The organism is Sphingomonas sp. MM-1 (assembly GCF_000347675.2).
Classification (GTDB): Bacteria; Pseudomonadota; Alphaproteobacteria; order Sphingomonadales; family Sphingomonadaceae; genus Sphingomonas_E; species Sphingomonas_E fennica.
Window position 1 is genome coordinate 3566136 of sequence record NC_020561.1, and the last position, 56768, is coordinate 3622903.

A 56768-nucleotide genomic window follows, 5' to 3' on the forward strand; every position below is an offset into this window, starting at 1 on the left:
GCCACGCCCACGGACGGGCGGCCGCTTTTCGGTTTCGAAAATGAAAGTCCCGGGCCTGGGCCGGACGCGCGCCTGCTGTCAGACCCGGGCTAGATGCGCGCCGGAAGCTGCCCCGAATGATGGCGATGTCGCCGTTGCCGCGCCGTTATCATGCCCGCATTGATGCGGGAGGGTGGGGGGCAAGTCAATGATGGGAGAAGGGGTGCCGCCAGCGGGGGATCATCCTTCCAGGTCCAGCGCCGCGCGCACCCGTTCCGATGCCGGTGCCGCCAGCACGTCCGCCGGCCGGCCCTGTTGGAGCATTGCGCCCTGGTCGATCACCACCAGCCGGTCGGCCAGCGCCGTCGCTTCGTCGAGGTCGTGGGTGACGAGGATGATCGGAGCCCGCACCCGGCCGCGCAGCTCGGCCAGTTCCTCGCGCAGGCGCCGGCGGGTGCGGCGGTCGACGGCGGAGAAGGGTTCGTCCAGGAGCAGCGCCTCGGGCTCGCGGGCGAGCGCGCGGGCGAGCGCCACGCGCTGCTGCTGGCCGCCGGAAAGCTCGGCCGGCCGCCGCTGCTCCAGCCCGTCGAGATGGACGAGCGCCAGCAGCTCGGCCGCCCGCCGCAATCTTTCCCCGCGCGGCCGACCTTCGATGGCGGCGGCCACGTTGCCGATCGCGGTCAGGTGCGGGAACAAGGCATAGGATTGGAACACCAGCCCCACCCGGCGGCAATGCGGCGGCAGGCGGATGCCGGCGGCGCTGTCCAGCCAGGTTTCGCCCCGGCAGGCGATGCGGCCGGCGGCGGCGCGGTCCAGCCCGGCGATCGCGCGCAGGATCGTCGTCTTGCCGGCGCCCGAGGGGCCGATCAGCGCCACCAGCTCGCCGGGCGCGCAGGTGAAATCCACCGCGATCGGCACCGGCCGCGCCATGGCCAGAGATACGCCGAGCCCCTCAGCCACGGCGCCGCCCGATCCGGCCGGAGAGGCCATGGACGATCAGGATGGCGATGATGGAGATCAGGAGGAGCAGGAGGGACATGGCGCCCGCCGCCTGATTGTCGAACGCCTGAACCCGATCGTAGATGGCCAGCGCCGCCGTGCGCGTTTCGCCGGGGATCGAACCGCCCACCATCAGCACCACGCCGAATTCGCCCAGCGTATGGGCGAAGGTGAGCACGAAGGCGGAAAGCACGCCCGGCCATGCCAGCGGCAGCTCGATCCGCCAGAAGGTCGCCCAGGGGGTGAGCCCGCTTACCCAGGCCGCCTCGCGGATGTCGGCGGGAAGCGCCTCGAAGGCGCGCTGCATCGGCTGGACGGCGAAGGGGATGTTGATCAGCACCGATGCCGCCAGCAGGCCGTGGAAGCTGAAGGCCAGGCCGTGGCCGAACAGGTCGGTCCACAGCTTCCCCAGCGGCGAGGCGCCGCCGAAGGCCACCAGCAGATAATAGCCCAGCACCGTGGGCGGCAGCACCAGCGGCAGGGCGACGGCGGCCTCGAACAGCGGGCGGGAGCGGCGGGCATGGAAGGCCAGCGCCCGCGACGCGACGAGGCCGATCGGCAGAAGCAGCGCCGCCGTCCACCCGGCCAGCTTCAGCGACAGGGCGAAGGCGGTCCAGTCCACTCAGCGCGGCTTGCTTTGGCCCGTCCGGGGCAGGGTGAAGCCGTAATGATCGAGCAGCTTGTGCGCCTCCGGGCTCTGCATGAAGGCGTAGAAGGCGCGCGCCGTCTCGCCCGCGCCCTTCATCAGCACGGCGCGCTGCCGCAGCGGCTTGTGCCATTCGGCCGGGATCAGGGCGAAGCGGCCGGCCGCCTGCACCTGCGGCGTCATCGCCAGCGAAAGCGGGATGATGCCGCCGTCGGCCGATCCGCTGGTGGCGAACTGGGTCGCCTGCGCCACATTCTCGCCCAGCACCAGCCGGGGCTGGATCGCATCCCACAGCTTCGCCGTGGTCAGCGCCTCGCGCGCGGCGCGGCCATAGGGGGCATGTTCGGGATTGGCGATGGCGAACTTCCTCAGCCGCCCGTCGCGGATCGCGGCGGCGAGATCGGCGAGCCTGCCGTCGGCCTTCACCGGCGATCCCCTGGGCGTGAACAGGCCGATCCGGCCGGTGGCGTAGAGCGTGCCGCCATCCACCGTCCGCCCCGCCTCCGCCAGCCGCGCGACATAGCTTTCGTCGGCGGAAAGGAAGAGCTGGAAGGGCGCGCCGTTCAATATCTGCTGGGTCAGATTGCCCGATGCGCCGAAGGTCAGCTTCACCGTCCGGCCCGTCTTCCTGCGGAACAGATCGGCGATCTGGGGCAGGGCGGCATTGAGGTCCGCCGCCGCCGCGATCGCGGGCTCGTCGGCCGGCGCGGCGATCGCCGCCGGGGCCAGGGACCCCGCAAGGGCGAATGCCCCGGCCAGCGCCAATATCGCCCGGCGCCCAAAGGATTGCATGGCCGGCCTCCCCAATCTGAACATGCCCCGCATCATAAGGACCATTATATACAGCCAGCTATAGCGCGATAGCATGGCCGGGCATCAGAAAACCTTGCGGAACGTCAGGTTGTAGCGCGCCCGGCCGGTCAGTGGATGCGCGCCGTCCGCCACCGGCTCCACACCATGGAAGGCGAACCGCGCCGGCCCGCCCCATACGGTCACATCGCCGTGGACGATCCTGATCCGGCGCGGCCGGTCGCTCCTTTTCTCGCCGCCCCACAGGAAGGTGGCGGGCAATCCCAGCGAGACGGAGACGATCGGCGCCGCCCGGTCCCGCTCGTCGCGATCCTGATGCAGCGACAGCCGCGCGCCGGGCTCGTATCGGTTGATCAGGCAGGCATCCGGCACGAACCCGGCAAAGCCCGCCGCCGCCGCGGCCCGGATGGCGAGATCGGTGAAGATATCCGGCATGGCCGGCCAGCGCCGCCCGCTTTCCGGGTCGATCGGATCGTAGCGATAGCCCCGCCGATCGCTGACCCAGCCGACGCCGCCGCAATTGCTCATCGCCACCGACATCCGCCGGCCGCCGGGCGTGACGAGGTGACGCGGCGGGGCGTCCGCCAGCACGCCCTCGATCGCGGCAAGCAGATCCCGGTCCATGTCGCGGGCGAATCCGCCCAGCACCATCGCGCCGGGGCTTAGCGCCTGATCGCGCGGCTCGGCGTCGAACAGGTCGGTGCCGGCCGACATCTCCTCAGGCCGCGTCATGCAGGATGATCCCCAGCATGTGCCGCCGGCCGCTGCGAACGCTGCTGACGCCGTGGCGCATCGTGACGCGATAGTCGCCCCGGCCGCCCGCGATCGGCCGCTGGTTCACCGCGAAGACCACCGCATCGCCCTGCGCCAGCGGCACCACCTCGACCCGCGATTGCATGCGCGGCCGCTGCTCGGTCAGCACGAACTCACCGCCGGTGAAGTCCGCGCCCGGCGCCGAAAGCAGGATCGCCGCCTGCAGCGGAAACACATGTTCGCCATAGAGGTCCTGATGCAGGCAATTATGATCGCCCGGCCCATAGCGCAGCATCAGCGGCGTGGGCCGCGCCTGCCCCGCGGCGTGGCAGTGGGCGAGGAAATCGCGATGCTCCTCCGGGAAGCGCGCCGCCAGCCCCATCCGTTCCTGCCAGCGATTGGCGATGGGCGCGAGCAGGCGATAGAAGGCTGCGCGCAGCGTTTCGACCAGCGGGGGCAGGGGATAAGCGAAATAGCGATATTCGCCCCGGCCGAAGCCGTGCCGCGCCATCGTCACCGTGCTGCGGAAGCCGGCCGGCCGGTCATACAGCCCCGCCATGTCCGCGCAGCCGGCTGGATCGAGCAGGCCGGGCAGCAATGCCCAGCCGCCGCCGTCCAGCCCGGCGGCGATCGCCTGCCTGTCGATGGCCTCGATCCGATGCCTTGTCATGTCCCGTCGTTCCATCGGCCTTCCCTGGCGGGAACGCGGCAGGCCCGCATCCCGCCGCTTGCGATCAAAGCACGAAGGCGAGCTGCGCCTGGGCGGCCGACTGCTCATCCTCGAAATTGGAGAGGGTGACGCCCAGCAGCCGCACGCTCTTCACCAGCGGGAAGATGGTGCGGACCAGATCGACGCTGACGGCATGCAGCATCGCCTGGCTGTCGATCGTGGCGGGAAGGGTGCGGCTGCGGGTGATCTGCTGGAAATCGGCATATTTCACCTTCACCGTCACCGTCCGTGCGGCGGCCCGCGTGCGTTCGCACCAGCCCCACACCTCGTCCGCCATGGCGCGGACGCCATTTTCCACCGCCTCCGCCGTGGCGAGATCCTCGAAATAGGTGGTTTCCGATCCGCTGGATTTGCGCGGCCGGTCTGGCGTCACCGGCCGATCGTCGATCCCGCGCGCGATCGCATGATACCAGGCGCCCGACTTGCCGAAATGCCGGCGGAGCCATTCCGCGTCCTTCGCCCGCAGGTCCGCGCCGGTATGGATGCCGAAACGGTTGAGCTTTTCGGCTGTGCGCGGGCCGATGCCGTGGAAGCGGCCGACCTCCAGCCCGGCGACGAAGGCCTCGCCCTGCGCCGGGGTGATGACGCACTGGCCGTTGGGCTTGTTCTGGTCCGAAGCCAGCTTGGCGAGGAACTTGTTGTAGGAGATGCCGGCCGATGCGGTGAGCCCGGTTTCCGCCAGGATGCGGGCGCGGATGGCTTCCGCCGTGGCGGTGGCGGAAGGCAGCTGCTGGCGGTTGGCCGTCACGTCCAGATAGGCTTCGTCCAGCGAAAGCGGCTCCACCAGATCGCTATATTCGGCGAAAATCTCCCGAATTTGCCGCGAAACGGCCTTGTAGACATCGAAGCGCGGGCGGACGAACACCAGCTCCGGGCATTTGCGCGTCGCCGTGACCGAAGGCATCGCCGATCGCACGCCATAGCGCCGCGCCTCATAGCTGGCGGCCGCCACCACGCCCCGCGCGCTGGAACCGCCCACCGCCACCGGCCTGCCGCGCAGTTCCGGGGAATCGCGCTGCTCCACCGAGGCGTAGAAGGCGTCCATGTCGATGTGGATGATCTTGCGCGTCACTGCTGGCCGTTCCGGCTGGCCCATGGCTTCCCTTTTGGAACATCATAGGAACAAAGGGCCTTCGAGTCACCCCGACAAAGGGCTTTCGTCGAAGGAAATGGCATTTTCGTCGTATGCCCTTGCGCGTTCGCAGTCCCGAAATGCGTGCTCGTCGCGCGGGCGTGGCCGCCTTTCCGGCGATGCGGCACGAGGCATGATGGCCCGAATAACGGGCAAAGGTCGCCAAAACAGGGGGTTGGGAATGGAGTGGATGCTGCTGCCGCTCAAACGTTATGCCGATTTCAACGGTCGTTCGAGCCGCAGGGAATTCTGGATGTTCGCCGCCCTCCACGCCCTTGTCGCCTTGCTCTTCTATGTTCCGCTGTCGGGCATTTTCTTCCGGGGGATGGCCGGCGTCCTGCCGGCTACGCTCGGGGTGATTGTGCCGCTGCTGGGCCTCTATGTGGCGGTGATGTTCGTGCCGGGGCTGGCCGTGCAGGTCCGTCGCTTCCACGATCTGGGGCGTCCGGGCTGGATGGTGCTGATCGGTTTCGTGCCCGTCGTCGGCGTCTTCGCCATCCTCTATTTCATGTGCCTGCCGGGGACGAGCGGACCCAATCGTTACGGTGCCGATCCCGTGGCGGAAGACGTGGCGATCCGGCCTTGAAGCCGGCTTCCCGCATGTCGCGGCTTCACCCATAAATTGTGCCCGGTTAGCCGCCGGGCCACAAGCTGTTGCGAGACTATCCCCAGATTTGTCGATCACGGCCCACTTTCCGGGTAGCCATGCCGGGGCCGATTGAATAGGCTGCCTTCATGTTCGGAAAGGGTGCCGCAGCGTTCGATCCGGTTAGCCGTTCGGCGTCGGATCAGGCGGCCCGGAACTGGCGGGGCCGATCTATGGATAAGGGTGCGGGGATGCCCGCGATTGTCGGGAATATGGGCACAGGCCGGAAGGCGAATCAGCGATGACCGCGCCGGGCTGGACCCTGATCGTGCCGATCGCCGTGTTCAACATCGTGATCGGCCTGTGGACGCTGCGTGACGCCGCGCGCCACAATCACTATATAAAGAGCCGCATCGGCGCGAACGACCCGCTGTTCGAGGAACATAGCCGCCACCCCGATTTTCCGGGGCTGAAGGAAGTGAGCTCCGCCCGCGCCAAGGGCATCATCCTGCTGCTGTCCGGCGTGGTGCTGCTGATGCTGCTCTATCTGCCCTGGGCCGGATGACGGCGGCCCACGAATTCCGCGCCGAGGCGCCGGCCATTGCCGGTCCCTCGGCGGACCAAGCCATTACCGCCCGGCCCGGCCGGGACTGACGAAGGGACGAAGACCATGCCTCTCCTCCAGGCCTCCCGCACCTACAAGCCCTTCGAATATCCGTGGGCGTTCGAATATTGGAAGCGCCAGCAGCAGCTCCACTGGCTGCCGGAGGAGGTGCCGCTGGGCGAGGATTGCCGCGACTGGGCGCAGAAGCTCGACCAGTCGGAACGCAACCTGCTGACGCAGATCTTCCGCTTCTTCACCCAGGCCGATGTCGAGGTGCAGGATTGCTACCACGACAAATATGGCCGCGTGTTCAAGCCGACCGAGATCAAGATGATGCTGACCGCGTTCAGCAACATGGAGACGGTGCACATCGCCGCCTACAGCCATCTGCTCGATACGATCGGCATGCCGGAAACCGAATATTCGGCCTTCCTCCAATATAAGGAGATGAAGGACAAGCACGACTATCTGTCCCAGTTCGGCGTCGACACGGACGAGGACATCGCCCGCACGCTCGCCATGTTCGGCGGCTTCACCGAAGGGCTGCAACTGTTCGCCAGCTTCGCGATGCTGATGAACTTCCCGCGCTTCAACAAGATGAAGGGCATGGGCCAGATCGTGTCGTGGAGCGTGCGCGACGAGAGCCTGCACTGCGACGGCATCATCCGCCTGTTCCACGCCTTCGTGAAGGAACGGAACTGCCTGACGCCGGCGGTGCGCGACGACATTCTCGACCAGTGCCAGAAGACGGTGCGACTGGAGGACGCCTTCATCGACCTGGTGTTCGAAATGGGGCCGGTGCCCGGCATGACGCCCAAGGACATCAAGAAATATGTCCGCTACATCGCCGACTGGCGGCTGGGGCAGCTCGGCTTCAAGCCGATCTACATGATCGACGAGCATCCGCTGCCGTGGCTCGCCCCGCTGCTGAACGGCGTGGAGCACGCCAATTTCTTCGAAACCCGCGCCACCGAATATTCCAAGGCCGCGACGCGCGGCAATTGGGGCGAGGTATGGGACGCCTTCGATCGCCGCAAGGCCGCGCATAACGGGCCGGCCGCCAATGAGGATGCCGGCGGCGAGGACATGTTCAGCCGCGCCGGGGTGGCCGCGGAATAAGGGATGGAAAGGGCCGGCGGCGGTTCGACCGCCGGCCTTCCGTTTCAGCCGCGCCGGGGTGGCCGCGGAATAAGGGATGGAAAGGGCCGGCGGCGGTTCGGCCGCCGGCCTTCCGTTTCAGCCGCGCGGGCGGCTCCGCGCATAGGCCTGGGTGCCCTGCGTCAGCACCCTGTCCTCGGCCAGCACCGTTTCGGGATCGAGATCCTCCATCCCCTCCAGCTCGGCATAGAGCGGGGCGAAATCCGTCTCCAGCGTGCAGCGCAGCAGCTCCTCGAAGCTCGGGATGACGAAATAGGTCTGCTGATAATCGTCGATGCGGTAGCGGGTGCGCATCACGCGCCGGAGATCGAAGGCGATGCGGTTGGGGCTGGGATCGTCGAGCGCGAACAGGCTTTCGCCCCGGCTGGATACGATGCCCGATCCGTAGATGCGGAGCGCGCCTTCCTCCTCCACCAGCCCGAATTCCACCGTATACCAATAGAGCCGCGCCAGCTTGTGCAGCGCGCCGAAGCCCAGCGATCTGAGGCCGCCCTGGCCATAAGCCTGCATATAATCGGCGAAAACCGGATCGGCGAGCATCGGCACATGGCCGAACACGTCGTGAAACACGTCCGGTTCCTGGAGGTAATCGAGCTGGTCGGCGCGGCGGATGAAATTGCCGGCGACGAAACGGCGGTGGGCGAGATGGTCGAAGAATATGTCGTCGGGCACCAGCCCCGGCACGGCGACCACGCGCCAGCCGGTGGCGGCCATCAATCGTTCGGAAAGCTCCTCGAAATTGGGGATGCCCGGGCGCGACAGCCTGAGCACGTCCAGCCCCCGCAGCCACGCCTTGGAGGCGCGTCCGGGCAGCAATCTTGCCTGGCGTTCGAACAGCGTGTCCCACACCGCATGTTCCTGCGGCGTGAAGCGTTCCCAGTTCTGATCAATCGTCCAGTCGGCGGCGGCGCCCTCCGGCGGGCGTTCCAGCGTTAGTTCCATGGGCCCGAGTGTAGCAGCCTCGGGCGGCGAGGGGAAATGGCGGCCCGGATCATGGGGGTGGCCTTCATGGCGGCATGACGGGCGGCGCCGGGCGGGCTTATGATCGGGCTCGCCTGGCGGGAGGCCCTGATGATAACGGTCCACCATCTCGAAAATTCGCGATCCCACCGCATCCTCTGGCTGATGGAGGAACTGGGGCTCGATTATGCGATCGAACGCTATAAGCGGCGCGACCGGCTGTTTTCTCCGCCGGAATATGAACGGCTGCACGGGCTCGGCAAGGCGCCGGTCATCACCGACGGGGGCAGGGTGGTCGCCGAATCGGGGGCGATCATCGAATATGTGATCGAGGTGCACGGCGGCGGGCGGCTGCGGCCGCCGGTCGGCAGCGACGATTGGGTGCGCTATCTCCAATGGATGCACCTGATCGAGGGATCGGTGATGCTGCCCTATATCATGGGCATCTACCTCGAGATGCTGGGGCCGGCCGGCGCGCCGATCCATGAACGCATCCATGGCGAGATCGATCGCCATTTCGGCTTCATGGAGCGGGAGCTTTCCGGCCGGGACCATGTGGTGGGCGATGCGCTGACGGGCGCGGACATCCAGGCCGCCTTCGTGATGGAGGCGGCGTCGCTGCGCGGCATGCTCGATCCCTATCCCGCGCTCCGCCGCTATCTGGCGCTGATGCAGGCCCGCCCGGCCTACCGGCGGGCGCTGGAGAAAGGCGGGGCGCACGACCTGGACGATCTGCGCAAAGGCTGGCAGGGCCGGGACTGAACCCCGGCCCCGCGCACCCGCGTCAGGCTTCGGCCTTCCAGCGCAACTGCCGTTCCTTCAGCGCCAGGAACAGGGCCATGGCGAAGGCGAAGCTGGTGACGGCGCTCATCGGGAACCAGATCCAGTTCCATTTCATGCCGGCGCGCCGCCCGTCCACGATCGTCCAGGGGATGAACAGCACGGCATTGGCGAACAGCAGGTCCTGCCCGCCGGAGGCGGACGCCGGATTGACGAACAGCAGCCGCACCCAATTGGCCCAGGTCGCCTCGTCGCCATATTCGCGCATGAAGCGGAAGTTGAAATACCAGCCGACCAGCAGGGCCGCGATCGCGATCAGGTAATAAAAGCCCTCCAGCGCGGAAACGCCGCCCGCCCGGCGCGAAAGGAGGTGGCGGTTGGGATAGATGGTAAGCGCAATCGCCACGAGGCCGATCGCGACGTAGAACAGCTCCTTCATCGTCATGGCATGTCTCCCCCCGGCCGGTTCGGACGACCGGCCTTATCCGAGGCTATGGGAGAAAACGGGGCAGCGCCAGCACGGGCGTGGGGCAGGGGCGGACGTCGATGCGGGCGCTTAGAAGGCAGTTGTTCGAGTTTGGCCCCATCACGGACACCGCCCCATCGCCACCTGAACGTGTTTCAGGCGCCATCTTTCCAAACCGAGCTTGGTGTGCGTCGATGGATGGATGCTGAAACAAGTTCAGCATGACGGATGGGGGCCGCCGGCCTTTCGCTTATCCGCCTTCCAAAGGGCGCGACATTGCGCCGCGACCTATCCCGCTGCCGCCACGATCGCCTGCCATTCGGCCTCGTCGATCACGCGGATGCCGAGTTCGGCGGCTTTCTTGAGCTTGGAACCCGCGCCGGGGCCGGCCACCACCAGATCGGTCTTGCTGGAAACCGATCCCGCCGTCTTCGCGCCCAGCGCCTCGGCCTGGGCCTTGGCTTCGTCGCGCGACATGGTTTCGAGGCTGCCAGTGAACACCACCGTCTTGCCGCTGACCTCCGAGGCGCGGGTCTGGTGGATCACGGGCTCGATCGTCACCTGCGCCAGCAGATCGGCCAGCACCTCCTGATTGTGGGGCTCATCGAAGAAATCGACCAGCGCCTGCGCCACCTCCGGCCCGACGCCGGCCGTCTCGACGATGGCGGCAAGTTCCTTGGCGGTGCGGGCGCGGAACTTCTCGTCGGTCTCGCCCACCGCCTGCACCAGCTCCGCGCGGCGGGCGCGGGCGGCGTCGATCATCGCCGTCAGCGCCTCCCAGGTGGAATAGCGCCGGGCAAGATCGCGCGCCGTCACCTCGCCGACATGGCGGATGCCCAGCGCGAAGAGGAGGCGATCGAGCGGCGGCGTCCGGCGCGCATCGATCGCGCGGATCAGATTGTCCACCGAGGTTTCGGCCCAGCGCTCGCGCGCGATCAGCGCCTCGCGCCTTTCGTGGAGGCGGTAGATGTCGGCGGGCGAATGGATCAGGCCGTCCCGGAAGAAGGCCTCGATATGGGTGAGGCCCAGCCCCTCGATGTCCAGCGCATGGCGGCTCACGAAATGGCGCAGCCGCTCGACGCGCTGGGCGGGGCAGATGAGGCCGCCGGTGCAGCGCCAGTCGACCTCGCCTTCCTCGCGCGCCAAAGCCGATCCGCATTCGGCGCATTGGGTGGGGAAGTGCCATGGCGCGCGCGGCTCCTCGCGCGTCAGGTTGGCGACGATCTGGGGGATCACGTCGCCGGCGCGCTGCACCACCACGCGGTCGCCGGGGCGCACGCCCAGCCGCTCGATCTCGTCGGCATTGTGGAGCGTGGCATTGGTGACGACCACGCCGCCCACCGTCACCGGCTCCAGCCGGGCGACAGGCGTGATCTTGCCGGTGCGGCCCACCTGCGTGTCGATCGCGCGCAGCGTCGTCTGCGCCTGTTCGGCGGGGAATTTGTGGGCGATGGCCCAGCGCGGCGCGCGGGCGACGAAGCCCAGCCGTTCCTGCAGGTCGAGCCGATCGACCTTGTAGACCACGCCGTCGATGTCGAAGGGCAGATCGGCGCGTTCCGTCTCGATCGCGCGATAATGGGCGAGCATCGCCGCCACGCTATCGACCAGCACGAGCGCGTCGGAAACCGGCAGGCCCCAGCCGGCGATCGCGCGCATCACGCCATATTGGCTGTCGGCGGGCAGGGCCGAGACCTCGCCCCAGCCATGGGCCAGGAAGCGCAGCGGCCGGGCGGCGGTGACGGCGGCATCCTTCTGGCGGAGCGATCCGGCGGCGGCGTTGCGCGGGTTGGCGAACTGGCGGGCCTTTTCCGGGTCGGGCGCCTCGGCCAGCAGGCGGGCGTTGAGCGCCCGGAAATCGGCCTTGGCCATGTAGACTTCGCCCCGCACCTCGAACAGGTCGGGCGCGCCGGCCGGCAGGCGGTGCGGGATATCGGCGATGGTGAGCACGTTGGGGGTCACATCCTCGCCCACCTGGCCGTCGCCGCGCGTGGCGGCCTGGACGAGGCGGCCGTTTTCGTAGCGGATCGAGCAGGAAAGGCCGTCGATCTTCGGTTCGGCCGTCATCGCCACGGGAACGTCGTCCGCCAGCCGCAGGAAGCGGCGGATACGCTCGACGAACTCGGCCACGTCCTCGTCGGCGAAGGCATTGTCGAGGCTGAGCATCGCTTTGGCATGCGTCACCTTGGCGAGCGGCCCGCTCGGCGTGGAACCTACCGCGCGCGAGGGCGAATCGGCCCGCACCAGATGCGGGAAGGCCGCCTCGATCGCATTATTCTCGCGCACCAGCGCGTCGAATTCGGCGTCGGAAATCTCGGGCGCGTCATTGTCGTGATAGAGCGCATTGTGGCGGGCGATCTCGGCAGCCAGCCATGCCAGCCGCTCGGCAGCGGCGAGCGCATCGGTCGGGAACGGGGGCGTCGTCATGGCCCTGCGCTAGAACATTTCGGGAGTCGGAGGGAGCCGGTTTTTGGGCGCCGGCATGGGCGCGCGCGGCTTCGTCGATGAAAGCGTCGATTTCGTCGTTTCGCCGGAACATCCATCGCGCCGCCGCGCGGGGCGGTCGCGGGTGCGGGGCGATGCGGCGCGCGCCTGCCTATGGCTGCCCCCGCGCCGGACGGGAATCGATCGGCATGGCGGCGATCCCGCGGGGAAGCGGGGGCCGGGCCGGGAACAGGCCATGCCCAAGCCGCGACGGGCACGTGCCTGAAAACCGGAATCACATTGGGAAGGACATAGAATGACCAGCAATCATGTTCGCACCGCGGCCACCTGGTTCGCCGCCCTGTTCACGACCAGCCTGTTCGTGACGGCCGCGACATCCTTCGCGCAGGGGCCGCTGCACCAGATGCTCTGATGCGATATGCGCCGCCCGGCGCCGGCGTGGGGCCGGCCCCGGGCGCGCGAACCCCGTTCCCTCAGTTCAGGCCGAGCGCGGAATCCACGACCTGCGAATAGCTTGGCCCCACCTGCACCTCGGCCCCGTCCTCCAGCACCAGCGCGATCGAACGGTTGGCGCGGCGCACCTCCATCACCCTTTCCGGCCGCACGAAGGCCGAACGGTGGACGCGGATCAGGCCGCTGCCGGCCAGCTTCTCCTCCAGCGCGCTCATCGTCGTCCGCAGCATGTGGCTGCGCATCTCGGTATGCAGCAGCACATAATCGCGCGCGGCCTCGATCCAGTTGATCGTCTCCAGCGGCACGCGGCGCTGGCCGTGGCGCTCGGGAATCCAGAAGGCGGCGTCGTCCCGCGATTCCGCCGCGCTGGAACGGAGCGTCTGCACCTGCTCCTCCAGCACGTCCACGCGCTCCGCCTGTTCCCTCAGCACGCGCCGCCGCCGCGCGCGCTCCACCGCCTGGCGCAGGCGATCGAAGCGGATCGGCTTCAGCACATAATCGGCGGCATCCACGTCGAAGGCATCGGGGGCATAATGTTCGTGCGCGGTGACGAACACGATCTCCGGCCGCGGATCGACATCGATGTCGGCGGCCGTGCGCAGCCCGTTGCGGCCGGGCATCTGGATATCGAGGATGACGAGATCCGGCTTCAGCGTGACGATCGCTTCCAGCGCTTCCTCGCCGGTCATCGCCTGGCCGACGACTTCGGCGCCGTCGACATTGGCGAACAGCGCCTTCAGGCGATCGAGGGCAAGCACCTCATCATCGACCAGCAGCACGCGCATTATACCGTCCACCCCCAACACATCGCCCCCACACGCCGATTCCGCCCATATCAGAAATGCGGCTTCCCCGCATCAGCGCGGAAGGGGCAATCCCTGTTGGCGGTGCAGCAGGGCGGCCACGACATCCTTGTCGATCGGCAGGCAGATGCGGGCCAGGAAGCCCGCGCCCACCGGCTCCGCCACCAGGCTCGCCCGTTCCCCGTAAAGCGCCGCCAGCCGCCGCCGCACGTTGCGCAGGCCGACGCCGGTGGCCGTCGATTTCACCGAAGGCAGGCCCGCGCCGCCATCATTGGTGATGACGATGCAGAGATCGCCTTCGTCCACCACCGCGTCGATCGCGATCGTCACCGGCTGGGCGGAACGGGCCACGCCATATTTCACCGCATTCTCCACCAGCGGCTGGATAAGGAGGCCCGGCACATGGACGGCGCGGGCTTCCGGCGTGCAGCTAATCTCCACGCGCAGCCGCTCGCCGAAGCGGACGGCCTCGATCGAGAGATAATCGGCCATCAGGTCCAGCTCTTCCTCCAGCGGGACCAGCTCGGTCGGATTGCAGGCGAGCGAGGCGCGCAGGAAGCTGGAGAGCTTGTCGGTCATCTCCTCCGCATCCTCGTTCCGGCGCGTCACGATCAGCGAGGAGATGGCGTTCAGCGTGTTGAACAGGAAATGCGGGTTGAGCTGGAGCCGCAGCGCCTCCAGCTCCGCCTGCCGCGCGGCGGTCTCAGCGGCGGCGAGCTGGCGTTCGCGGGTCAGCGAACGGCGGCGGGAGAAGGAGAACTGGAACAGCGCGACATTGACCGAGAAGACGCAGAGATAGTTGAGCAGCGATTGCGAGGCGCGCTTGAAATCGACCGGGATCGCCAGCCAGTTGCCGCCGAGATTGCGGGCGCCCCAATCCGTGAACTTCAGATCGAAGATGGTGCTGGCCAGCGCCATGCCGATCGTGGCGGCGACCATCAGCACTAGACGCGGGCCGCCCTGCCAGTCCGCCGTGCCGCGAAACAATATGAACAGGAGCAGCCCGAGGCCGATCGAAAGGCAGACGGTGGAGGAATCGATCGCCACGCCCACCCAGTCCCCCGGATGGCGCGCGATGATGCCCGGCATGAAGACGAGCAGCATGAACAGCCATAGCCCGATCGTGAGCGGCACGGCATCGGCCCATCGCGCATCGGATTTCGCGGCTGGCATGAACGTGGTGACCCCCCGGTGGGTATGCGAGCCGTTCTGCCCCAAAATCACGCTTTCGTCACGCAGTGCGAGTTCCATGCCGGGGGTTTTTGGCAGTCCGGCAGCAACTGGCCACATCAGCGGGACGAAATTGACGGTCCGCGCGACGAATCTGCGCTCCTGCGGACCCTGGCCATCATGGTCGCGCGGGCGGGAGCCCTCGCCGCAGCGGCCGTGCGATCGCCGCCGCCGGGGTTAGGACTATCGCCATGCATCGCCGTCGCGGTGCATCGGCGCGGATGTATCGCGCCGCCAGTTGCGGAGCGTATCATGGAAACGAGCAGGACGGTGGGTGGCCGTCTGCGCCGTTCCGGCCGGCTTGTTCGCTGGCTGGCGGCGGCGGGCGCCACCGCAATGACGACGCTGGCCCTGGCGGGCGAGCCGATGACGATGGGCGCCGGCCCGGCCGAGGCATCGACCGCCGCGCCGGCGGCGATGGCGGCGGCCCCCACCCCCGCGGAACGGTGGCGGCCCACCGATGTCGCGGCCTTGCTGGAGGAAATCGACGCGGCGCCCGGCGAAGGGCTGGATGCCGCGCCCTATGGCGGCGACGCGATAAGGCGGGAAATGGCGAGCGGGCAGGGCGGTGCGGCGCTGGATGCGCTCGCGGATGCCGCCGCGCTCAGGCTTGCCGGGGACTATCTCAACGGCCGGGTCGCCGATCGGGCCGGGTTCGACTGGCATATCGAGCGGACGGATGCCGATCCCGCCCGCCTGCAGGCCGGCCTGCGCCAGGCGCTCGCCGCCGGGCAGGTGCGGCCGTGGCTGCGGTCGCTGCTGCCGGCCGATCCGCGCTATGCCGCGCTGCGCGAGGCGCTGGCGGCGACGCCGCCTGCGGATGCCGGCCGGCGCGACCGGCTGGCGGCCAACATGGAACGCTGGCGCTGGCTGCCGCGCGATCTGGGCGCCGATCACATCTATGTGAACGTGCCGAGCTACACGCTCGACCTCGTCGACGATGGGAAGCCGGTGTCGAGCTACACCGTCGTCGTCGGGGCGCCGGCCACGCCCACGCCGCAGATCGCGATGGCGGCAAGCTCCGTCGTGGTGAACCCCTGGTGGAACGTGCCGGCCAGCATCATCCGCTCGTCGCGGCTGCGGCCGGGGGCGGTCAATCCGGCGAGGGGTTATGAATTCTATCCGGTCGGCGGCGGGCGTTATGCGGTGCGCCAGCGGCCGGGGCCGGGCAATGCGCTGGGCCGCATCAAGATCGACATGCCCAATGCCCATGCGATCTACCTGCACGACACCCCGGCCAAGGCCTATTTCGACAAGCCTTCCCGGGCATTCAGCCATGGCTGCATCCGGGTGAAGGATATCGATCGGCTGGCCGAGGAGATGGTGCGCCTGGATCATGGCCGCACCGCCGATATCGAGCGGGGCCTCGCCGGGCGGACGACCACGACTGTGAAGCTCGACACAGCCCGGCCGGTCTGGCTGGTCTATTTCACGGCCCAGGCCGGGCCGGACGGCAAGGTCGCCATGCTGGAGGATCCCTATAATCGAGACCCCCGATTGATCGCACGCCTCAACGGTCCGATGCGGCTCGCATCGCGCTGACAGGGCGTCCTCGATCAAACCCCCGAAGCATGTGGGGACGGGCCTGTCGAAAGCCTTTCAGGAGGCGGACGGCAGGCCCGGCTTTTTTGGGGAACGCGAAACGCGCGGATCAGGATCGCGTGCCGAAACCGAAATCGAGGAAGCTCGGGATCGGCCCGTTCCAGCCTTCGCCGGGGCCGTCATCCGCCGGGCGGCGTTCGTGACGCGGGGCAGCGGCAGCCGCCCTGGCCGGACGTTCCTCGCGGCGGGGCTTTTCCTCGCGCCGGGGCTGATCCTCGGCCTTGGCGCGCTTCGGTTCGGCATCGGCGCGCTTCGGTTCGGTATCGGCCCGCTTCGCTTCGGCCTCGGCGGGCTTCGCCTTGGCGCCACGGGCGCGGCGGGCGGGCTTTTCCTCGGCAGCGGCAGCGGGCGCCCTGGCGGGTTTCGCCTCGCCGATCCTCGGGATCTTCTGCTGGGCCAGCTTCTCGATATTCTCGACCGCCTCGGCATCGTCGGGCGTGACGAGGGTGAAGGCCTTGCCGGTGGCGCCGGCACGGCCGGTGCGGCCGATGCGGTGGACATAATCATCGGGGTGCCAGGGCACGTCGAAATTGAAGACGTGGCTCACGCCCTTGATGTCGAGCCCGCGCGCGGCGACGTCCGACGCGACGAGGATGTTGATCTCGCCATTCTTGAACCGGTCCAGCTCGCGCAGCCGCTCGCTCTGGTCCATGTCGCCGTGGATCTGGCTGGCGTGGAAGCCGTGGCGCTGCAGGCTGGTGGTCAGCTCGCGCACGGTCGTCTTGCGGTTGCAGAAGATGATCGCGGTGCGCACGTCGTCGGCGCTCAGCAGGTTGCGCAGCACCTCGCGCTTGGCGCGGGGCTGGCATTCGACGAGCTTCTGCTCGATCGATGCGTTGGCGGTGCCGACGCGGGCCACCTCGATCCGCTTCGGATTGTTGAGGAAGCGATCGGCCAGCTTCTTGATCGGCGCCGGCATCGTCGCGGAGAATAGCAGGGTCTGCCGCTGGGCCGGCAGCTTGGTGCAGATTTCCTCGATATCGGGGATGAACCCCATGTCGAGCATCCGGTCCGCCTCGTCGATCACCAGCAGGCTGCATCCGGTCAGCAAGATCTTGCCGCGCTGGAACAGGTCCATCAGCCGGCCGGGCGTCGCGATCAGCACGTCCACGCCCTTTTCCAGCGCCGCCACCTGATCGCCCATGTTCACGCCGCCGATCAGCAGCGCCATGGAGAGCTTGTGATACTTGCCGTACTTCTCGAAATTCTCGGCCACCTGGGCGGCCAGCTCGCGCGTCGGCTCCAGGATCAGCGATCGCGGCATCCGCGCCCGGCTGCGGCCATGGGCGAGGATGTCGATCATCGGCAGCACGAAGCTGGCCGTCTTGCCGGTGCCCGTCTGGGCGATGCCGATGAGGTCCTTCATCATCAGCACGGGCGGGATCGCCTGGGCCTGGATGGGAGTCGGCTCGTCATAGCCGGCTTCGGCCACGGCGCGCAGGAGTTCGTCAGAAAGGCCGAGATCGGCGAAAGTCATAAGCGACCTGGAAATGTGGCGGTGTGCGAGAACGACGCCGCTCCTTCCGGGGCGCTTGGGCGGAAGGGCGCGATTTGTCAAGCGGAACGGGCGATTCGGCCGCTCGAAGAGCTACTTCTTCTTGCCTTCGACCGGCGTGAGGGTGCGGAAACGGCGAATCTGGCATTCGCCGCCGGATCGGGCGTGGATGCTGTCCCGCCCCGCGCAGATGCGCCGATCCTCGGTGGGGCGGATGTAGAAGCCGTTATAATAATCGAGCGCGGGGCATTCGTCCTCGAACTCCGCCCGCACGCGGCCGCCGCCGCGCAGGATGATGTCGACGCTGTCCTCCTCCACCGCGGTGGCGCCCGCCACTTCCGACATGGGCAGGCATTTCGGGCCCTTGCCTTCCTTCCATTCGATCGGGGCGATGGCCTGGCGGCCGCGGGTAGGCACGCGGATGATCACGCTTTCCCGAATCGTAAGCTGGGCGAATCGCGCCGTCACGGCGGCGGATTCGGGTGGGGGCGCCGCACCGCTCGACAGCAGCAGCGCGGACAGCAATTCCGCCCCGATCATGAATTCGCCCGCATAATGGCTGGCATCGATTCCCCGTCGCGGTTGAACAAGAGCTTAATTGGATGTCGTTTCCGTTGGGCGAAGCCGCCGCTATAGCGTTCGACGATGGTTTCGTCTCCACCCGACCCCGCATTCCTGGAATGCCTGGCGAACCGGCTGGGGCCGCGCGGCTTCACCGCCGATCCCGCCGATATCGATCCCTGGACGATCGATTGGCGCGGCCGCGTGCGGGGAAGCGCGGTGGCGCTGCTGTCGCCCGCCGACACCACGGAAACCGCCGATATCGTGGCGATGTGCGCGGCCGCCGGCGTGCCGCTGGTGCCGCAGGGGGGCAATACGTCGATGGTGGCGGGCGCCACGCCGCCGGCCAATGGATCGGCGCTCATCCTGTCCACCCGGCGCATGCGGGCGATCCGTTCGATCTCGGCGGCCGATGGCGTGGCGGTGGTGGAGGCGGGCGTGGTGCTCGCCGATCTCCACGATGCCGCCGCCGTTCACGGCCTGCGCTTCCCCTTGTCGCTCGCGGCCAAGGGATCGGCCACGATCGGCGGCCTCGTCTCCACCAATGCCGGCGGCACGCAGGTGCTCCGCTTCGGGCCGATGCGGTCGCTGGTGCTGGGGATCGAGGCGGTCCTGCCCGATGGATCGCGCTTCGACGGGCTTTCCGCGCTCCGCAAGGATAATCGCGGCTATGATTTGCGCCAGCTTCTCACCGGGGCGGAAGGCACGCTGGGGATCGTGACGGCCGCCAGCCTCAGGCTCGTGCCCGCGATCGGCCGACGGGCCGTGGCCTGGGCCGGGCTGGATTCGCCGCAGGCCGCGCTGGCGCTGCTGCGGCGGCTGGAAGCGGCGACGGGGGAAGCGGTCGAAAGTTTCGAGCTGGTGCCCGATGACGCGCTGGACCTTGTGATCCGCCACATCCCCGGCAGCCGGGCCCCGCTTGGCGGCGCCCATCGCTGGCATGCCCTGATCGAGGCGACCGCGCCGCAGGGGGCCGCCGATCCCGCCGATGCCCTGGGCCAGGTGCTGGGCCAGGCCATGGCCGATGGCGGGGTGGGGGATGCCACGATCGCGGCCAGCGAGGCGCAGGCCGAGGCCTTGTGGCGGCTGCGCGAATCCATCTCGGATGCCGAGCGGGCGGACGGCATGGCGGCGAAGCACGACATATCCGTTCCCGTTTCGGCGATGCCTGACTTCATCCTTTCGGCGCGCGTGGCGGTGGAGGCGGCCTTCCCCGGCACCCGCGTCATCGCCTTCGGCCATCTTGGCGACGGCAACGTCCACTTCAACGTCCGCGCCCCGGCCGGCATCCCGGCCACGGGGGCGGAGGGGATGGCCTGGCTCGCGGAAACCGGCGCCGCCGTCAGCCGGATGGTCAACGACCTCACCGTCGCGGCCGGCGGATCGATCTCCGCCGAACATGGCATCGGCCAGACCAAGCTCGCCGAATATGCCCGCCTCGCCGATCCCGCCCGGCTGGCGGCGCAGCAGGCGATCAAGGCCGCGCTCGATCCCCGCTGGCTGATGAATCCGGGCAAGTTGGTGCCAAGGTAAAAGCAGCCGAAGATCCAGGCGGAACTTGCCTCCCGGCGCGAGGGGCCATAGACGAACCGGCTCACAGGTCCGGGAATCCTTCCCGGGCCGCAAAGACAGGTTCGGGAGACCTCATTACATGGCGAGCGCACCGCCGAGCGGCCTGCCGCTTTTCTACAACCAGCTCCAGCCGCTTTCGAGCAGCCTCCACGCCGATTATGTCCTGCGCCAGCGGGATAGCGTGCCGTTCCTGGCCGGCGTCCATGCGGTGCCGCTGACGGTGGAGGAATTCGGCCTCGCCCAGCGCCACTATCCGATCGTCTTCTCGTCCGGTCCCAATCCGGTTCCGCTCGCGCTGATGGGCCTGAACGAAGGCGTGAACATGTTCGTCGGCGAAGACGGCAAGCTGGCGGGCGATGCCTATATCCCCGCTTATGTCCGCCGTTACCCGTTCATGCTCGCCAAGCTGCAGCCGAACAGCGAGGAGCTTTCGCTCTGCTTCGATCCCACGTCCGACACGGTGGGCCAGGGCGGCGAGGGCGCGGCGCTGTTCGCCGACGGCCAGCCTTCGGATGCGACCAAGGGCATCCTGGGTTTCTGTGAGCAGTTCGAGCAGGCCGGCCAGCGCACCGCCGCCTTCATGCAGGAACTGGTAGATCTGAAGCTGCTGATCGACGGCGAAGTCTCGATCCAGCCGGAAGGCGCGCCGCAGCCCTTCATCTATCGCGGGTTCCAGATGATCGCGGAGGACAAGCTGCGCGAACTGCGCGGCGATCAGGCTCGCAAGCTGATCCAGTCCGGCCTGCTGGCGCTGGTCTATGCCCACCTTTTCTCGCTTTCGCTGATCCGCGATCTTTTCGCGCGCCAGCTCCAGGCCGGCAAGGTTCCGGCCCAGCAGCCGCAGCTGCAGGTCTGATCGTCATCCCATCCCGGATCGGCGGGTTCGATCCGGGCTTTTCCGCCGGGTGAGCGGGAATGAGCGGCGTCCGGTTTGCACCGGACGCCGCACTGCCGAAAAACTTGGTTGCAGATATTGAAATCGGGGGTGGCGAGGCATATCTTCCCATCAGTGCGCGGGCGTGTCCCCCTTTCGCGACCGCGCATGAGCGCGTCTTTTGACGCGCTTCCTCCCTGAACCTTGGCCACCTCGTGCCGCAATGCACGAGGTGGTTTTTTATGTGCCGCAGGTCATTCGGCGGCGCGGGCGAGGGGGGCGGAAAGCTCCTCCACCATCGCGGCCACCATTTCGGCGATCAGCGCGCGCATGCGGGGGAGGCCCTCGCCGGGGCCGCGCAGGTCGGGCGCGAGATAGGTGGAACGGTCCACCTCGATCTGGATGGCATGGATGCCGCGGGCGGGATGGGCCTGGCGGTCCAGCGTATGGCCGCCGGCATAGGGGCTGTTGCGCGCGCAAGGAAAACCATGCTCCTCCGCGATGCGGGTCAGGCGATCCATCAGGAAAGGCGGCGCGGTGCGGCCGTGGCGGTCGCCCAGCACGATCCGCGGGGGCTGGCCGCCGCCATGGGCCGGAAGCTGCGGCATGGAATGGCAATCGATCAGCAGCGCCACGCCAAAGCGGCGACGGGCTTCCTCCAGCGTGGAGGCAATGGCCGCGTGCCAGGGGCGATGATCCCTGAGGATGCGGGCCTCCAGCTCCTCCGCGTCCAGCCGCCGCGCCCATATCTCGCTCACGCCCGCCATCCGCCGGGGCACCAGGCCCAGCCCGCCCCTGACCTTGGTGCTCAGGATCACGTCATGCGCACGGGGCCGGGGATCGATCATGGTGGGGTCGATTTCCCGCTCGTCGCGGTTGAGGTCGATCCAGCAGCGCGGGCGGCGCGCGACGAAGGCGGTTGCGCCTGCGGCGACGGCCTCGTCGACGAGCAGGTCGGCATATCTGTCCTCCAGCGCCTCGAGCCTCGCCCGCGGCACGCGCGACATTTCCAGCAGCTCCGGCGGATAATCCCGCCCCGCATGAGGAACCGAAATCAGCACCGGGCAGGCCGGGGCAGTGGAGCCGAGACGGATGAAGCCTTCGGCTGTCTCAACGGATGAAATCGGCGGGCGCATGATGTGCAAACCTAAGCGGGCCGCCACCTGCGCGCAATCCGGGGCGTCGGTCCGGCCGTTGCGGACTGGAAAATTTTAACTGGCCGGCGCATAAGCAGCCACAGGCGCGGGCGGCGGGTCTGCCGCCTTGGGGACCGTGATGATTCGAATCCTGCTGGCCGAAGACGACGATTCGATGCGCGAATATCTTGCGCGCGCGCTCGATCGCTCCGGCTACAAGGTAACTGCGGTCGATCGCGGCACGGCGGCGCTGCCGCTGCTGGAAAGCCAGACGTTCGATCTGCTGCTCACCGATATCGTGATGCCGGAAATGGACGGGATCGAGCTTGCCCAGCGCGCGGCGGTGATCGCGCCCGCGATGCGGGTGATGTTCATCACCGGCTTCGCGGCGGTGGCGCTCAAGGGCGGGGCCGCGCCGCCCACCGCGAAGGTCCTGTCCAAGCCGTTCCACCTGCGCGACCTCGTGATGGAGGTCGATCGCATGTTCGAAGTGGGCAGCGCGACGGAAATCTGAGGATAAGGCGCAAAATTTTCGCAAACCGGCTTGCGCAGCTCCCGGCCCTTCGCTAGGGGGAGCGCCTCACGGCGGGCGTGTAGCTCAGTGGTAGAGCACTGTGTTGACATCGCAGGGGTCGCAAGTTCAATCCTTGCCACGCCCACCATGAAAAGCCCCGGCAGTCCAACGACTTGCCGGGGTTTTTTATGCGCGGATTTTATCGCGGCTTTCGCTGCTTTCGGTGAAGCGCTCCCGGAACGCGAAATTGGATCTTCGATGATCCTCTCGGATCTCCGCGTAGGCAGCGCTCCTAGCTATCAGTGGATCCGACGTGCGCTGCGTATTTCAGCCCGGCGTTGCTACCTGCTGAAGGAAGGCGAGGTTCCATAATCCATCGCCTCCAGATCGGCGATCAGGCTCGGCCCGTCCGGCTGCCAGTCGAGGCGCCGGCGTGTCCATTCGCTTGACGAAGGCATGTCGTAGCTCATGAACGATCCCATCCAGCCGAAATGCTCCGTCGCCTTTTCGGGGGCGAGGGAGATGACGGGCAAGCCCAGCCCGTTCCCGATCGCTTCGGCGATCGCCCGCGCCGGGACGCCCGCCTCCGCGGAGGCATGGTAGCGAATGCCGGCCTCATGCTTTTCGAGCGCCAGCCGGTACAGCCGGGCGACATCGGTGACGTGCGCGGCGGGCCAGCGGTTGTCGCCATCGCCGATATAGGCTGAGACGCCCCTGGTGCGCGCTATGGCGATCAGCGGGGAGATCAGCCCCTGTTTCAGGGTGTCGTGCACCTGCGGCAGGCGCACCACCGCGACCGATGCGCCCTTGGCCAGCGCATCCGCGCCGGCTTTTTCCGATGCGATGCGCGGGTTGGGATTGTTCCAGTCGACAGTGTCTTCGGTGGCGGGCTTGCCGGGACCGTTGCTGCCCATGCCGGTGCCGGAGGTGATGATGAAGGGCTTGCCGGTCCCCGCAAGCACCGTGCCCAGGGCCTCGATCAGCCGGGCGTCCTTGGCGCAATTCTCGACGAAGCGGGAGAAATCGTGATCGAAGGCCGTGTGAATCACGGCATCGGCCTGCTCTGCGCCGGCCATCAGGCTGCGCGGATCGTCGATCGTGCCGCGATAGGGCTGAGCGCCCGCCTGTTCCAGCCGGCGGGCGCCATCGTCGGAGCGGGTGAGGCCCAGCACTTCGTGGCCCGCGCCGATCAGTTCGGGCAGGATATGCGATCCGATGAAGCCCGTGGCGCCGGTCAGTAAAACACGCATGGAATATCTCCGAATTGTCCGGGGACTGATCTCGGGCTAGATATCAACCTGTTAAAGTAGTGACCTTATCATGGTATAACGACCAACAGGATCGCATGGTGCCCGCCCAATCCGCCAACCAGCTCGGAACCTTTCTTCGCAACCGGCGCACCCGGCTCGATCCCGCGGCCTTCGGCTATACGGGCGGCCGCCGCCGGACGCCGGGGCTGCGCCGCGAGGAGCTTGCCCAGCGCGCGAATATCAGCCCAACCTGGTATACCTGGCTGGAGCAGGGGCGGGGCGGGGCTCCGTCCGCCGACGTGCTCGACCGCATCGCCAGGGCGATGATGCTGACCGAGCCCGAGCGCGAGCATATCTACATGCTCGGGCTCGGGCGGCCGCCGGAAGTGCTCTACAAGCCGGTCGAAGGCGTTTCGCCTCGCCTGCAGCGTCTGCTCGACACGCTCGGGAGCCCCGCGATCATCAAGACGGCGATCTGGGATGTGGTCGGCTGGAACAGGGCGGCCGCCACGCTGTTCACCGATTATGCGAAGATCCCCCGGGAGGAGCGCAACATCCTGCGGCTGATGTTCGGCACGGCGCGGGCGCGCACGGCTCAGGACGATTGGCAAGGCGTCGCGCGCTGGGTGGTCGGTGCGTTCCGCGCCGATGTCGCCCGTGCCGGCGTGGGCGATGAAGCGAACCGGCTTGTCGAGGAGCTTGTGCGCATCAGCCCCGAATTCGATGCGTTCTGGCGGGACAATGATGTCGTCGCCCATGGCGAGGGGTTCAAGCGCATCCACCATCCCCAAGCCGGCCTTATCGAGCTGGAATTCTCGTCGTTCTCGGTCGACGGCAGGCCGGAACTGGGCATGGTCGTCTATAATCCCGCATCGCCGGCCGACGCCGAGGCCATCCGGGCGCTGGTCGCCTCGGCGGAGACCGCCACCTGCGCAACGCCGCGCGCGGAGCCGCAGCAGCAGGCATAGGGCCGCAATCGGGATAGCCCATGACACCGCGATAGATTGGGCGGTGGTGTTGATCTGCGGGGCGGGCGATCAACTGGTCGTTGGCGCGCCCGGATAGCGGTGCGCGAGGGCGGAAATCGCGCTGACGCAGGTTAATTCACGGCGCCGGGCGGGGTCTTTTCAAGGGCTGGAAGGTTCATCGAGGGGAATATGCCGGATTTCGGCGCTTCCCTTATCTCGGAGAGACTGCATGGCTACCGCCCAGACCGCGAAACCCGCGCCCAAGACCAGACCGGCTTCGAAGGTCGCCCGCAAGAATGTGCGTGCCGAAGGCAAGCCCGTCGATGCGATCAGGCTGCTCAAGAACGACCACAAGGAAGTGAAGGGCTATTTCAAGGACTATGAGACGCTGGAGGACGATGCCGCGAAGCAGGCGCTCGCGGAGAAGATTTGCCTGGCGCTGACGGTCCACGCGCAGATCGAGGAAGAAATCTATTATCCCGCCGCGCGCGAGGCGATCGACGACGACGATCTGCTCGACGAGGCCGAGGTCGAGCATGCCAGCGCCAAGCAGCTCATCGCGGAGATCCAGGCGATGAAGGCGGGCGACCGGCTGTTCGACGCCAAGGTGACGGTGCTGGGCGAATATATCGAGCATCATGTCGAGGAGGAGGAGAGCGAGATGTTCCCCGAGAGCCGCGACAGCGATCTCGACCTCAAGGCGCTGGGCGTCCAGCTTGCCGAGCGCAAGGCCGAACTCATGGCGCAGGCCCGGTAATAGACGGGACCTCCCCGGCGCCCCACCCGCCAGAAGCGGTCGACCCGTCGATCGCTTCCGCGGAGGGTATCTGCGATTGCCTCGTTATCGGCGGCGGCCCGGCGGGGCTGACTGCCGCGATCTATCTGGCTCGGTTCCATCTCGCCGTCATCGTGATCGACGCGGGGCAGAGCCGGGCGAGCCTCATCCCGCTGACCCGCAATCATGCCGGGTTTCCGGAAGGGATAACGGGCCACGATCTGCTGGCCCGGATGAGGTCGCAAGCCGGCCTCTTTGGCGTGGAGCTTCGCAACGGCCACATAGATGCGCTCGAGCGGCGGCAGGGAGACTTCCTCGCCCGCACGGATCAATCGACGATCCGGGCGCGGACGGTGCTGCTTGCCACCGGCGTGGTCAATCGCCGCCCGCCCATGATCGATGATTCCACGCACGCGCGTGCGGTGGCCGCCGGCCGGCTGCGCTATTGCCCGATATGCGACGGCTACGAGGTGACTGACCGAGCCGTCGCCGTACTGGGAACGGGCGAGCGCGGGTGCAACGAAGCCTTGTTCCTGCGCAGCTACACCGCCAATGTCACGCTGATCGCCCCTGAGGCGGCGCGCCAACTCTCGGCACAGCAGCGGGCTTTGCTAGGCGAAGCGGGAATCGGCATTGCCGGGCCTTGCCGCGCGATCCGGCTGGACGGAAATGAGATCCTGGTCGATCTGGAAGCCGGGCCACGGGCATTTGACAGCCTCTACCCTGCGCTGGGCTCGGATGCCCGCTCGGAGCTTGCCGGACAGGTCGGCGCCGACCTGTCCGAAGAGGGATGCCTGAAGGTCGATGCGCATCAGCGCACCAGCGTCGAGGGCCTATATGCCGCCGGCGATGTCGTGCTCGGCCTCGATCAGATCAGCCACGCCATGGGCGAGGGCGGTGTCGCCGCGACCACGATCCGCAACGATCTGGCCCGGCAGACCCCGCTTCTCCGATAGATCAGACCTCGGGCTACGCGTCGAGGTCGACCGCCAGTTCCCGTGGCCAGAAACGCAGCGCGCGGCAGGCTTCGATGAACGGGGCGGCGTCTGCGGCCTCGCCCAGCGGCAGGCAGGCTTCGTCGAGATCCTCGGCGATGCCGGCGGCGGCGAAGATCGCCTCGGCCTCGGCGCCGATCCCGATATATTTGCAGTGCGCGAACGCATCGGTGACGAAATCCCTGGCGGCGGCGTCGCGCGACAGCAGCGCGGCGCCGTCCGCCGAGACCAGGATCGCGACCGCGTCGAACAGGACGGAGGGTCCGCCGTCGATCTTGTGCTTGGCGGAGACGGTCGTGCCGTCGGACAGTGTCACACCGCCGATCTTGGGCGCGATCACCTCATAAACCGCCGCTTCCTTCTCGACCGCCTTCAGCAGCGCCGTGAAGATCGCCGCATCGGCGCCATCGCTCAGCAGTATGCCGAGCTTGCGCCCCTTGAAGCTGGCCGGCCCGTTCTTGACGATGCTGAGCTTGTCGGAAGCGGGCAGATCGGCGATCGGCTCGCGCGCCGCCGCGGCGGGATCGGGAAGCGCCAGCCCCAGGCCATCGGCAACGGTTGCCGCAAGCGTCGCATCAATGTTCAGCAGATGCGACACGACACGCGAGCGGATATCGGGCCGTTCGACTTTGGAAAGCTCGAACACCAGCGCATCGCCGATATGCTTCCGTTCGATCGGCGTCTGGCTGACGAGAAATTGCCGCGCCTGGCTGTAATGGTCCGCGAAGCTCTCCGAACGGATGCGCTGCTTGGGGCCGTCGGCGGTTTCGGCGAAGCTCGTGAAGCCGCGGGCCGGGTCCTCGCGCGGTCCGCCATCAGCCGCGCCCCAACTGTTGGGTTCATAGTTCGCACGGCCCGTGGGATTGCGCATCGCCATGTGCCCGTCCTGCTGGAAATGGGCCATCGGGCATTTGGGCGCGTTGATCGGGATATGGGTGAAGTTGGGGCCGCCCAGCCTTTTGATCTGCGTATCGAGATAGGAGAAATTGCGCCCCTGAAGCAGGGGATCGTTCGAGAAGTCGATGCCGGGCGGCACATTCTGCGTGCAGAAGGCGACCTGCTCCGTCTCGGCGAAGAAATTGTCGACCACGCGGTCGAGCACCAGCCGGCCGACAATGCGGATCGGCACCAGCTCCTCGGGGATGATCTTGGTGGCGTCGAGCACATCGAAGTCGAAGCCGTCGGCGAAATCATCGTCGAACAGCTGCACGCCCAGCTCCCATTCGGGGAAATCGCCGCCGTTGATCGCGTCCCACAGATCACGGCGATGGAAATCGGGATCGGCGCCGTTGATCTTGACCGCCTCGTTCCAGACGACCGATTGCAGGCCCTGCCTGGGCTTCCAGTGGAACTTGACGAAGGTCGACTGGCCATCGGCATCGAGCAGCCGGAATGTGTGGACGCCGAACCCCTCCATCGTCCGGAAGGAACGGGGAATCGCCCGGTCCGACATGGTCCACATGATCATGTGGAAGCTTTCCGGCGTCAGGCTGACGAAGTCCCAGAAATTGTCATGCGCGGTCTGCGCCTGCGGGAAGTTGCGGTCGGGCTCGGGCTTGGCCGAGTGGATCAGGTCGGGAAACTTGATCGCATCCTGGATGAAGAAGACAGGGATGTTGTTGCCGACGAGGTCCCAATTGCCTTCCTGCGTATAGAGCTTGACGGCGAAGCCGCGCACGTCGCGGGCGAGATCGAATGATCCCTTGGAGCCGGCGACGGTCGAGAAGCGCACGAACGCCGGCGTGCGCTCGCCGACGCGCTGGAAGATATCGGCTCGGCTGACATCGGCCAGGCTGTCGGTCAGCTCGAAGAAGCCGTGCGCGCCATAACCGCGCGCATGCACGACGCGCTCGGGAATCCGCTCATGATCGAAATGGAAGATCTTTTCGCGGAAATGGGAATCCTCGAGCAGGGTGGGGCCGCGTTTGCCCTGCTTCAGGCTGTTCTGGTCGTCCGCCACCGGAATGCCCTGCTGGGTGGTGAGCGTCGCCACGTCGCCGTCGGCGGCCTGGTGCGTCTCGCCGCCGCCGCCCTGCGGCTCGTCATAGGAAAAGGAGATCGCGGCATCGGCGGGCAGGGGCGAGGCCTTCTGCGGCGATTCGCCTCCGACATCCACCCCCGCCAGCTCTGGCGGCGTCATGCCGCCGGTGGATTTCGCGGGTGACTTGCCCGATGCCGGTGTCCTGGCCATGATGATATCCTCATCTTCGCTCGATGCCTGGACGAGGCGGCCAGCCGTGATGGTTCCGGACATGCGGCCGCGACGCCAATGGCGGGATGTGGCCTAAGAACCCAGGCAACGCCGGGCGGTTGCCGGGGCCGGGGCTAAATTAACCTGCGTCATCATGATTGCGCCCGGGCCGGCGCAACACCCGGCCACGTCGCCCGTTGGGGAGAAGCACGGCGCGACCGCCGATGCATCCTGGCCCACCCCGGAGGATGGTCTGCCGTGTTCACCGAACGTTTCCTGAGAGATAAACGTGGTGTCAGCCTCGAGGTTGATGAGCGCGAAAGGCTCGAGGCGGCCATTGTCGAGGTTCAGACGGTTGAACCCCGCAAGACGATCGCCCGCGCGGGTGAATCCCTTCACCAAAGCACGCTGCTGCTGGAAGGCATCATGTCGCGCTATATCGATGACCGGCGCGGCCTGAGGCAGCTCGTGGCGGTGCATGTTCCGGGCGATTTCGTCGATCTGCACGCCTATCCGCTCAAGATCCTCGACCATGATGTCGCGACCATGACCGCGGCGACGGTGGCGATCGTGCCGCACGTGGCGCTCGACGCCATCACGCGCGAGATGCCCCGACTAGCCCGCAAGCTCTGGTTCGCGACGCTCATCGATGCCGCCATCCACCGCGCCTGGCTGTTCCGCCTCGGCCGCCTCGATGCGATCGGGCGCGTGGCGCATTTCCTGTGCGAGACCAATGTGCGGCTCGTCTCGGCCGGCCTCAGCGATGGTCGCCGCTTCGCGTTCGGCCTCACGCAGAATGATCTCGCCGAGATATGTGGCCTCACCAACGTGCATGTGAACCGGGTGATGCGACATCTGCGCGAAGATCGGCTCTGCATTTTCCGATCCTCGCTCGTCGAAATCCTCGATCCCGAACGATTGGCCGAACGCGGGCAGTTCAATCCCGCCTATCTCTATATCGACTACGCCCCGCCCGAGCACTCGCCCTCAAATCCGCCCTCAAATCCAAGGCCATAGCTTCATGCCCGCACCGCCCGCCGTTCCGCAGCCACAGACCAAAGCCGGTATCGCCAGCGCCGAAGATGGGCTCGTCGTCCTCGACGGACCCGATGGCGTGGCGGTGACGATGACGCCGGATGCCGCGACGCGGACCGGCCAGAACCTGATCTCGGCCGCGGAAATCGCGGAGCGGCAGAGGGCGGACAAGGATAGATCGGAAGGGCAATGATGCGCGGCCATGCCTCCGCCCGGAGCCGTCTGCCGGCGGCGCATGCCCCCGACACTGGCATGCGCGCTGGCGATGCGGGAATCGTATTGATCGGTGTTGATTTCGCCCGGCCGGCCGGAACGCCGACCATCGGCGCCGGTTGTTCGGGGCATGGTGCCAGCCGCTGGCTGTCCCGATCAGGAGAATGCCGATGTCCGTCCTCGACCGCCTCATTGCCGCCGTTACGCCGCCTGAGACCGAGCAAGCCCGCCTGGAAGCGCGCACGAAGGCGACCAGCGCAGCCGCCCCGGGCGATTGGCTGGACCAGATCCTGCAGCATCACATGGACCTTGAAGATGCCTTTGCCGAGGTGAGGGCCAGCGCGGATGCCGGGGGCCGCAGCGCCGCGCTCAACCAGCTCGGGCTCCTCCTGACCGGCCATGCGATCGCGGAGGAGGCGGTGATCTATCCCGCGCTCGCCGAAGATGGCGAGAAGACCCATGCCAGCATGGGATATGACGAGCAGGCGATGGTGAAGGTCCAGATGGCGCTTCTCGAGAAGCTGGACCCCATGAGCCAGGATTTCATCGACAAGCTCGAGCATATCGAGGGCGCTGTCGCGCATCATATGTATGCCGAGGAGGGCAACTGGTTCCTCGACCTCAAGGAAAAGGCTTCGGCCGCGGATCAGGCCATGCTGACCAGGCGCTATGCCGAAGAATATGAACGATATGTCGGCGCGGATATGCCGGCCTGATCGCCATGGTCCGCACGGGGCTAAGGCCTGTCAGGTCCGGTGCGTCCCGGCGCCGTGGGGCGGCTGGCCGGATCGGATGCCCGGCCAGTCCTTTCGTTATCGGCCTGAAACAGACGCTGGCCGACGGCGAAGGGCGGATCGCGGCGCGTTTCGATATCAATGATCTCGCCGGCGAGGTGTTGATCTCGCGGGATTCGGTGTGGGTCCTCATCCGCCGCGAAGGTGCCGGCGGCCTGGCGTTGCGTGCCGCATTCCTGCCGACCGCCTTCACCTGCCAGAAGGTTGCGGCGCATGCGGGCGAGACGATGCGGCTTGAGCTCGGAAGCGCCATGGGCAACCACTCCATCGTGCTCCGGGCCGGCGGCGATGCGCTCGAGCATATCCGCATGACGGCCACCTTCACGCCGTCGATGCCCGCCCTCATTCCGTTCATGCCGCGCGATCTCTATCCGCTTGACGGGGACGATGATCCCCTTGGGGCGGAAGGCCGTGTCGAGGCGGCGCAGCGCGGCCTCAACAGCGGGATGATCTATTTCCGCATCGACGAGCCCGCCTTCGGCAACGTGCTCTATTTCCAGAACCTGACGGCGATGAACGCTTATTATCGCGCCACCAAAACCAGCCCCGACGGCGCGGTCGGCGGCCTGTGGCCGGAACTCGGCTATCTGCTACCGACGCCGGTTCAATCGGGCAAGCTGCCGTCCGACCCGCTCACTGCCGGGGTCGAGGTGACGCTGTCCGACGCGATCCTCGTCTTCCGCCATCACGCCCCGCCGCATGAGCGTGAATCCGCGCGCCAGTTCCTGCAGATGCTGGGCGAAGCCTATAAGCTTCTCGACCTCCCGCCCACGGACTATCGGGATTGGGTGGCGCGCGCCGAACGGACGCTCATCGATCTCGACAAGGCCCCGGAAGCGACGATCCGCCATTATGGCCATCGCTATGTCCACCCCTATACCGCGAGCGAATATCCGGACTCGATGGTGCAGATCTCGGTGCTGGCGGCGGTGTTCGATTGGGGGAGATGGCAGGGCGCGGCCCATCCGCTCGAAGCCGAACTGCGCGCCGGGCTCAGCCGCTTTTACGATCCGGAATTGAAGGCGCTCAGGCGCTACCTGCCCAATGTCGGCGACGACAAGGACGCCGACGCGGTCGACAGCTGGTATCTCTACCACCCGATGCTCAACCTGGGGCGGATGGCGCTGGCGGGCGATGGGTCTTCGGCCAGGCTGTTCCTCGATTGCATCGACTTCAGCATCAGGGCCGCCCGGCACTTCGACTATAAATGGCCGATCCAATATAAGATAACCGACTTTTCCGTCATCACCGCGACCGCCAACGACGATCGCGGCCAGACGGATGTCGGCGGCCTTTATGCCTATGTCATGCTGCAGGCGCACGAGCTGACCGGCGATCCGCGCTTTCTCGACGAGGCAAAGGCAGCGATCGATGCGGCCATGGGGATGCGGTTCAACCTCAACTATCAGGCGAACCTCACCGCCTGGGGCGCCGCGGCCTGCATGCGGCTCTACCGCATCACCAATGACGTGAAATATGCCGAGCAGAGCTATGTCTATCTCGCCAGTTTCTTCCACAATTGCGAGATATGGGAGAGCGAGCTCGAGCATGCGGTGCATTACCGCAATTTCCTGAGCGTCACCTGCCTCCAGGACGCGCCCTATATGGCGATCTACGAGTGTTTCGACGCCTTCACCGCCTTCGAGGTCTATCTGGATCAGAGCGGGCCGGATCTCGATCCGGCGGTGCGGATGCTGGTGGCCGAATATTGCAGATATGCGCTCGATCGCGCCTGGTATTATTATCCGGATGTCCTGCCGGTCGGGATCCTCGCGACCGGGAACCGCAACGGCCATATCGATCGCAAGCTGTCGTTCCCGCTGGAGGACCTCTATCCCGATGGTCAATGTCCCGGTCAGGTCGGCCAGGAAATATACGGCGCGGGTGCCGCGATGGTGTTTGCAACCCGCAATTTCCACGCCGTGGAAGGCGCGCCTTTCAAGCTGTTCTGCGACCATTTCATCAGGGGAATCGAGCGCATCGGCGATCGGTCGCTAAGCATCATGCTGGACGGCGGCGAAACCTGCGTCGCCACCTTGAGCTTCGTTCGGGAAAAGCGCCGCAAGCTGCCCAGGACAAAAGTTGCGGCCGCCGACGGCGATGTCCTGCGCGGGCACCCGATGGGGGCCGACCGCATCGATTATCACGTGCCGGCCAGCGGCCGTCTCATCATCAGCTGGATCGACGGGAAAGGGTAAGCATGACCGAGCTATCCGACGCACATACCCAGCAGCCGGGACTGGCGGGGCGCAAGGCCATCATCACCGGCGGCACGACGGGGATCGGCCGCGCGATCGCGGTGCTGCTCGCCTCCGAAGGCGCCAGGATATTCGTCTGCGGCCGAACGCCCGAGCATCTGGATGACGCGCTGAAGCGCATCCGCGAGGTAGGCGAGGGGGACGGCATCAATGTCGACCTCGCCAACCGGGAGGAGGCCGAGCGGTTTTTCGATGCCGCCGAGGATTATCTGGGCGGCATCGACATTGCCGTGATCAACGCGGCGGTCCCGGCCGAGGCGCTGGCCGAAACCGACGATGGGGATACCGATTACCAGATCGCCGTGGATTTCGCGTCCTACCTCACCACCACACAGGCCGCTGCGAAGCGGATGAAGGCGGGGAGCGATATCGTCCTGATCGGATCGATGTCCGCCGTGTCGCGCAAGGGAGGCAATTCCATCTACGTGGCGGCCAAATCGGGCATCCAGGGATTTGCGAAATCGCTGCGGGAGGAACTGGCCGAGCAGGACATCAAGGTCGGCCTGATAGAGCCGGGCTTCACGGGCGCAGATTTCCAATATCCCGAATTTCCTCCCGAAAAGCAGCGGGAGCTGATCCGGCAGCATAGGATGCTGCGGGCGGAGGATATCGCCGTCTCCACGCATTTCATGCTTACGCAACCCCGGCGCACGGCGATCTCGCTCATGCGCGTCGAGACCCGGCTCAACCATCCCTGACCGGATATTCCGTCGACAAGCTGGTTCTGGTCCCGGCCAGCGTCGCCCCTCGATCCTCGCCCGGTCGCCGGATGCGCTGTTCTGAAACCGTCCGCTAGGAGCACCGCTCGAACACCGCGACCATCGCGAGGATGGGCGGGACGGGCGCGCCTTTCCCGGCCTATCGCCCCAGCCTGTCCCTCGGCAGACGCAATGCCAGTTCCAGGCTGTCCGCCAGCCAGGCCCGTTCCATCGTGCCGCCCAGCCCCTTGAGGGCGGCGGCCATCAGGTCCGTGCCGAATCCGTGCCGCTCTTCGCTCGGCTTTTGTCCGCCATGCTCGCGCCACATGAGCAAGAGGTCGTCCCCATCAAGCTCGGCCTTGATGTCGAGCGTGCCCCGCGCGTTTGAAAGGCCGCCATATTTCACCGCGTTGGTGGCCAGCTCATGCAGCAGCAACCCCATGGAGGTGAGGGCGTGCCGCCCTATATCCACGGGCGGGGCTTCGATCGTGATGCGCCCACCCTCGAGATAGGGGTGGAGGACCGCGTGGAGAACGGCGTCCAGGGCGGCGCTTTCATCGGTCTCCAAGCCCGGTTCGGTAAGGATCAGGCGATGCACCGCGCCGAGCGCGGCCAGCCGGTCGCCCAGATCGTCGGCGAATGCGTCGACGGTCGAAGCGCTCCTGCGGCTGACGCTGACCAATCCTTGCACGATCGTCAGGAGATTCTTGATGCGGTGATGCATCTCGCGCAGAATCATCTGCTGCGCCTCGGCCTGGCGCCGGCGTTCGCTGATGTCGTGGGCGATCTTGGAAGCGCCGATGATGCGCCCCTGCGCGTCGCGCACCGGCGAAATGGTGACCTCGATCTCGACCGGTATCCCGCCTTTGGCGAGCCGCACGGTTTCCAGCCGGTCGATACGTTCCCCCCGGCGAAGCCGGGCGATGATATCGATTTCCTCGTGAAGCCTGTCTTCCGGAATGAGCATGGTGATCGGCTGCCCGATCGCCTCCGCGCGGGTATAGCCAAAGAGCTTTTCGGCACCGCCGTTCCAGCTTGTGATCAGCCCGTCGAGCGTCTTGCTGAGGATCGCATCGAAGCTGCTGTCGATGATCGCCCCGAGCCATGCCGTGGCGTCGGCGTCGGGCGGCTGGTTGTCCGTCCGGGCGGCGGCATCAGACGCCGTAACGAGCCTGATCGCTCTGCTGTCCGACCCCATCATGAAGCGCTCCTTGCTTGATGGTTGGCATCGAATTTTCGCACATGCTTAGCAAGGCGAGCCTGCAACTCCAACCGCCGGCCCGCAAATGGAATCGGCATCCGTGAACTGAGATCAAGCTAAGCCTTTAAGGGGAATCCGCAACGGCAGGTCGCCAGCTTTCGCTATAACATTCATCAATCTCGGGTGTTGGATCTTTTCCTGAATTGGACGAGGCTTGGATTGAAGCCTGCGCTCCCCGAGCCTAGGGGGCATTGGAGAAGCCCATCACGGCCTTTATCTCGACATACTCGTCGAAGCCGAAGGCGCCCCATTCCCGCCCGTTTCCGCTCATTTTATATCCGCCGAATGGCGTGAGGCTGTCGCCAGTGCTCCCGTTCAGCGATACGCGGCCCGCGCGCAGGCGGGCTGCGACTTCGCGAATCTGCGAAGGGTCCGCCCCCCAGATATAGGCGGCAAGGCCGTAGTCGGTATCATTGGCGATCTCGCAGGCCTGATCGAGCGTTTCATATCCCAGGATCGAGAGCACCGGGCCGAAAATCTCCTCGCGCGCGATGGTCATGTCGTTGGTGACATCTGCGAAGACGGTCGGCCTGACGAAATAGCCCTTGTCGATTCCGTCGGGCAGGCCGGGGCCGCCGGCAATGAGCGTGGCCCCTTCGTCCATTCCCTTTTTTATCAGGCGCTGGACCTTGCCCCACTGCGTGGCCGAGACGACCGGCCCCATCGAAACGTCCGTAGCCGGATCGCCAACGCTGATCGCCGCCGCCGCGTCGCGCGCGAGCCTGCTCACCTCCATCATTCGTGCCTTTGGCACGATCATCCGCGTCGGCGCGTTGCATGACTGGCCGCTATTGTTCATCACCTGCCTGATGCCGGCCGCGACGGCCGTGGGATAATCGGCGTCCTCCAGCAGGATGTTGGGTGACTTCCCGCCCAGTTCCTGTGAAACCCGTTTGACGGTAGGGGCGGCGGCGATCGCGACTTCGATACCGGCGCGTGTCGAGCCGGTGAACGAAACCATGTCCACCTGGGGATGCGAAGCGATGGCCGCGCCTGCCGCGGCTCCGCCGTTGACGAGGTTGAAGACGCCCGCGGGCACGCCGGCCGCATCCAGCACTTCGGCGAACAGATAGGCGCTGAAGGGAGCGATCTCGGACGGCTTCAATATCATCGTGCAACCGGTGGCAATGGCTGGCGCGACCTTGCAGGCAATCTGATTCAGGGGCCAATTCCAGGGCGTGATCAGGCCGCACACGCCGATCGGCTCCCTGACGATCCGAGTTGTTCCCTGCTCCTCCGCGAAGGCATAGTTCCGCAGCACGGCGACTGCCGCTTCGAGGTGGGCGAGGCCGCTTCCCGTCTGCGCGCGCAACGCCAGCGATCGCGGGGCGCCCATTTCCTCGGTGATCGCGTCCGCGATCTCGATTTCGCGCCGTTTATATTCGGCGATAATCCGCTGGAGGAGGTCGATCCGCTCCTCGCGCGTCGTCACGGCCCATGATGCGAATGCTCGCCGCGCCGCGTCCGCTGCGCGATCGACATCGGCCGCAGTTCCGGCCGATACGTGTCCGGCGACTTCCTCGGTCGCCGGATTGATGACGTCGAGCACCTGTGCCCCGCCAGCGGGATCCACCCAAGCTCCGTCGATGTAGAATTTCGTATATTCGCGCATGCCTTCTCCTGAGCGTGGCGGTATCCCACAGTCGGCCGCCGCAGATCAAACGATCCGATCCCGGGCGTTGTTCAGGCTGGCGCGATAGATGGGCAGCCCCATCAACAGGATCCCGATAATCACCGGCAACAGGATTCCGCCCGCGATGGAGATCGAATAGCGGAGCGCTGCCTCGTCGCCGAACCCGAAATCCGTGATCGCGGCGATGAAGCTGGCACCCAGCCCCAATCCCACGAGGTTCACGCACAACAGCGTCAGCGCCATCACCTGCCCCCGCAGCTGATTGGGGGTCACATCCTGGATCGCCGAGATCATGACCCCTTGCGCCGCCTGGCCGACCAGCGTGCCCACCGCCATGCAGCCGAGCGCAAGGGCCGCGTTCGGCATCAGCGGGCCGATGATCAGCGGGAGCGCCTTTATAAGGGTCGTCGCCAGCACGATGCGCATATTGGCATCGGCCCGGCCGGCTTTCATCAGGCGCCCGGAAAGCCAGCCCCCGCCAACGGTTCCGGCTGCGCCGCAGACCAGCATGACCGTTCCGTAATATAGTCCGACATCCCTGATGGACATGCCGTAGGTTCGGATCAGGAATGTCGGATACCAGAGCGAAACGCCTATCGCGAGCATGCCTATCAGCGAAATCGAGCTGATCAGCATGGCGTAGAGTTTCCAGTTCGCCTTGAGATAGTCGAAGGTTACCGTCAGGGGCATCCGATGCGTTTCATATCCCTTGGCGAGCTCCCGCCGCATCGGTTCACGGATGGTGAGCAGCAGGGCGACGATGAAGGTGCCCGGCAGGCCGACCACCACGAAAACCATCTGCCATGGCGCGAGTGCCCCGATGATCGGCAGATCGCCGCCGCCCTTGCCGACGAAATATTGCAGCAGCGCCCCGCCGATGATGAGGGCGAGCCCGCCGCCGATCGGGTAGCCGATTGCGTAGCAACTGATCGCGAGCGCGCGGCGCTTTGAATCGAAATAATCGCTGATCAGCGAATATGCCGTCGGGCTGAGCGTCGCTTCCCCCACGCCTACGCCGATACGCGCCGCGAAGAGCTGGCCGAAGTTGCGCGCCAATCCGCACGCCATCGTCATTATGGACCAGAAGGCCACGCCCCAGACGATGATCCGCGTGCGATTTCGGCTCGTATCGACAAACCGCCCGATCGGAATCGCGGCAACGCTGTATAGCAGCGCAAAGGCGAACCCCTGCAGAAGGCTGATCTGGAAATCGCTGAGGCCCAGATCCTGCTTGATGGGGATGACGAGGAGGGTGAGCACGCGCGCATCGATCGCGCTGAAGCAATAAGCCAGCGAAAGGACGCCGACGACATACCAACGGTAAGGCGTGCTCGGCTCGCCCTGCGCCAGCCGCTGCCGCTCCAACACCCTGCTCGCCACGCGCGTTTTCCTTCCTATCGCTACCAGGCCGACACGGGGTTGGCCCGGGCCAACAGCGTGGTCATCCGCTCCCGCAGTTTGTCGTCATTCTCGCTGCTTTCGGGCAACAGCCAGAAGCGGCCTGCCCGAATGCCTTCAAGCGCGAAGGCCGCGACCTCCTCGGGTTCGGTCAGCGCCATTTTCAGGCCGGTTGTCCGAACCAGATCTTCCATCGTCTCATATGCGGGCTTGTTGCCGTCATCGTCGCCATAATCGGCGGGGCGGTTGCGCTTGGAGGCCAGGATGGACGTGTTCACGACATGCGGACCCGGGAACAACACCGCCGCCCGCACGCGATCGCCCTCGCGCAGCAACTGCTGGTAAAGGACTTCGCTGATGCTCGTCACCGCCGCCTTCGACGCGGCATAGATTGGGGTGTTGGGAAGCGAACGCAGCCCGCCATTGGACGAAGAGGTGTTGATGACGACCCCTTCTTCACCCGATGCGAGCATCCGCGGCACGAAGGAGCGGATGCCGTAAACCACTCCGAAGAGGTTCACGTCGAACCCCCAATGCCAATCGCTGGTGGGCAGCGACCAGATCGTCCGCTGGGCCTCCCCCAGCCCGACACCCGCATTGTTGAAAAGCAGGTGGACCGCTTCATGGCGCGCCCATACGGCCTCGGCCAGCGCTTCAACCGAGTCCGCCTTGGTGACGTCGACCTGGAGGCCAATCACGTCGCCACCGGTTTCCGTCGCTATTTCCGCGGCGGTGGCATCGAGCCTCGCCTGGTCGATGTCGGCGAGGACGATCTTCGCGCCCTCCGCCGCCAACTGGGCGCCCAGGGCACGCCCCACGCCGCTGGCGCCGCCGGTGATGACGGCGACGCGATCCCTGAAGTCGCGCATCAGGCTGCCTTGGAGCCGATCAGGGGAACGTCTATTCCGGGATTCGATGGCACGTCGTTGCGCTGGACCCAGAAAGGCGCGATGAACTCGCTGGGCACGGTGCGGAGCAATTGCCCGCTCGTATTGGTCGCCCCTTCGACATAATCGAGGCTGACGATGCGGCGGATGGGCACATCGACCAGCGGATCATATGCGGACTCGTGAAAGCGGATCTGCCCGTCGAAGCGGCGCTTCAAGCTGTAGTTCCGTTTCCAGTTGAGCCGTGTGAGAAACACGTCACCATCGAATTCACCCGGCGTGGAGATTGATGGCAAACCCTTGTAACAATAAAAATATTCCTCGAAGGGTTCGGGCTTGCCCTGATCCTCGCCGATCGTGCCGTCGACCTCGAAATATGTGATGCCGTGTCGCGTGCAGGTGGCACGCACGTGATTTCCATCCTTTTCGAAGGTGGTTTCCGCGATCTTCTTGGGCTCGCCGAAACGTTCCCGGCCACTCGTGACCACGGACTCGCCTTCCATTGCCATATGGAACACGTAGCCGCCGGGTGTGCCTTCATAATCGCACATCAGGCCCAGCGTCAGCGCGCCGATCTCGACGGTGGTTTCCGGCGTGACGTGCATGGCCACATGGGCGAACTGGAGGAAAACCTCGGGCCGCGCTGCCGGAACGAGAGGCCGCGGCAACATGGCGCGGACGATCTCGGCATCCGTTTCATAGGTGGCCCGGACCGTCCGCACCGTGTTGTTGAGGCTCGCCGAAGCCGGAGCGCCGGACGATCCCTGTACAAAGCGTAGCTTGGCCATATGCGCTTCTCCCTTGAGCAAAATTGCCCTCATCGCGCAGGCGGTGGCCTGCACGCAGAACATCCAGATCCTGAATCGGTCGGTCAGCCGGCCGCCATCTGCTGCGGGGCGTCCTCGCCTGCGTAGAATTGTTGGAAATAATGCCGGAAACGAAGGATCGGGCCGTCACCGTCGCACAGGAGCGGTTGCGCCCGGTGGATCTTGTGATGCCAGATCGGGATATCGCCTTCGACGCCCGTCTGCCCGCACGTATATTCGATCGCCATGAGCGCCGCCCGATGCTCCGGCGAACCTTCATCCGTTTCGGGGAAGGTGAAGCAGAAGCGCAGCTCGACCTGATCGGCCTCGACGGGGGTTGCCAGAACCATCAGCGAAAGCGTGACGACGCCCTGCAGTTGCGTGAACTTCTGGCCCGCCCCGTTCTGGATGGTGTTGACGCTGGACGGAATGATCCTGGTGGTTCCATCGGGCAGCACCGCCACGCGCTCGCCATGTGCGCTGCTTCGCCGGATATGGCCGTCATAGGTGGTCTTGCCTTCGGGGACCGCTTCCATCCTGTGCACATATTCGAAGTGCGCGAAGTCGACGCCGTTCTCGGCAATTTCCTGAGGGTTGCTCGCGAAGCTCCAGAAACGGCGGACAGGGGGACTCCAGCCGGTATCGGTAAAGGGGGCATGTTCGATCACGTCGAATGTCGGCGCGATGCGATCGGGATGATACCAGGCCCACACCACCCCGTTCTTTTCCACTACCGGATAAGGCCGTGCGATCGGCTCGCGCCTGGTGATGGGCGGCATCAGCCTGGCATAGGGAATGTCGGCGCAGAAGCCGTCCGGGCGATAGGCCCAATGATGAAAGGGGCAGCGAAGGCAGTCTCCCTCCACCGTGCCCCCATGGCCCATATGGGCGCCGAGATGCGGGCAATAGGCGTCAAGCAGGCCGACCGCACCGGATTCGCCCCGGAAAAGAACGAGGTCGCGGCCGAAATAATGGATCGGGCGGACCGCGCCGATCGCGAGCTCATCGCTATAGCTGACAAAGAACCAGCCAAATGGGATCGTCATCGGAAACCGTTGGAGCATCGATCCTCTCCTATCGCCGGCCGCCTTGTGGCGGTCCGGTTGCTGCTCTTTGGCGCTTTTCAAGATGCAGAATAACCTTTCATTCCAGCGGGTGAAGATCGCCGGGGGGGAAGCACTGTCCATGTCGGCGGACAATGGCGCCTATCGCCGGTGGATATGTTCACCCAAAGCGGTCATCGCCGGCCGCATCCATGGCCGTAGTTTGCGATGCTCAAAGCTGACGGCAAGGTGATCGATGAATGCGCGGGTGGCAGCGGGTATCATGCCCGGTGAAAACACCGCCCACACTTCCTTGTCGTAAAAGGCCCAGTCCTGGTTGAGCGCAACGAGACGGCCATCCATCAGGTCATCGCGAATGATGCTAATCGGCAGCTGCGCGATTCCCAATCCATGCCGCACGGCCGAGGCGAGCGCGATGCCGCTGTTGCTCTTCCACGTGCCCGAAACCTTCACCCGATTGTTGGGCGCCTGCTTTTCATTGAAATAGAAATAACCGCCCAGATCGGCGAGGCACGCATGCGCCGCCAGATCGGCAGGGCTTTCGGGCCAGCCGTGGCGCGCGATATATTCGGGAGAGGCGCACAGGCAGTATGAGAGATAGCCGAATAAACGCGCCTTGAGCCCGGAATCGATCAGCCTGCCGTATCGGATAACGACATCGAATTGTTCCTGCACGAGATCCGCCTCGCGCAGATAGGCCACGACCTCGAGCGAGATTTCCTGATGCCGGGCGCTGAATTCGGCGACGATCGATGACATGAAGGTGACGCCGAATATGTCGCTCAGCCCCACGCGGAGACGCCCTACCGGGCGTTCCTGGAACTGCGCCATCTGACGTTCCACATCGATGAGAGACGAGCGCATTTCCATGCAGCGCTGGTGGAACAGATCGCCGGCGGCGGTCAGCGACAGGCGCCGTGTCGTGCGGACAAGCAGGCGGGCGCCGACACGCGTCTCAAGTTCGCTCACCATCTTGCTGACGAAGGATTTGGAGACTCCGAGCGCCTCGGCTCCGGCCGTGAAGCTGCCGGTCTCGACGACTGCAAGAAACTCCTCGATGCCGCGCCAAGTCACCTGTCGTGTCCCCTGCAGTGCCGCCTCGAAGGCGGCATTGCGCGGAACGCTATTCCTGTGCGGCACCGGAGGAAACCCGGTTTGGCCGGGATTGTTTACAATAGGGGCCAAATCTGTTGGCCGGTCGCGATCATGCGGCACGCTTGACGAACTGCGCCTTTTGCGGACCGATTTCGGCGGCGAGCTTCCACAGCGCCGCCTTGTCCACGTCGTAGACGTCGAGGGCGTTGCCGGCGAGCATCTTCTGAATATCCGCCTCGGGCAGGCCGCCCAGGCTCAGGCTCATCTTCTGGAGCGTCGCCGGCCAGGTTCCCTCGGGGTGGGGATAGTCAGTGCCCCACATGATCCGGTCGACACCGATCTTGTAATAGGATTCGGTCGTCTCCTCGTCCGGCAGCGCGGAACATCCCACCCAGATATTGCGGGCGAAATACTCGCTCGGCTTCATCGTCAGGTTGGAATTATAATCCCCGAGCTTGCCGCTGGTGTGCTTCACCGAAGCGCGGATATCCATGAGCTCGAGCACCCAGGGAAACCAGAATTCCCCGCCCGCTTCGGTGAAGGCGACCTTGAGGCGAGGATAGAGTTCGAACACGCCGCCGAAGATCATCGTCCACATCGGCCGTGTCAGCCAGAAGGCATATTCGGACAGATAGGTGCCGATCCAGCCTGGCTGGCTGGTGTCATAGGCCGGTGCGCCGCCCGAATGGAAATGAACGGGCATGTCCAGTTCCTGAAGCAGATCCCACATCGGATAATATTTCCGATGGTTATACATCGCATAGCCATCCATGATCGCCGGCAGGAAAACGCCCTTCAGCCCGGCTTGGCGCGCCCACCGGATTTCCTTGAGATTTTCCTCGACGTCATAGAGCGCAGGAATGATGGCGAGGCCGATGCGGCGGACGGGGTCGTCGCGGCAGAAATCGGCCATCCAGCGATTATGCGCGCGGGCGCCTGCCCATTGCAGTTCCGGGGCCACGCCAAACGGGCGCAGGCCGACATCGGCGCCGAAAGGCGGAGCATTACGTTCGGTAATGCCGTCGGGAAACAGCACTTCGGCGGCCACGCCATCTTGATCGAGCACGCGGTTGCGGATGACGGGATCCCATGCGCCTTCCAGCCCGTCGCCTACCTTGGCGCGCCATTTCGTGTTGAAATCGTCGAGCAGGAACAGCTTTTCATGCTCTTCCCGAGCCTTGATCTCCCGCTCGAGGCGCTCGTCGAACTCCGCATGATATTGGCGCTCGAGATAATCGCGATAGCGTTCAGGCGGCAGCCCCGCGTGACCGTCGGACGATATGACGAGGTAGCGGTCCATGACATTCTCCTGCTGACGGCTGCGCGGGATTTCGCTGCTGCTTGCGCGGGGCTTCCCGGCGATTTGATCCTGTCCGATTTATCGCGCCGCACGGCGCCACCACAAGGCAACCACCGCGCACAAACTATCGCTCACAGGAAACGATCGCGTCCGATCGCACCCGGTTTTCGGCCAGCGACGGGCTGGTCCAGCAATAGCCGAGCATTGCCGCCATCAGCCCGCCGAGAACAATGAAGGGGCCGCTTGGCGCGATCTCATAAAGCGCGACGGCCAGGATCGGGGAGATGACGATCGAGGCGCCGGCGATCGACCCGACAGCGCCTGCCACCGCTCCCTGTCCTTCATCCGGCGCGGCAAGCGATGCGCCGGCGGAGAAGCCGGGCCGCGCAAGCCCATAGCCCAGGCTGGTCAGCGCGAAGGCGGTAACAAGGGCGCCATAGCCGGGAAGCATCACGATCAACATGTTGCCGCCGAGCGCGAGCGCGGCGCCCCAGCGGAGCAAGGCCCGGGGCATCATGCCGGCCATGGCTATCAGCCCCCATTGGGCGAGCAGCCCGGCGGCGGCGCCCGTAACCATGGCCAACCCGATCGCACCCTGCGCCTCCATCGGAGGAAGGCCGAGCCGGTCGATGACCTGAAAACCAAGGGTATAGGTGTTGGCGGCCTGAGCCGAACTGACCGTGAAGCCATATAGGAGGAAGGGACGGACGCGCTGGTCGCCCCATATCGAGCCTGTCCTTTCGACGCGGCGGCGGGACAGTTTCGGCGGGCCATCCGCAGGCAGCACGATAGCCGCCAGCAAAAGGATGGCGACGCCGCCCGCGGCGAAGAAGAACATCGGGGCCGACAGCCCCACCGGCGGCAGGATCAGGAATGGTGCGAGCGCTGGGCCTAAGATCGTCCCCAGGCTGAGCGCGCCGCCCAGGGTCGCGATCGCCCTGACCCGGCGCGCGCCTTCGCTATGATCGGCGACATAGGCTTGCGCGGCGGCCGCGGAAGCCGAGCCGAACATGCCGTAGCTGGATCGGATCACGAGAAAGGCCATGAAGATCACGGTCGGCCCGGCAAGCTGGGCCGTCGCGGCGAGGACGACGAGGCCGCAGCCCAGCATCGAGAATATGAACCCGCCAAGACCGACAAGGATGAAAGGCTTGCGTCCCCGTCGATCGGATCGCGCAGCCCAATATGGCGAAAAGATTGCCCACATCAGCGCCGAAAGCGAGAAGATGCTGGCGATCAGGAAGTCCGATATCCCAAGCTGACGGCCGACCGCGGGCATCACCGATATGAGACCCGTATTGCCGATCGCGGTCGCCAGCGTCGTGGCAAAGAGCGCCGCGAACGCCATCCGCGGCAAGCCGTTGGCGCCGGCGATCGCGGTTTCCCTCATCCTTCCGGCGCCCGCCACCAGCGCGTTCAGAACTTGAGGCTGGCCTCGACCCCGAAGCTCTGGGGATCGGCCCACTGCCGAACCGTGAAGAGGCTGAGGTTGATGCCGCTGACCCAATATTTCTCGTCGGTGATGTTCTTGCCCCAAACCGACAGCTCAAGCTCCGTATTGCCGCCGAGCGCAATACCGGCGAGCGAGATCCGTCCATCGAGCACGCCATAGGCCTTGCGCTTGCTGAGCTCGTCGGGCGTGATCGTGCCCCATTGCGCGCTGCGCCAAGAATAGTTCAGGCTGGTGATGAGCTCCATCGAGCCGAGATCGAGCCGATGTTCCCCGCCAAGCAGGAAGTTGTGCTTTGGCGCCAGCGGGATCTTGTAGAGGTCCGTCACGTCCTCACCCGATGGCAGCACGAAATCCTTGTATCGCGCGTCGAGATAGCCATAGCCGAAATTAAGGCTCAGGCTGTCGATCGGGCGTATCTGGCCTTCGATCTCGAAGCCGGTGAATTCGGCCTTCCCGGCATTGATGATGTTGGTGGTGATCACCGCCGGCACGAACACGCCGGCCTGAAAATCCTTGTAGATACTGTGATAGACGGCGGCGTTCACGCTCAACCGGCGATCGAAGAAGGCGCCTTTGGTGCCGAGTTCGAAAGACAGCAGCTTTTCCGGATTGTAAGGCGCGTTGAAGGCCGCATTGTTGGACGCCGTATCGTTGAAGCCGCCGCTTTTGAAGCCGGTCGCGACCCGCCCATAGACGTTCCAGTCGTCCTGCAGCTTGTAGCTGACGTTGAATTCCGGCGTCAGCCGCGACCAGGATCGATCATTCTGGAGAGGAATGAGATCGTCAGGCCCCGGATCCGCGCCGGGCAATGCGCCCGACGGCGGCCCACCGCTGATCGTGATCGGCGTCCCATCGGGGCCACGCTGGAAAACGCCCGAACCGGGGGCCGCCGGATCGGCGGCATAGGCGGTGTAGGAAATGAAACGTTCCCATACGTCCTTGGTGTCCCGCGTCCAGCGCAAGCCGACGGTAAGATCCAGGCGGTCGCCGGCAATGGGGGGCGTCCACGTAAATTGCCCGTAGCCCGCAACGGAATAATTATTGGCCCCGCGCTCGCTCAGATCATATTTATTGCCGCCGAACTGGAAGTTCCAGCGCGGATTATACACGCCATATTTATCCCGCATATAAAAGGCGCCGAGCGTATATTTGATACGATCGGTGCTTCCGATAATCTGAAATTCTTCGCTGAACTGCTGATAATCATTGTTGAGCGTGAAGCGGACCAGATCATTCGGCGTGCCGTCAAAATCGCTGTCGCTCCGGGTTTTGAGCTGCCGCCAGGCGGTGATGGATTTCAGCGTGATATCGCCCAGGCCGGTCGATCCGACGTCAAACTGCGTCGTCAGCGCATGACCCCATACCTTGAAATCGCTGCGGACATTGTTGTCGGCGGAAATCCGGTCCGGGCGATCGGGGTGAATATACGGGCCGATCAGGCCATAGAGGGGTGTCCCGGGAGCGATCGTGCCCGGCGCGCTGATCGCGAGCATCGCGCCGGTGCCGTTGCTGTCGCTGATGTCGAAACCATAAGCCAGCGAGAGCCGATCGCTAGGCTCCCATAGCAGGTCCACGCGTCCCGCCTTGAGCCGTTGCCGGCCGAAATCAGCCGACGGGCCGTCATTCTTGTAGAAACCGTCAAACTGGCGACCGGAATAAGCGAACTTGGCTTTCAGCGTGCCCAACGCGTCATCAGGCGTGCCCATTGTCGGCAGGTCGACGGAGATACGCTGGGTATAGAGATCATATTCGCCCGCGCCCAGCACGAGGCGCCCGCCAAATTCTCCCGAAGGCCGGCGGGTTACCAGGTTCACCGCGCCGCCTATGGTGTTCTTGCCGTACAGGGTGCCTTGCGGGCCGCGCAGCACCTCGATCCGCTCGAGATCGACCGTGTCGAATGCCGCGCCAGTCGACTTCGCGATCGGCACGCCGTCGATATAGAGACCGACGGGCTGATCGCGGCCGAGGCTGGTATCGGACGACGGAGCAAGCCCGCGGATTGAGATGAGGGGGCCGAAGGTGTTGCCGACGGTCTGGTTGATCTGAATGTTGGGAACGAGCGTTTCAATATTGCTGACGGTTGTGACACCGCCGCGCTCGAGCGCTTCGCCGCGCAGCGCGGAGACGGAAATCGGCACGTCGATCAGCCGTTCTTCGCGGCGTTGCGCGGTGACGACAATGTCCGCGATTCCGCTGTTGTCCTCAACAGGCTGATGGGTTTCCTGGGCGGCCGCCGGTGCCGAAATGGCGATGGCACTGTTCATCAGTATAATCAGTCGGACGCGGCGCCTCATATTCCCCTCCCTCATATGAAGTGGGGGACAAGCGCCGCACCGACATGCTCCGGCGCCCGATCTCCCCCATCATGCTGCGATTTTCGCAGTCATTTGCAGATCGAATGCGCAATGCCGGAAGCCTGCTTCAATCGTTGCCAGCATATCCTTGCGGATAGGCCGACCTTCAACAAGAGCGTGAAGATGACCAGACTGTTTCCGATGGAGAACAATTAATGCGATCCGCGAGGGGAAGCCGCAACCGCCCTGTCGGTGGCGCGCCCGCCCGTATAGGGCGGGTTGGCCAGCCCCAACGGCCGGCGCCCGTCGATCGGCGTCCGCCGGCTACGCCAATATCCTGACGAGGCGGGTGGCGATGGCGATCCAGGCGGGATTGGTGACGACCTGCTGGCGGGAACCTGCGCCGGGGGGGAGCAGGAGCAGGCGATCCTCCTCCGCGCCGATGAGCCGGCCGAAGGCGAAGCGGCCGGCCGGGCGGGGAACCAGCACGTCGCGGTTGAGGGCGCGGGCGAAGCCATCCGGCGCAACGCGCTCGCACCATATCTCGTCGCCGGAGCGATAATCGCCGATCGAGCTTTCGACGAGCAACGCGACCGCGCCTGCCGTCGGCGCGGGGGGCGTGAGGCTGAGCGGCCGCGCTGGAGCATGCGCGCCATCGGCGCCGATCATCGCCAGCACCGGCAGGTCGATGCGATCGGGCAGGCGGACCAGATCGGCCGCGTCCACGCCGAGCGCCGCCGCGATGCGATTGAGCCAGCCAACCGAGACGGTGCGGGTTCCGGTTTCGAGCCGGCCGATCGTCTGAGCCGTAGTGGGCGGCACGCAGCGATCGGCCACATCCTGGAGGGTAAGGCCCTTGGCCCGGCGGACGTCGCGGATACATGTAATCATGGTGCATAACCCATATGGTTCATTGCTTTCCTACAGCATTACCCATGTGGCAATCAACTGCCTTGTCGAAGCAAGGAGGAACAGCATGGCAGCGATTGGGGCCCATGGCAGGCGGATCATGGCGGCGCTGGAGGAAGGGCGCCCCGCGAAGCGGCATGGCGATGGTTGGCGGGTGGGCGTGCTGGACGCGCCCGACAGCCTGATCGACATGCTGGCCCGCGCCGACCTGGTGACGGTGGCAGGCAGGGCGCTACGGCTGACGGCGGCGGGGCAGGGATTCACAGCCAGGATCGCCCGGCCCGATCGCGCCAACCGGCTGATCGTGGAGCGGCCTGTGCCTGCGGCGGAATCGAGCGGCGGCCGGGGTGGTGGAGCTGACGGAGCGCGGAGACGCGATGGCACGGGCGGGAATGAGTGTGGGCCGGCGCGGCCCGCGCGGAGCGTGGCGGTGAATGCGGGGGAATCGCCGCTGGGATGGCTGCTGTCGCGCGGACTGCTGACCCGGCGTCAGTTCGGCGCTGGGGAGAGGCTGCGTGCGGACTGGGAGATGGCGGGGCTTTCGCCGCGCGTGACGATGCGCTGGGATGCGGCCCCGGTGGCGCGGGGCGGGAGGGGGCCGGACGCGCCCTTGGACCCGACGCTGGCGCAGATCGCGGCGAAACGCCGGTTCGACGGGGCGATTGCCGCAGCAGGGCCGGGGCTGGCCGATATCTGCTGGCGGGTCGTGTGCGGGGGCGAGGGGCTGGAGGGCGCGGAGCGGGCATTGGGCTGGCCGAGGCGCGCGGGCAAGCTGGTGCTGCTGATGGCGCTGGACCGGGTGGCGGATTTCTATGGCGTGCGATGAAGCGGAGGCACGAAGGCCGGGCTGGATTGGGCGCCCGCGTGCGATGCTTGAACGGGCGCAGCCCCTTACAGGCTGAGCCGCGCGCGGGCGAGCAGCCTAGAGCCGGTGTTGCGATCGAGATAGCGGGTGGGGGTGCTTTCGGCCGGCCTGTCGATCGAGGTGGTGGTGAAAGCGAGGCCGAGGGTGATCGGGCCGCTGACATGGTCCACGCCGAAGCGATAATCCCAATAGCTGCCGGAGGGGCGCAGGCGGACGGCGCGATCGGGGCGGGTGACGTCTCCGCTCGACCGGCCGATGCCGGCGGTGAGGGTGAAGGGGGTTCCGGGCAGGACGACGAGGCCGCGCGCGGCGAGATGGAGATTGTCGCCGCCGATCGCCGCTTGCGAGGGGGCATAAGCGGCGAGCATATCGAACTGGGCCGGGCCGATCAGCAGGCCGGCCCCGGCTTCGACCTCGACATAATCGAGCCGGCCTTCGCCGGGGAAGATATGGCCGATGACCGTGGCGGTCAGGCGCCATGGCCCGGCATCGTGGCGATAGCCGAGATCGAGATCCAGGCCGGCGTCGGCGCCGCCATGACGGCTGCTGCCGCGCAACGTGCCGATCGCGGCGCCGGCTTCCAGCCTGTCGCCCAGCGGAAGGCGCAGAGCGGCCTCGGCTGCGGCTTTGCCATCGCTCCAGCTCAAGCCGCGGCGGCGCTGATCGGTGACGATTTCAGCCGAGAATTGCGGCCCGGCGAATGCCTGCGCCTGCGCGGACGAGACGGCGGCAACGGCCGAAGCCGCGCCGGCCAGCGCGAGCGCCAGCGGCGCGGCCCTGCAATGGAGCATCGTTCAGTTGAGGACGTCAGTTGAGGGCGAGCGTGCGGGCGGCGTCGATATCCGCAAGCAGGGTCGGCCGATCGGCTTCCGCCGTGGCGCGCAGATGTTCGCGCACGCGTTCGATCTTGCCGTCCAGCTCCGCCATGATCGCCTTGCGGCCGGCCATGCAGGTGCCGGGGCGCTGGCCGCTGATTTCCTTCACTTCCGGCAGCGTGCGGTTGAGGCTGGCGCCCGAGGCCGAATGGACCTGGCGGATGACGGTGACGCTGGCCTTCCAGCGGCAGCGTTCCGAGCTGGGGCGCGGCGGTGGGGTGGTGCCCACCGTCTTCATGCGGGTGACGACCTCAGCATCATAGGTGACGGCAACCGGCTTGCCGGCATGTTCGACAGTGACCTGATGGGTAATGGGAGCGTCGAGACTCATCGTATAAGCGACTGCGAGCCAGAGAATGTTCACGTGGTGCCTCCAGACATTGACCGGAGCGAGCGCCTCCCCTGTTCGGCCGTCCCTTGGATGGGATCTCGTTGCCGGGCGGCTCCGAAGAGCGAGCAATGGAGAAGGCTTTAGGCGGGTGAGGATTTCCCGCTTGTTTCCGGCGGATGGTTTTTTGTGGCGGTTGGCCTTCCCTCCATCGCCGGCTTCGCTTTATCAGGCGCGGAATGATCGATCTTTCGCTGCTGACCATCCGGCCCGCCCGTCCCGATGACCTCGCCATGCTGCACCCCGTGATCGAGCGGGCCTATCGCGGGGATGCCGCGCGTGGCGGGTGGACGCACGAGGCGGACCTGCTGGAAGGCGAGCGCACCGACCGGGCGACGCTGGAGGCGATCCTTGCGGCGCCGGGCGAGCGGCTGCTGGTTGCCGAAGCCGGCGGCGCGATGCTCGGTTGTGTGCAGATCACCGACAAGGGTGACGGCACCGCCTATCTCGGGTTGCTCTGTGTCGATCCGCTGCGGCAGGCGGGTGGGCTGGGCAAGCGGCTGATGGCCGAGGCGGAGGCGCAGGCACGGGCCTTGTTCGGCGTTGCGCGGATCGAGATGACCGTGATCGACAGCCGGGCCGAGCTGATCGCCTTCTACGAACGGCGCGGCTATCGCGTGACGGGCGAGACGCGGCCCTTTCCGGTCGCGGTGGAGCCGCCGCTACGCTTCGCCGTGCTGGTGAAGTCGCTGGACGGCGAGTGAGCGACAAAATCGCCAGTTAGGGGGTGGCCCAAACCGCGGAATTGACGCATCGAAGGGGCATGGCCGGCCCTTTCGCATCCACCGCCGATTCCCCGCCACCGCCTTCGCCGCTGACCATATCGATCTTCCGCGCGGTATGGATCGCCAGCATGGCATCCAATTTCGGCGGGTTGATCCAGTCCGTCGGCGCATCCTGGCTGATGACCACCATCGCCCATTCGCCGACGCTGGTGGCGCTGGTGCAATCGTCCACCACCCTGCCGATCATGCTGCTTTCGCTGTGGGCGGGGGCGGTGGCGGACAATCTGGACCGGCGGATCGTGATGCTGTGCGCCCAGGGCTTCATGCTGCTGGTGTCGCTGACGCTTTCGATCTGCGCGTGGATGGGCGTGCTGACGCCCTGGCTGCTGCTGACCTTCACCTTCCTGATCGGGTGCGGGACGGCGCTGAACGGGCCGGCGTGGCAGGCATCGGTGGGCGATATGGTGCCGCGGCCGGTGCTGCCGAGCGCGGTGGCCTATAACAGCATGGGGTTCAACATCGCGCGGAGTGTTGGACCGGCGATTGGCGGGCTGATCGTGGCGGCGGCGGGGCCGGCGGCGGCGTTTGCGGTGAATGCCGTTAGTTATCTGGGACTTATTGTTGTCCTGACGCGCTGGCACCCGGTGCGGCCGCCGCGCATGCTGCCGCGCGAGACGCTGGGGACGGCGATGGCGGCGGGGGTGCGCTACGTCGCCATGTCCCCCACGATCCGGGTGGTGCTGCTGCGCGCGGGGCTGTTCGGCATCGCCGCGAGCGCGGTGCCGGCGCTGATGCCGCTGGTGGCGCGCGACCTGGTGACGGGCGGACCGCTGGTCTACGGCGTGCTGCTGGGCGCGTTCGGCCTGGGCGCGGTGGCGGGCGCGCTGAGCAGCGGACGGCTGCGGCAGCGCTTTTCGACCGAGACGATCGTGCGCGCGGCGACGCTGGCGCTGACGATCGGCGCGATCGTGGCGGGCATGAGCCACATCACGCTGGTGACGGTGGCGGCGCTGGCGCTGGCCGGCGCGGGCTGGGTGCTGGCGCTATCCACCTTCAACGTATCGGTGCAGATGGCCGCCCCCCGCTGGGTGGTGGCGCGCGCGCTGGCGCTTTACCAGATGGCGGCATTCGGCGGCATGGCGATGGGCGCCTGGCTGTTCGGCGAAGTGGCCGACGACCATGGCGTGCGCGTGGCGCTGATCGCCGCCGGGCTGGCGCAGGGCATCGGCCTGATCGTGGGCCTGCGCCTGAAGCTGCCGCAGGCGGATTTCATGAACCTGGACCCGGCGGGCCAATGGACGGTGCCGGAAACGGCGGTGGCGGTGCAGCCATCGAGCGGGCCGATCGTGATCAGCATCGAATATCATATCGACCCGGTGGACGTGATCGAGTTCCTGGCGGCGATGAACGAGCGGCGGCGCATCCGCATCCGCGACGGCGCGCGGCACTGGACGCTGCTGCGCGACCTGGGCGACCCGCGACTGTGGATCGAGCGATACAATGTGCCGACCTGGCTGGACTATATCCGCCATCAGGAACGGCGCACCCAGGCGGATGCCGAGAATTTCGAGCGCATCCGCGCGCTCCACCGCGGGGACGACAAGCCGGTGATCCACCGCATGATCGAACGGCAGACCGGATCGCTGCCCTGGACCCGCGCGCCCGGCGCCCGCGAGATGGCCGATCCGATGACCGATCCCACGCGTTCCAGCTAGCGTGGCCAGCCAGGGTGGGATGACGAGAAGAGAGAGGCGCGCCGATGATCGTTTATGGAAGTTCCATGTCGCCTTATGTGCGCAAGGTATTGGCCTTTGCCGCCGAGAAGGGGCTGGATTTCGAGCTGAAATCGCTGGGCTTGCAGGCGGATGACCCGGATTTCCGCGCGGCGAGCCCCTTCGGGCTGATGCCGGCATTCCGCGACGGGGATTTTCGCCTGTCCGATTCCACCGCCATCGTAACCTATATGGAGGCCATCAAGCCCGATCCGGCGCTGATCCCTGCCGAGCCCAGGGCGCGGGCGATGACGATCTGGTGGGACGAGATCGCTGATACGAAGTTCGTGCCGTGCATGGCCAAGATGTTCTTCAACCGCATCGTCTGCCCGCTGTTCCTGAAGCAGGAGGGCGACCTGGCCGAGGCGGACCGGGCCGAGCGCGAGGATTTGCCCAAGCTGCTGGATTTCCTGGAGCCGCGCGTGCCGGAATCGGGATATCTGGTGGAGGACCGGATGACGCTGGCGGATATCGCGATCGTCCAGCCTTTCGCCAATTTCGGCCATGTGGGCGCGGGCGTGGATGCCGCGCGCCACCCCAGGGTGGCGGCCTATGTGGCGGGGATACAGGCGCGGCCTTCGATCGCGCCGTGGATCGAACGGGAACGGGCGTTCTTCGCCAAGGTCGGTTACGAACCAAATAGGTAAAAAATGATTGACAGCGCGACGCTGTTGAGATAGAAGAACCGCAAGCTGGATTAATGCGTTCGGGCCGGGGCGAGGGATCGCCGCCGGCCCGTTCCATTTCTGCCTGTTCGATTGCTGGAGGTAGGGCCATGGGCAAGGTGGAAGAAACCGCGCCGGGCACGATGGCGGGCGATGCCGGCGCGAAGCCGGCGCCGGAGCTGAAAACGAAGCCGGAGCCGGAGCCGGAGCCGAAGCCGAAGCCGAAGCCGACGCCGACGTCGGAGCCGGAGCCGAAAACGAAACGCCGGCCGGTCGCATCCCGCGCGAAACGCGAAGCGCCGGAACTGAACGCCATCGGCCGCGTGGTGCGCACGGGCGGCTGGACCGAGGCCAAGCGGGAGACGTTCCTGGCGCATCTGGCGGTAACGGCCAATGTGAGCGCATCGGCGCGGCTGGTGGGGATGGGCGAGCCGGGAGCCTATAAGCTGCGCCGCCGCGACGCGGATTTCCGGGCCGCGTGGAAGGCGGCGCTGGAGGAAGGGCTGGAGCATCTGGAGCAGGTGGCCCTGCAGCGCGCGCTGGGCGGCACGCTGACGCCGATCATCCATGGCGGCGAGGCCAAGGGCGAGGTGCTGGTGCCGGACAACAGGATGGTGATGTTCCTGCTGCGCATGCATCGCGAAACGGCAAGGGAGGCGGCGCCGGCGCCGGGCGCGGCGATCGACATGACCGATGCCTTCGCCCGGCTGGACGAGAAGCTGGCCGAGATGCACGAACGCATGGCCGAGCCGCAATGAACGCGATCAGGAGGCCGGTGGCGAACCGATCGCGCGCGGAGATACTGGCCGGGCTGGACGAGGCGCGGCGCCGAGCCATGCTGGAGGCGATGGCGCCCGACGAAAGGCTGGAGCTGCTGTGGAGCTGGCCCTTCTGGGCGCGGCCCGCGCAGCTTGCGCCCGAGGGCGACTGGCGGACCTGGCTGATCCTGGCGGGGCGCGGCTTCGGCAAGACGCGGGCCGGGGCGGAATGGGTGCGGGCGCAGGCGGAGCGCAGCCCCGAGGCGCGGATCGCGCTGGTGGCGGCGACGATGGCGGAGGCGCGCGCGGTGATGGTGGTGGGGGAGAGCGGGCTGCTGAGCATCGCCCCGCCGCATCGGCAGCCCCGCTGGGAACCCTCGCTCCACCGGCTGCGCTGGCCGAACGGGGCGCAGGCCTTCCTCTATTCGGCGGCCGAGCCGGACGGGCTGCGCGGCGCGCAGCACCATTTCGCCTGGGCGGACGAGATCGCCAAATGGCCGGCCGGCGTGGAGGCGTGGGACAATCTGATGATGGGCCTGCGGCTGGGCCGCCGCCCGCGCGCGGTGGCGACGACGACGCCGCGCCCGGTGGCGCTGGTGCGGCGGCTGGCCAGGGAAGCGCGCGTGCTGGTGACGCGGGGCGGGACGGGCGACAATCGCGCGCATCTTTCGCGCGATTTCATCGCGGCGATGACCGCCAATTATGCCGGCACGCGGCTGGGCCGGCAGGAACTGGACGGCGAGCTGATCGACGATGTGGCGGGCGCCCTGTGGAGCCGCGACCTGATCGAGCGTTGCCGGCGCCCGGCCCCCGACGCGCTGGCGCGGGTGGTGATCGGCGTCGATCCGCCGGCCGGCGCGGGCGGGGGCGACGCCTGCGGCATCGTGGTGGCGGCGATGGGGGATGACCGGCGCGCTTATGTGCTGGCCGACGCCAGCGTTTCCGGCGTCGGCCCCGAGGGCTGGGCACGGGCGGTGGCGCGCACGGCGGCCGCGCACGGCGCGGACCGGGTGGTGGCCGAGGCGAACAATGGCGGGGCGATGGTGGAAAGCGTGCTGCGCGCCGCCGACGAGCGGCTGCCGGTGAAGCTGGTCCATGCCGCGCACGGCAAGACGGCGCGGGCGGAGCCGGTGGTGGCGCTATACGAGGCCGGGCGGGCTTTCCATGTGACGGCCTTCCCCGATCTGGAGGATGAGATGGCCGGGCTGCTTGCGGGCGGCGGATATGAGGGGCCGGGCCGATCGCCGGATCGCGCGGACGCGCTGGTCTGGGCGCTGACCGAACTGATGCTGGTGCGGGGGCCGCGGCCGGCGATGCGGATGCTTTAGGGGAGGGCATTCATCCCGTGAGGCTCGACGCGCTCCTTAAAAAGGCCGCCACCCGGACGTGACCGGGGGGCCACCATGCGGCGGGCGCCGGGGTGACGGCCTAGGACCAATCGACATTCAGCCCTGACGGCCTGCAAATGGCGGTTTCCTGCGCTTCCGGTGCTCACCTACTTTGAGCAGGCTGCGCTCCGGGTCACAGAAAACCACCATTTTCGTCGCGCCATCATCTGAATGTCGATTGGTCCTGGCCCGGTGCTTGTGGAGAGATGGACCCCGGATCACGTCCGGGGTGGCGAAGAGGATGGGGACCGGTCCGGTTCTGGCCGGTTCGGGTGAAGGCGGCTTCGGGCCGTCCGGCTTTCATGAATTTTGGAGACGATCATGCGGCTTTTCGGACGGAAGGGCGGCGGCGGGGCCGTGCGCCCCGCGCTGGCGCGATCGGGCGGCTGGACGATGGCGGCATGGCCGCAGGAAGCCGGCTGGCCGCGCGGATATGACGCGCAGGCGCGCGATGCGGTGATCGCCAACCCGGTGGCGCAGCGGGCGATGCGGCTGGTGGGCGACAGCGTGCGATCGTTGAGCCTGGTCGTGACGGGCGGGCCGGAGAAGGCGGCCGCGCTGGCGGGGGCGGCGATGGAGCCGCTGGCGGTACACCTGCTGCTGCACGGCGACGGATATGCCGGCATCGGCTGCGATGCGGCGGACGAGCCCATGCGCCTGCACGTGCTGCGGCCCGAGCGGATGACGGCGGAAACCGACGCGCGGGGCTGGCCGGTGGCCTATCGCTATCAGGTGGGGCAGGCGGTGGAGCGGCTGCCCGTCACCGATCCGCTGGGCCGGCCGGGCATCATCCACCTGCGCGCCTTCCACCCGCTGGACGACCAATATGGGCTGGGCTGCCTGGAGGCGGCGGCGGGCGCGGTGGCGATCCACAATGCGGCGACGCGGTGGAACAAGGCGCTGCTGGACAATGCCGCCCGCCCATCCGGCGCGCTGGTATACGACCCCGGCGAGAAGGGCGCGGAGCTGAGCCCCGAGCAGTTCGACCGGCTGAAGGCGGAGATGGAGGCGGGCTTTGCCGGCGGCACCAACGCCGGCCGGCCGATGCTGCTGGAAGGGGGATTGCGCTGGCAATCGCTGAGCCTTTCGCCCGCCGACATGGATTTCGTGGCGCTGAAGGCCAATGCCGCGCGCGAGATCGCCCTGGCCTTCGGCGTGCCGCCGATGATGCTGGGCCAGCCGGGCGACAATACCTACGCCAATTATGCCGAGGCCAACCGCGCCTTCTGGCGGCTGACCGTGCTGCCGATGGCGGCGCGCATCCTGGACGGGATCGGCGAGGCGCTGGGCCATTGGTGGCCGGGCATCGCCCTCGAGGTGGACATGGACCGGATCGTCGAGCTGCACGGCGACCGCGAGCCGCTGTGGCGGATGGCGGCGGCGGCCGATTTCCTGACGGCCGAGGAAAAGCGCGAGATGCTGGGATTCGGGAGGACGCCATGATGGGGACCGACATGATCGCCCGGCTGGTGGAGCAGGCCGAGGCGGAGGGCGCGAGCCTGGTGACGCTGCGCGCCCTGGCCGAGGAAGCGAGCGAGATCGGCGCCGAGCGCGCCATGGAGCGGCTGGGGCTGGCCGATGCCGCCGCGCGCGCGGACATCGGCGAGCTGCGCCAGCTTCTGGGCGCGTGGCGCGATGCCAAGCGGACGGCAAGGAACGAGGTGATCGGATGGGCGATACGGATCGCGCTGGCGCTGCTGCTGCTGGGGCTGGCGGTGAAGACCGGGCTGATCGGGCTGGCGCGGGGGTGAGGAGCATGAGCGCGGTTTC

The 56768-nt window shown here is 66.6% G+C and carries 54 protein-coding genes and 1 tRNA gene (1 of these 55 only partly in view); 26 read left to right on the forward strand and 29 right to left on the reverse strand.

Annotation, left to right across the window (positions count from 1 at the left end):
* Positions 1-219: 219 nt before the first annotated feature.
* The 6 genes from G432_RS16930 to dinB all read right to left on the reverse strand — a co-directional run bounded on the left by G432_RS16930 (position 220) and on the right by dinB (position 5013).
* Positions 220-939 carry an ABC transporter ATP-binding protein gene (locus G432_RS16930; protein ID WP_187294010.1) on the reverse strand — a complete coding sequence of 240 codons (720 nt, stop codon included), beginning with the start codon at positions 937-939 and terminating at the stop codon, positions 220-222.
* Complete coding sequence (gene modB, locus G432_RS16935; RefSeq protein ID WP_015460044.1) at positions 932-1600, reverse strand: molybdate ABC transporter permease subunit; 669 nt, start codon at positions 1598-1600, stop codon at positions 932-934. The genes G432_RS16930 and modB overlap by 8 nt, the downstream gene beginning before the upstream one ends.
* Positions 1601-2416, reverse strand: coding sequence for a molybdate ABC transporter substrate-binding protein (gene modA / locus G432_RS16940; protein ID WP_015460045.1), 816 nt, complete (start codon positions 2414-2416; stop codon positions 1601-1603).
* An 84-nt stretch (positions 2417-2500) separates the two neighbouring features.
* Complete coding sequence (alkB, locus tag G432_RS16945; protein WP_015460046.1) at positions 2501-3166, reverse strand: DNA oxidative demethylase AlkB; 666 nt, start codon at positions 3164-3166, stop codon at positions 2501-2503.
* The gene (locus G432_RS16950) at positions 3153-3857 is read right to left on the reverse strand and encodes a 2OG-Fe(II) oxygenase (RefSeq protein ID WP_015460047.1); all 705 of its coding nucleotides are present in this window, start codon (positions 3855-3857) and stop codon (positions 3153-3155) included. The genes alkB and G432_RS16950 overlap by 14 nt, the downstream gene beginning before the upstream one ends.
* Before the next feature lie 64 nt (positions 3858-3921).
* A complete protein-coding gene (dinB, locus tag G432_RS16955) occupies positions 3922-5013 on the reverse strand; it encodes a DNA polymerase IV (protein WP_015460048.1) in 1092 nt (363 codons plus the stop codon).
* A 217-nt stretch (positions 5014-5230) separates the two neighbouring features.
* On the opposite strand from dinB, the gene G432_RS16960 reads away from it, so the two are divergent.
* From G432_RS16960 to G432_RS16970, 3 genes are all read left to right on the forward strand, one after another.
* Positions 5231-5635, forward strand: coding sequence for a DUF805 domain-containing protein (locus tag G432_RS16960; RefSeq protein ID WP_015460049.1), 405 nt, complete (start codon positions 5231-5233; stop codon positions 5633-5635).
* 301 nt (positions 5636-5936) lie between these two features.
* A complete protein-coding gene (locus G432_RS16965) occupies positions 5937-6200 on the forward strand; it encodes a hypothetical protein (protein ID WP_015460050.1) in 264 nt (87 codons plus the stop codon).
* A gap of 105 nt (positions 6201-6305) precedes the next feature.
* The gene (locus G432_RS16970) at positions 6306-7358 is read left to right on the forward strand and encodes a ribonucleotide-diphosphate reductase subunit beta (protein ID WP_015460051.1); all 1053 of its coding nucleotides are present in this window, start codon (positions 6306-6308) and stop codon (positions 7356-7358) included.
* A 117-nt stretch (positions 7359-7475) separates the two neighbouring features.
* On the opposite strand, the gene phhA is transcribed toward G432_RS16970, so the two are convergent.
* A complete protein-coding gene (gene phhA / locus G432_RS16975; RefSeq protein ID WP_015460052.1) occupies positions 7476-8339 on the reverse strand; it encodes a phenylalanine 4-monooxygenase in 864 nt (287 codons plus the stop codon).
* Positions 8340-8468: 129 nt separating this feature from the next.
* Here phhA and G432_RS16980 point away from each other — a divergent pair, with 129 nt between their 5' ends.
* The gene (locus tag G432_RS16980) at positions 8469-9119 is read left to right on the forward strand and encodes a glutathione S-transferase family protein (RefSeq protein WP_051128854.1); all 651 of its coding nucleotides are present in this window, start codon (positions 8469-8471) and stop codon (positions 9117-9119) included.
* A gap of 22 nt (positions 9120-9141) precedes the next feature.
* Here G432_RS16980 and G432_RS16985 read toward each other — a convergent pair whose 3' ends face one another.
* The 4 genes from G432_RS16985 to G432_RS17005 all read right to left on the reverse strand — a co-directional run bounded on the left by G432_RS16985 (position 9142) and on the right by G432_RS17005 (position 14552).
* Positions 9142-9582 carry a DUF2834 domain-containing protein gene (locus tag G432_RS16985; RefSeq protein WP_015460054.1) on the reverse strand — a complete coding sequence of 147 codons (441 nt, stop codon included), beginning with the start codon at positions 9580-9582 and terminating at the stop codon, positions 9142-9144.
* A gap of 309 nt (positions 9583-9891) precedes the next feature.
* Positions 9892-12027 carry an NAD-dependent DNA ligase LigA gene (gene ligA, locus G432_RS16990; RefSeq protein WP_015460055.1) on the reverse strand — a complete coding sequence of 712 codons (2136 nt, stop codon included), beginning with the start codon at positions 12025-12027 and terminating at the stop codon, positions 9892-9894.
* 491 nt (positions 12028-12518) lie between these two features.
* Positions 12519-13283: a LytR/AlgR family response regulator transcription factor gene (locus G432_RS17000; RefSeq protein WP_015460057.1), complete on the reverse strand. Its 765-nt coding sequence runs from the start codon at positions 13281-13283 to the stop codon at positions 12519-12521.
* A 72-nt stretch (positions 13284-13355) separates the two neighbouring features.
* On the reverse strand, positions 13356-14552 hold the full coding sequence (locus tag G432_RS17005) for a sensor histidine kinase (protein ID WP_015460058.1): 1197 nt from the start codon (positions 14550-14552) through the stop codon (positions 13356-13358).
* Between the two features lie 231 nt (positions 14553-14783).
* On the opposite strand from G432_RS17005, the gene G432_RS17010 reads away from it, so the two are divergent.
* Positions 14784-16073 carry a L,D-transpeptidase family protein gene (locus G432_RS17010; protein WP_015460059.1) on the forward strand — a complete coding sequence of 430 codons (1290 nt, stop codon included), beginning with the start codon at positions 14784-14786 and terminating at the stop codon, positions 16071-16073.
* Between the two features lie 109 nt (positions 16074-16182).
* Here the strand turns inward: G432_RS17010 and G432_RS17015 are convergent, their stop codons facing one another.
* Positions 16183-17610, reverse strand: a complete 1428-nt coding sequence (locus G432_RS17015) for a DEAD/DEAH box helicase (RefSeq protein ID WP_015460060.1) — start codon at positions 17608-17610, stop codon at positions 16183-16185.
* Between the two features lie 111 nt (positions 17611-17721).
* Complete coding sequence (locus tag G432_RS17020) at positions 17722-18168, reverse strand: hypothetical protein (protein WP_015460061.1); 447 nt, start codon at positions 18166-18168, stop codon at positions 17722-17724.
* A gap of 105 nt (positions 18169-18273) precedes the next feature.
* On the opposite strand from G432_RS17020, the gene G432_RS17025 reads away from it, so the two are divergent.
* Together G432_RS17025 and G432_RS17030 are read left to right on the forward strand one after the other, a co-directional pair.
* Positions 18274-19722 (forward strand): FAD-binding oxidoreductase, encoded by a 1449-nt coding sequence (locus tag G432_RS17025; protein WP_015460062.1) that lies wholly within the window; start codon positions 18274-18276, stop codon positions 19720-19722.
* Between the two features lie 118 nt (positions 19723-19840).
* On the forward strand, positions 19841-20617 hold the full coding sequence (locus tag G432_RS17030) for a SapC family protein (RefSeq protein WP_015460063.1): 777 nt from the start codon (positions 19841-19843) through the stop codon (positions 20615-20617).
* Between the two features lie 272 nt (positions 20618-20889).
* Here G432_RS17030 and G432_RS17035 read toward each other — a convergent pair whose 3' ends face one another.
* Positions 20890-21771: an N-formylglutamate amidohydrolase gene (locus G432_RS17035; RefSeq protein ID WP_015460064.1), complete on the reverse strand. Its 882-nt coding sequence runs from the start codon at positions 21769-21771 to the stop codon at positions 20890-20892.
* Between the two features lie 139 nt (positions 21772-21910).
* Between G432_RS17035 and cpdR the strand changes: the two genes are divergently transcribed.
* A complete protein-coding gene (cpdR, locus tag G432_RS17040) occupies positions 21911-22285 on the forward strand; it encodes a cell cycle two-component system response regulator CpdR (protein ID WP_015460065.1) in 375 nt (124 codons plus the stop codon).
* A 73-nt stretch (positions 22286-22358) separates the two neighbouring features.
* Positions 22359-22433, forward strand: a tRNA-Val gene (locus G432_RS17045).
* 193 nt (positions 22434-22626) lie between these two features.
* Here the strand turns inward: G432_RS17045 and G432_RS17050 are convergent.
* Positions 22627-23535 carry an SDR family oxidoreductase gene (locus G432_RS17050; RefSeq protein WP_015460066.1) on the reverse strand — a complete coding sequence of 303 codons (909 nt, stop codon included), beginning with the start codon at positions 23533-23535 and terminating at the stop codon, positions 22627-22629.
* 95 nt (positions 23536-23630) lie between these two features.
* On the opposite strand from G432_RS17050, the gene G432_RS17055 reads away from it, so the two are divergent.
* From G432_RS17055 to G432_RS17065, 3 genes are all read left to right on the forward strand, one after another.
* Positions 23631-24503, forward strand: a complete 873-nt coding sequence (locus tag G432_RS17055) for a helix-turn-helix transcriptional regulator (RefSeq protein ID WP_015460067.1) — start codon at positions 23631-23633, stop codon at positions 24501-24503.
* Between the two features lie 229 nt (positions 24504-24732).
* Entirely contained in the window at positions 24733-25260 is a 528-nt protein-coding gene (locus tag G432_RS17060) for a hemerythrin domain-containing protein (RefSeq protein ID WP_015460068.1), read from the forward strand.
* 68 nt (positions 25261-25328) lie between these two features.
* Entirely contained in the window at positions 25329-26234 is a 906-nt protein-coding gene (locus tag G432_RS17065) for an NAD(P)/FAD-dependent oxidoreductase (RefSeq protein ID WP_084673700.1), read from the forward strand.
* Positions 26235-26247: 13 nt separating this feature from the next.
* On the opposite strand, the gene G432_RS17070 is transcribed toward G432_RS17065, so the two are convergent.
* On the reverse strand, positions 26248-28413 hold the full coding sequence (locus G432_RS17070) for a catalase (RefSeq protein ID WP_051128855.1): 2166 nt from the start codon (positions 28411-28413) through the stop codon (positions 26248-26250).
* A gap of 309 nt (positions 28414-28722) precedes the next feature.
* Between G432_RS17070 and G432_RS17075 the strand changes: the two genes are divergently transcribed.
* From G432_RS17075 to G432_RS17095, 5 genes are all read left to right on the forward strand, one after another.
* A complete protein-coding gene (locus G432_RS17075) occupies positions 28723-29481 on the forward strand; it encodes a Crp/Fnr family transcriptional regulator (protein WP_015460071.1) in 759 nt (252 codons plus the stop codon).
* 4 nt (positions 29482-29485) lie between these two features.
* Positions 29486-29692, forward strand: a complete 207-nt coding sequence (locus G432_RS17080; protein WP_015460072.1) for a hypothetical protein — start codon at positions 29486-29488, stop codon at positions 29690-29692.
* Between the two features lie 190 nt (positions 29693-29882).
* Positions 29883-30428, forward strand: coding sequence for a hemerythrin domain-containing protein (locus G432_RS17085; protein ID WP_015460073.1), 546 nt, complete (start codon positions 29883-29885; stop codon positions 30426-30428).
* A 197-nt stretch (positions 30429-30625) separates the two neighbouring features.
* Positions 30626-32704, forward strand: coding sequence for a hypothetical protein (locus G432_RS17090; RefSeq protein ID WP_236626806.1), 2079 nt, complete (start codon positions 30626-30628; stop codon positions 32702-32704).
* 2 nt (positions 32705-32706) lie between these two features.
* Positions 32707-33462, forward strand: coding sequence for an SDR family oxidoreductase (locus G432_RS17095; RefSeq protein ID WP_015460075.1), 756 nt, complete (start codon positions 32707-32709; stop codon positions 33460-33462).
* Positions 33463-33622: 160 nt separating this feature from the next.
* On the opposite strand, the gene G432_RS17100 is transcribed toward G432_RS17095, so the two are convergent.
* From G432_RS17100 to G432_RS17150, 11 genes are all read right to left on the reverse strand, one after another.
* Entirely contained in the window at positions 33623-34663 is a 1041-nt protein-coding gene (locus G432_RS17100) for a PAS domain S-box protein (protein ID WP_015460076.1), read from the reverse strand.
* 241 nt (positions 34664-34904) lie between these two features.
* On the reverse strand, positions 34905-36335 hold the full coding sequence (locus G432_RS17105; RefSeq protein WP_015460077.1) for an aldehyde dehydrogenase family protein: 1431 nt from the start codon (positions 36333-36335) through the stop codon (positions 34905-34907).
* A gap of 45 nt (positions 36336-36380) precedes the next feature.
* A complete protein-coding gene (locus G432_RS17110) occupies positions 36381-37736 on the reverse strand; it encodes an MFS transporter (RefSeq protein WP_015460078.1) in 1356 nt (451 codons plus the stop codon).
* 20 nt (positions 37737-37756) lie between these two features.
* Positions 37757-38623: an SDR family NAD(P)-dependent oxidoreductase gene (locus G432_RS17115; protein WP_015460079.1), complete on the reverse strand. Its 867-nt coding sequence runs from the start codon at positions 38621-38623 to the stop codon at positions 37757-37759.
* Entirely contained in the window at positions 38623-39492 is an 870-nt protein-coding gene (locus G432_RS17120) for an acetoacetate decarboxylase family protein (RefSeq protein ID WP_015460080.1), read from the reverse strand. The genes G432_RS17115 and G432_RS17120 overlap by 1 nt, the downstream gene beginning before the upstream one ends.
* A gap of 20 nt (positions 39493-39512) precedes the next feature.
* A complete protein-coding gene (locus G432_RS17125) occupies positions 39513-40511 on the reverse strand; it encodes a Rieske 2Fe-2S domain-containing protein (protein WP_015460081.1) in 999 nt (332 codons plus the stop codon).
* Positions 40512-40652: 141 nt separating this feature from the next.
* Positions 40653-41726: a LysR family transcriptional regulator gene (locus G432_RS17130; protein ID WP_236626808.1), complete on the reverse strand. Its 1074-nt coding sequence runs from the start codon at positions 41724-41726 to the stop codon at positions 40653-40655.
* Complete coding sequence (locus G432_RS17135) at positions 41716-42906, reverse strand: amidohydrolase family protein (protein WP_015460083.1); 1191 nt, start codon at positions 42904-42906, stop codon at positions 41716-41718. Before G432_RS17135 ends, G432_RS17130 begins: the two co-directional genes overlap by 11 nt.
* A gap of 124 nt (positions 42907-43030) precedes the next feature.
* Complete coding sequence (locus G432_RS17140) at positions 43031-44296, reverse strand: MFS transporter (protein WP_015460084.1); 1266 nt, start codon at positions 44294-44296, stop codon at positions 43031-43033.
* A gap of 26 nt (positions 44297-44322) precedes the next feature.
* Positions 44323-46623, reverse strand: a complete 2301-nt coding sequence (locus G432_RS17145) for a TonB-dependent receptor (RefSeq protein WP_015460085.1) — start codon at positions 46621-46623, stop codon at positions 44323-44325.
* 354 nt (positions 46624-46977) lie between these two features.
* Positions 46978-47544 carry a helix-turn-helix domain-containing protein gene (locus G432_RS17150; protein ID WP_015460086.1) on the reverse strand — a complete coding sequence of 189 codons (567 nt, stop codon included), beginning with the start codon at positions 47542-47544 and terminating at the stop codon, positions 46978-46980.
* 442 nt (positions 47545-47986) lie between these two features.
* On the opposite strand from G432_RS17150, the gene G432_RS22190 reads away from it, so the two are divergent.
* A complete protein-coding gene (locus G432_RS22190; RefSeq protein WP_051128856.1) occupies positions 47987-48388 on the forward strand; it encodes a DUF6456 domain-containing protein in 402 nt (133 codons plus the stop codon).
* Positions 48389-48453: 65 nt separating this feature from the next.
* Here the strand turns inward: G432_RS22190 and G432_RS17160 are convergent, their stop codons facing one another.
* Complete coding sequence (locus tag G432_RS17160) at positions 48454-49218, reverse strand: TorF family putative porin (protein ID WP_015460088.1); 765 nt, start codon at positions 49216-49218, stop codon at positions 48454-48456.
* A 16-nt stretch (positions 49219-49234) separates the two neighbouring features.
* A complete protein-coding gene (locus tag G432_RS17165; protein ID WP_015460089.1) occupies positions 49235-49666 on the reverse strand; it encodes a hypothetical protein in 432 nt (143 codons plus the stop codon).
* Positions 49667-49869: 203 nt separating this feature from the next.
* On the opposite strand from G432_RS17165, the gene G432_RS17170 reads away from it, so the two are divergent.
* The 8 genes from G432_RS17170 to G432_RS17205 all read left to right on the forward strand — a co-directional run.
* A complete protein-coding gene (locus G432_RS17170) occupies positions 49870-50394 on the forward strand; it encodes a GNAT family N-acetyltransferase (RefSeq protein WP_015460090.1) in 525 nt (174 codons plus the stop codon).
* A 59-nt stretch (positions 50395-50453) separates the two neighbouring features.
* Positions 50454-52130 (forward strand): MFS transporter, encoded by a 1677-nt coding sequence (locus G432_RS17175; RefSeq protein WP_041864974.1) that lies wholly within the window; start codon positions 50454-50456, stop codon positions 52128-52130.
* A gap of 44 nt (positions 52131-52174) precedes the next feature.
* Positions 52175-52834 (forward strand): glutathione S-transferase family protein, encoded by a 660-nt coding sequence (locus G432_RS17180; protein WP_015460092.1) that lies wholly within the window; start codon positions 52175-52177, stop codon positions 52832-52834.
* A gap of 128 nt (positions 52835-52962) precedes the next feature.
* Entirely contained in the window at positions 52963-53610 is a 648-nt protein-coding gene (locus G432_RS23795; RefSeq protein WP_015460093.1) for a hypothetical protein, read from the forward strand.
* Positions 53607-54938, forward strand: a complete 1332-nt coding sequence (locus tag G432_RS17190; RefSeq protein WP_015460094.1) for a DNA-packaging protein — start codon at positions 53607-53609, stop codon at positions 54936-54938. The genes G432_RS23795 and G432_RS17190 overlap by 4 nt, the downstream gene beginning before the upstream one ends.
* A 381-nt stretch (positions 54939-55319) precedes the next feature.
* Entirely contained in the window at positions 55320-56441 is a 1122-nt protein-coding gene (locus tag G432_RS17195) for a phage portal protein (RefSeq protein WP_015460095.1), read from the forward strand.
* On the forward strand, positions 56441-56749 hold the full coding sequence (locus G432_RS17200) for a DUF6127 family protein (RefSeq protein ID WP_015460096.1): 309 nt from the start codon (positions 56441-56443) through the stop codon (positions 56747-56749). Before G432_RS17195 ends, G432_RS17200 begins: the two co-directional genes overlap by 1 nt.
* 5 nt (positions 56750-56754) lie before the next feature.
* On the forward strand, positions 56755-56768 hold the beginning of the coding sequence (locus G432_RS17205) for an HK97 family phage prohead protease (RefSeq protein WP_015460097.1). Its footprint extends 445 nt past the window's final position; 14 of the gene's 459 nt are visible here — the first part of the coding sequence; it begins with the start codon at positions 56755-56757; the stop codon falls past the right edge of the window.

Excerpts from the sequence above, each read along its gene's own strand:
- G432_RS17105 (WP_015460077.1), bottom strand. The coding sequence starts at position 36,335 with ATGCGCGAATATACGAAATTCTACATCGACGGAGCTTGGGTGGATCCC.
- modA (WP_015460045.1), bottom strand. The coding sequence starts at position 2,416 with ATGCAATCCTTTGGGCGCCGGGCGATATTGGCGCTGGCCGGGGCATTC.
- G432_RS17085 (WP_015460073.1), top strand. The coding sequence starts at position 29,883 with ATGTCCGTCCTCGACCGCCTCATTGCCGCCGTTACGCCGCCTGAGACC.
- G432_RS23795 (WP_015460093.1), top strand. The coding sequence starts at position 52,963 with ATGGGCAAGGTGGAAGAAACCGCGCCGGGCACGATGGCGGGCGATGCC.
- G432_RS17170 (WP_015460090.1), top strand. The coding sequence starts at position 49,870 with ATGATCGATCTTTCGCTGCTGACCATCCGGCCCGCCCGTCCCGATGAC.
- G432_RS16965 (WP_015460050.1), top strand. The coding sequence starts at position 5,937 with ATGACCGCGCCGGGCTGGACCCTGATCGTGCCGATCGCCGTGTTCAAC.
- G432_RS17150 (WP_015460086.1), bottom strand. The coding sequence starts at position 47,544 with ATGATTACATGTATCCGCGACGTCCGCCGGGCCAAGGGCCTTACCCTC.
- G432_RS17100 (WP_015460076.1), bottom strand. The coding sequence starts at position 34,663 with ATGATGGGGTCGGACAGCAGAGCGATCAGGCTCGTTACGGCGTCTGAT.
- G432_RS16980 (WP_051128854.1), top strand. The coding sequence starts at position 8,469 with ATGATAACGGTCCACCATCTCGAAAATTCGCGATCCCACCGCATCCTC.
- G432_RS16970 (WP_015460051.1), top strand. The coding sequence starts at position 6,306 with ATGCCTCTCCTCCAGGCCTCCCGCACCTACAAGCCCTTCGAATATCCG.
- G432_RS17190 (WP_015460094.1), top strand. The coding sequence starts at position 53,607 with ATGAACGCGATCAGGAGGCCGGTGGCGAACCGATCGCGCGCGGAGATA.
- G432_RS16960 (WP_015460049.1), top strand. The coding sequence starts at position 5,231 with ATGGAGTGGATGCTGCTGCCGCTCAAACGTTATGCCGATTTCAACGGT.
- G432_RS17115 (WP_015460079.1), bottom strand. The coding sequence starts at position 38,623 with ATGCGCGACTTCAGGGATCGCGTCGCCGTCATCACCGGCGGCGCCAGC.
- G432_RS17095 (WP_015460075.1), top strand. The coding sequence starts at position 32,707 with ATGACCGAGCTATCCGACGCACATACCCAGCAGCCGGGACTGGCGGGG.
- G432_RS17035 (WP_015460064.1), bottom strand. The coding sequence starts at position 21,771 with ATGCGCCCGCCGATTTCATCCGTTGAGACAGCCGAAGGCTTCATCCGT.
- G432_RS17060 (WP_015460068.1), top strand. The coding sequence starts at position 24,733 with ATGGCTACCGCCCAGACCGCGAAACCCGCGCCCAAGACCAGACCGGCT.
- G432_RS17145 (WP_015460085.1), bottom strand. The coding sequence starts at position 46,623 with ATGAACAGTGCCATCGCCATTTCGGCACCGGCGGCCGCCCAGGAAACC.
- G432_RS17120 (WP_015460080.1), bottom strand. The coding sequence starts at position 39,492 with ATGTTCTGCGTGCAGGCCACCGCCTGCGCGATGAGGGCAATTTTGCTC.
- dinB (WP_015460048.1), bottom strand. The coding sequence starts at position 5,013 with ATGGGCCAGCCGGAACGGCCAGCAGTGACGCGCAAGATCATCCACATC.
- G432_RS17180 (WP_015460092.1), top strand. The coding sequence starts at position 52,175 with ATGATCGTTTATGGAAGTTCCATGTCGCCTTATGTGCGCAAGGTATTG.
- G432_RS17160 (WP_015460088.1), bottom strand. The coding sequence starts at position 49,218 with ATGCTCCATTGCAGGGCCGCGCCGCTGGCGCTCGCGCTGGCCGGCGCG.
- G432_RS17025 (WP_015460062.1), top strand. The coding sequence starts at position 18,274 with ATGGTTTCGTCTCCACCCGACCCCGCATTCCTGGAATGCCTGGCGAAC.
- G432_RS17080 (WP_015460072.1), top strand. The coding sequence starts at position 29,486 with ATGCCCGCACCGCCCGCCGTTCCGCAGCCACAGACCAAAGCCGGTATC.
- alkB (WP_015460046.1), bottom strand. The coding sequence starts at position 3,166 with ATGACGCGGCCTGAGGAGATGTCGGCCGGCACCGACCTGTTCGACGCC.
- G432_RS17055 (WP_015460067.1), top strand. The coding sequence starts at position 23,631 with ATGGTGCCCGCCCAATCCGCCAACCAGCTCGGAACCTTTCTTCGCAAC.
- G432_RS17140 (WP_015460084.1), bottom strand. The coding sequence starts at position 44,296 with ATGAGGGAAACCGCGATCGCCGGCGCCAACGGCTTGCCGCGGATGGCG.
- G432_RS17015 (WP_015460060.1), bottom strand. The coding sequence starts at position 17,610 with ATGACTTTCGCCGATCTCGGCCTTTCTGACGAACTCCTGCGCGCCGTG.
- G432_RS17175 (WP_041864974.1), top strand. The coding sequence starts at position 50,454 with ATGGCCGGCCCTTTCGCATCCACCGCCGATTCCCCGCCACCGCCTTCG.
- G432_RS17070 (WP_051128855.1), bottom strand. The coding sequence starts at position 28,413 with ATGACGCCGCCAGAGCTGGCGGGGGTGGATGTCGGAGGCGAATCGCCG.
- G432_RS17005 (WP_015460058.1), bottom strand. The coding sequence starts at position 14,552 with ATGGAACTCGCACTGCGTGACGAAAGCGTGATTTTGGGGCAGAACGGC.
- G432_RS17010 (WP_015460059.1), top strand. The coding sequence starts at position 14,784 with ATGGAAACGAGCAGGACGGTGGGTGGCCGTCTGCGCCGTTCCGGCCGG.
- G432_RS17200 (WP_015460096.1), top strand. The coding sequence starts at position 56,441 with ATGGGGACCGACATGATCGCCCGGCTGGTGGAGCAGGCCGAGGCGGAG.
- G432_RS17125 (WP_015460081.1), bottom strand. The coding sequence starts at position 40,511 with ATGCTCCAACGGTTTCCGATGACGATCCCATTTGGCTGGTTCTTTGTC.
- G432_RS16985 (WP_015460054.1), bottom strand. The coding sequence starts at position 9,582 with ATGACGATGAAGGAGCTGTTCTACGTCGCGATCGGCCTCGTGGCGATT.
- G432_RS17030 (WP_015460063.1), top strand. The coding sequence starts at position 19,841 with ATGGCGAGCGCACCGCCGAGCGGCCTGCCGCTTTTCTACAACCAGCTC.
- cpdR (WP_015460065.1), top strand. The coding sequence starts at position 21,911 with ATGATTCGAATCCTGCTGGCCGAAGACGACGATTCGATGCGCGAATAT.
- G432_RS17195 (WP_015460095.1), top strand. The coding sequence starts at position 55,320 with ATGCGGCTTTTCGGACGGAAGGGCGGCGGCGGGGCCGTGCGCCCCGCG.
- G432_RS17050 (WP_015460066.1), bottom strand. The coding sequence starts at position 23,535 with ATGCGTGTTTTACTGACCGGCGCCACGGGCTTCATCGGATCGCATATC.
- ligA (WP_015460055.1), bottom strand. The coding sequence starts at position 12,027 with ATGACGACGCCCCCGTTCCCGACCGATGCGCTCGCCGCTGCCGAGCGG.
- G432_RS16950 (WP_015460047.1), bottom strand. The coding sequence starts at position 3,857 with ATGACAAGGCATCGGATCGAGGCCATCGACAGGCAGGCGATCGCCGCC.
- G432_RS17000 (WP_015460057.1), bottom strand. The coding sequence starts at position 13,283 with ATGCGCGTGCTGCTGGTCGATGATGAGGTGCTTGCCCTCGATCGCCTG.
- G432_RS17020 (WP_015460061.1), bottom strand. The coding sequence starts at position 18,168 with ATGATCGGGGCGGAATTGCTGTCCGCGCTGCTGCTGTCGAGCGGTGCG.
- phhA (WP_015460052.1), bottom strand. The coding sequence starts at position 8,339 with ATGGAACTAACGCTGGAACGCCCGCCGGAGGGCGCCGCCGCCGACTGG.
- G432_RS17135 (WP_015460083.1), bottom strand. The coding sequence starts at position 42,906 with ATGGACCGCTACCTCGTCATATCGTCCGACGGTCACGCGGGGCTGCCG.